49 protein-coding genes and 2 pseudogenes (1 of these 51 only partly in view) are annotated in these 57,671 nt (G+C 66.1%); 24 read left to right on the plus strand and 27 right to left on the minus strand.

All coding sequences use genetic code 11. From position 1 onward, the window contains the following. Positions 1-67: 67 nt before the first annotated feature. Entirely contained in the window at positions 68-1,333 is a 1,266-nt protein-coding gene (locus tag ACIQCS_RS13195) for a TolC family protein (RefSeq protein ID WP_286772165.1), read from the minus strand. Between the two features lie 910 nt (positions 1,334-2,243). Here ACIQCS_RS13195 and ACIQCS_RS13200 point away from each other — a divergent pair. Together ACIQCS_RS13200 and ACIQCS_RS13205 are read left to right on the plus strand one after the other, a co-directional pair. Further along, positions 2,244-2,783, plus strand: a complete 540-nt coding sequence (locus ACIQCS_RS13200; protein ID WP_286772166.1) for a class I SAM-dependent methyltransferase — start codon at positions 2,244-2,246, stop codon at positions 2,781-2,783. Positions 2,784-3,001: 218 nt separating this feature from the next. Next, positions 3,002-3,544 (plus strand): MAPEG family protein, encoded by a 543-nt coding sequence (locus tag ACIQCS_RS13205; RefSeq protein ID WP_401531092.1) that lies wholly within the window; start codon positions 3,002-3,004, stop codon positions 3,542-3,544. Positions 3,545-3,642: 98 nt separating this feature from the next. On the opposite strand, the gene ACIQCS_RS13210 is transcribed toward ACIQCS_RS13205, so the two are convergent. The 3 genes from ACIQCS_RS13210 to ACIQCS_RS13220 all read right to left on the minus strand — a co-directional run bounded on the left by ACIQCS_RS13210 (position 3,643) and on the right by ACIQCS_RS13220 (position 7,690). Then, positions 3,643-4,860, minus strand: coding sequence for an aspartyl protease family protein (locus tag ACIQCS_RS13210; RefSeq protein ID WP_401531094.1), 1,218 nt, complete (start codon positions 4,858-4,860; stop codon positions 3,643-3,645). Positions 4,861-5,175: 315 nt separating this feature from the next. After that, complete coding sequence (locus tag ACIQCS_RS13215; protein WP_286772169.1) at positions 5,176-7,167, minus strand: cytochrome c/FTR1 family iron permease; 1,992 nt, start codon at positions 7,165-7,167, stop codon at positions 5,176-5,178. 103 nt (positions 7,168-7,270) lie between these two features. Beyond that, a complete protein-coding gene (locus ACIQCS_RS13220) occupies positions 7,271-7,690 on the minus strand; it encodes a helix-turn-helix domain-containing protein (RefSeq protein WP_286772170.1) in 420 nt (139 codons plus the stop codon). Positions 7,691-7,757: 67 nt separating this feature from the next. Here ACIQCS_RS13220 and ACIQCS_RS13225 point away from each other — a divergent pair, with 67 nt between their 5' ends. From ACIQCS_RS13225 to ACIQCS_RS13235, 3 genes and pseudogenes are all read left to right on the plus strand, one after another. Continuing rightward, positions 7,758-10,280, plus strand: coding sequence for a cation-translocating P-type ATPase (locus tag ACIQCS_RS13225; protein ID WP_286772171.1), 2,523 nt, complete (start codon positions 7,758-7,760; stop codon positions 10,278-10,280). Positions 10,281-10,346: 66 nt separating this feature from the next. After that, positions 10,347-11,219 (plus strand): undecaprenyl-diphosphate phosphatase, encoded by an 873-nt coding sequence (locus ACIQCS_RS13230; RefSeq protein WP_286772172.1) that lies wholly within the window; start codon positions 10,347-10,349, stop codon positions 11,217-11,219. Positions 11,220-11,336: 117 nt separating this feature from the next. Continuing rightward, a pseudogene (locus tag ACIQCS_RS13235) lies at positions 11,337-11,453 on the plus strand (IS5/IS1182 family transposase); the annotation flags it as partial. 97 nt (positions 11,454-11,550) lie between these two features. On the opposite strand, the pseudogene ACIQCS_RS13240 reads toward ACIQCS_RS13235, so the two are convergent. From ACIQCS_RS13240 to ACIQCS_RS13280, 9 genes and pseudogenes are all read right to left on the minus strand, one after another. Continuing rightward, positions 11,551-12,315: pseudogene (locus ACIQCS_RS13240) on the minus strand (HAD-IC family P-type ATPase); the annotation flags it as partial. Between the two features lie 66 nt (positions 12,316-12,381). Further along, positions 12,382-13,614: a tyrosine-type recombinase/integrase gene (locus ACIQCS_RS13245; protein ID WP_286772173.1), complete on the minus strand. Its 1,233-nt coding sequence runs from the start codon at positions 13,612-13,614 to the stop codon at positions 12,382-12,384. 376 nt (positions 13,615-13,990) lie between these two features. Next, complete coding sequence (locus ACIQCS_RS13250; protein WP_125618629.1) at positions 13,991-14,176, minus strand: hypothetical protein; 186 nt, start codon at positions 14,174-14,176, stop codon at positions 13,991-13,993. Between the two features lie 272 nt (positions 14,177-14,448). Then, a complete protein-coding gene (locus ACIQCS_RS13255; protein WP_345851772.1) occupies positions 14,449-14,955 on the minus strand; it encodes a DUF5690 family protein in 507 nt (168 codons plus the stop codon). 160 nt (positions 14,956-15,115) lie between these two features. Further along, positions 15,116-15,616 carry a hypothetical protein gene (locus ACIQCS_RS13260; protein ID WP_345851770.1) on the minus strand — a complete coding sequence of 167 codons (501 nt, stop codon included), beginning with the start codon at positions 15,614-15,616 and terminating at the stop codon, positions 15,116-15,118. A 75-nt stretch (positions 15,617-15,691) separates the two neighbouring features. Next, complete coding sequence (locus tag ACIQCS_RS13265; RefSeq protein ID WP_345851768.1) at positions 15,692-16,399, minus strand: hypothetical protein; 708 nt, start codon at positions 16,397-16,399, stop codon at positions 15,692-15,694. Continuing rightward, positions 16,387-18,903, minus strand: coding sequence for a TcfC E-set like domain-containing protein (locus tag ACIQCS_RS13270; RefSeq protein WP_345851766.1), 2,517 nt, complete (start codon positions 18,901-18,903; stop codon positions 16,387-16,389). The genes ACIQCS_RS13265 and ACIQCS_RS13270 overlap by 13 nt, the downstream gene beginning before the upstream one ends. Next, positions 18,903-19,355: a hypothetical protein gene (locus tag ACIQCS_RS13275; protein ID WP_345851764.1), complete on the minus strand. Its 453-nt coding sequence runs from the start codon at positions 19,353-19,355 to the stop codon at positions 18,903-18,905. Before ACIQCS_RS13275 ends, ACIQCS_RS13270 begins: the two co-directional genes overlap by 1 nt. Positions 19,356-19,422: 67 nt before the next feature. Next, positions 19,423-19,995: a hypothetical protein gene (locus ACIQCS_RS13280; RefSeq protein ID WP_345851762.1), complete on the minus strand. Its 573-nt coding sequence runs from the start codon at positions 19,993-19,995 to the stop codon at positions 19,423-19,425. A 491-nt stretch (positions 19,996-20,486) separates the two neighbouring features. Between ACIQCS_RS13280 and ACIQCS_RS13285 the strand changes: the two genes are divergently transcribed. From ACIQCS_RS13285 to ACIQCS_RS13300, 4 genes are read left to right on the plus strand one after another with little or no spacing between them, the layout of a single operon-like run. Beyond that, positions 20,487-21,713, plus strand: coding sequence for an efflux RND transporter periplasmic adaptor subunit (locus ACIQCS_RS13285; RefSeq protein ID WP_345851761.1), 1,227 nt, complete (start codon positions 20,487-20,489; stop codon positions 21,711-21,713). Then, positions 21,710-24,844 (plus strand): efflux RND transporter permease subunit, encoded by a 3,135-nt coding sequence (locus ACIQCS_RS13290; RefSeq protein WP_345851760.1) that lies wholly within the window; start codon positions 21,710-21,712, stop codon positions 24,842-24,844. The genes ACIQCS_RS13285 and ACIQCS_RS13290 overlap by 4 nt, the downstream gene beginning before the upstream one ends. Beyond that, positions 24,841-28,032, plus strand: coding sequence for an efflux RND transporter permease subunit (locus ACIQCS_RS13295; protein ID WP_345851759.1), 3,192 nt, complete (start codon positions 24,841-24,843; stop codon positions 28,030-28,032). The genes ACIQCS_RS13290 and ACIQCS_RS13295 overlap by 4 nt, the downstream gene beginning before the upstream one ends. Continuing rightward, entirely contained in the window at positions 28,029-29,459 is a 1,431-nt protein-coding gene (locus tag ACIQCS_RS13300) for an efflux transporter outer membrane subunit (RefSeq protein WP_345851757.1), read from the plus strand. Before ACIQCS_RS13295 ends, ACIQCS_RS13300 begins: the two co-directional genes overlap by 4 nt. A 39-nt stretch (positions 29,460-29,498) precedes the next feature. Here the strand turns inward: ACIQCS_RS13300 and ACIQCS_RS13305 are convergent, their stop codons facing one another. Then, a complete protein-coding gene (locus ACIQCS_RS13305; protein WP_345851755.1) occupies positions 29,499-30,155 on the minus strand; it encodes an META and DUF4377 domain-containing protein in 657 nt (218 codons plus the stop codon). Between the two features lie 315 nt (positions 30,156-30,470). Between ACIQCS_RS13305 and ACIQCS_RS13310 the strand changes: the two genes are divergently transcribed. After that, positions 30,471-32,051, plus strand: a complete 1,581-nt coding sequence (locus tag ACIQCS_RS13310; RefSeq protein ID WP_345851754.1) for a benzoate-CoA ligase family protein — start codon at positions 30,471-30,473, stop codon at positions 32,049-32,051. Next, on the plus strand, positions 32,048-32,791 hold the full coding sequence (locus ACIQCS_RS13315; protein ID WP_345851753.1) for a creatininase family protein: 744 nt from the start codon (positions 32,048-32,050) through the stop codon (positions 32,789-32,791). Before ACIQCS_RS13310 ends, ACIQCS_RS13315 begins: the two co-directional genes overlap by 4 nt. A 223-nt stretch (positions 32,792-33,014) precedes the next feature. On the opposite strand, the gene ACIQCS_RS13320 is transcribed toward ACIQCS_RS13315, so the two are convergent. From ACIQCS_RS13320 to ACIQCS_RS13355, 8 genes are all read right to left on the minus strand, one after another. Continuing rightward, positions 33,015-35,036, minus strand: a complete 2,022-nt coding sequence (locus ACIQCS_RS13320; RefSeq protein WP_345851752.1) for an acetyl/propionyl/methylcrotonyl-CoA carboxylase subunit alpha — start codon at positions 35,034-35,036, stop codon at positions 33,015-33,017. Beyond that, positions 35,036-35,317, minus strand: coding sequence for a hypothetical protein (locus ACIQCS_RS13325; RefSeq protein WP_345851751.1), 282 nt, complete (start codon positions 35,315-35,317; stop codon positions 35,036-35,038). Before ACIQCS_RS13325 ends, ACIQCS_RS13320 begins: the two co-directional genes overlap by 1 nt. After that, on the minus strand, positions 35,314-36,309 hold the full coding sequence (gene bioB / locus ACIQCS_RS13330; protein ID WP_345851749.1) for a biotin synthase BioB: 996 nt from the start codon (positions 36,307-36,309) through the stop codon (positions 35,314-35,316). Before bioB ends, ACIQCS_RS13325 begins: the two co-directional genes overlap by 4 nt. After that, positions 36,309-36,866: a hypothetical protein gene (locus tag ACIQCS_RS13335; protein ID WP_345851748.1), complete on the minus strand. Its 558-nt coding sequence runs from the start codon at positions 36,864-36,866 to the stop codon at positions 36,309-36,311. The genes bioB and ACIQCS_RS13335 overlap by 1 nt, the downstream gene beginning before the upstream one ends. Continuing rightward, positions 36,863-39,004: a methylmalonyl-CoA mutase gene (gene scpA, locus ACIQCS_RS13340; RefSeq protein WP_345851747.1), complete on the minus strand. Its 2,142-nt coding sequence runs from the start codon at positions 39,002-39,004 to the stop codon at positions 36,863-36,865. Before scpA ends, ACIQCS_RS13335 begins: the two co-directional genes overlap by 4 nt. A 147-nt stretch (positions 39,005-39,151) precedes the next feature. Further along, positions 39,152-39,571: a methylmalonyl-CoA epimerase gene (gene mce / locus ACIQCS_RS13345; RefSeq protein ID WP_345851745.1), complete on the minus strand. Its 420-nt coding sequence runs from the start codon at positions 39,569-39,571 to the stop codon at positions 39,152-39,154. After that, complete coding sequence (locus tag ACIQCS_RS13350) at positions 39,568-40,164, minus strand: DUF4274 domain-containing protein (protein ID WP_345851743.1); 597 nt, start codon at positions 40,162-40,164, stop codon at positions 39,568-39,570. The genes mce and ACIQCS_RS13350 overlap by 4 nt, the downstream gene beginning before the upstream one ends. A gap of 31 nt (positions 40,165-40,195) precedes the next feature. After that, entirely contained in the window at positions 40,196-41,722 is a 1,527-nt protein-coding gene (locus ACIQCS_RS13355; protein ID WP_345851741.1) for an acyl-CoA carboxylase subunit beta, read from the minus strand. 266 nt (positions 41,723-41,988) lie between these two features. Between ACIQCS_RS13355 and ACIQCS_RS13360 the strand changes: the two genes are divergently transcribed. The 4 genes from ACIQCS_RS13360 to ACIQCS_RS13375 all read left to right on the plus strand — a co-directional run bounded on the left by ACIQCS_RS13360 (position 41,989) and on the right by ACIQCS_RS13375 (position 45,254). Continuing rightward, entirely contained in the window at positions 41,989-43,389 is a 1,401-nt protein-coding gene (locus ACIQCS_RS13360) for a short-chain fatty acyl-CoA regulator family protein (protein ID WP_345851740.1), read from the plus strand. Positions 43,390-43,458: 69 nt separating this feature from the next. Then, positions 43,459-44,160 carry a hypothetical protein gene (locus ACIQCS_RS13365; RefSeq protein WP_345851739.1) on the plus strand — a complete coding sequence of 234 codons (702 nt, stop codon included), beginning with the start codon at positions 43,459-43,461 and terminating at the stop codon, positions 44,158-44,160. Positions 44,161-44,256: 96 nt separating this feature from the next. Beyond that, positions 44,257-45,015, plus strand: coding sequence for a class II aldolase/adducin family protein (locus ACIQCS_RS13370; protein WP_345851738.1), 759 nt, complete (start codon positions 44,257-44,259; stop codon positions 45,013-45,015). Further along, positions 45,012-45,254 carry a hypothetical protein gene (locus ACIQCS_RS13375; protein ID WP_345851736.1) on the plus strand — a complete coding sequence of 81 codons (243 nt, stop codon included), beginning with the start codon at positions 45,012-45,014 and terminating at the stop codon, positions 45,252-45,254. Before ACIQCS_RS13370 ends, ACIQCS_RS13375 begins: the two co-directional genes overlap by 4 nt. 8 nt (positions 45,255-45,262) lie before the next feature. On the opposite strand, the gene ACIQCS_RS13380 is transcribed toward ACIQCS_RS13375, so the two are convergent. Beyond that, complete coding sequence (locus tag ACIQCS_RS13380) at positions 45,263-46,063, minus strand: class III extradiol ring-cleavage dioxygenase (RefSeq protein WP_345851735.1); 801 nt, start codon at positions 46,061-46,063, stop codon at positions 45,263-45,265. Between the two features lie 78 nt (positions 46,064-46,141). On the opposite strand from ACIQCS_RS13380, the gene ACIQCS_RS13385 reads away from it, so the two are divergent. From ACIQCS_RS13385 to ACIQCS_RS13400, 4 genes are all read left to right on the plus strand, one after another. Next, entirely contained in the window at positions 46,142-46,651 is a 510-nt protein-coding gene (locus tag ACIQCS_RS13385; protein WP_401531105.1) for a (2Fe-2S)-binding protein, read from the plus strand. A 120-nt stretch (positions 46,652-46,771) separates the two neighbouring features. Next, positions 46,772-47,680 carry an RcnB family protein gene (locus ACIQCS_RS13390; RefSeq protein WP_345851732.1) on the plus strand — a complete coding sequence of 303 codons (909 nt, stop codon included), beginning with the start codon at positions 46,772-46,774 and terminating at the stop codon, positions 47,678-47,680. A gap of 101 nt (positions 47,681-47,781) precedes the next feature. Then, a complete protein-coding gene (locus tag ACIQCS_RS13395; RefSeq protein WP_401531108.1) occupies positions 47,782-48,453 on the plus strand; it encodes a prolyl hydroxylase family protein in 672 nt (223 codons plus the stop codon). A gap of 31 nt (positions 48,454-48,484) precedes the next feature. Then, positions 48,485-49,207: a 2OG-Fe(II) oxygenase gene (locus ACIQCS_RS13400; RefSeq protein ID WP_345851729.1), complete on the plus strand. Its 723-nt coding sequence runs from the start codon at positions 48,485-48,487 to the stop codon at positions 49,205-49,207. Positions 49,208-49,559: 352 nt separating this feature from the next. Here ACIQCS_RS13400 and dapA read toward each other — a convergent pair whose 3' ends face one another. Next, the gene (gene dapA, locus ACIQCS_RS13405; protein WP_345851727.1) at positions 49,560-50,441 is read right to left on the minus strand and encodes a 4-hydroxy-tetrahydrodipicolinate synthase; all 882 of its coding nucleotides are present in this window, start codon (positions 50,439-50,441) and stop codon (positions 49,560-49,562) included. Between the two features lie 71 nt (positions 50,442-50,512). On the opposite strand from dapA, the gene ACIQCS_RS13410 reads away from it, so the two are divergent. The 4 genes from ACIQCS_RS13410 to ACIQCS_RS13425 all read left to right on the plus strand — a co-directional run bounded on the left by ACIQCS_RS13410 (position 50,513) and on the right by ACIQCS_RS13425 (position 54,139). After that, positions 50,513-52,519 carry a transglycosylase SLT domain-containing protein gene (locus ACIQCS_RS13410; RefSeq protein ID WP_345851726.1) on the plus strand — a complete coding sequence of 669 codons (2,007 nt, stop codon included), beginning with the start codon at positions 50,513-50,515 and terminating at the stop codon, positions 52,517-52,519. Positions 52,520-52,754: 235 nt separating this feature from the next. Continuing rightward, positions 52,755-53,231, plus strand: a complete 477-nt coding sequence (greB, locus tag ACIQCS_RS13415; protein WP_345851725.1) for a transcription elongation factor GreB — start codon at positions 52,755-52,757, stop codon at positions 53,229-53,231. Between the two features lie 109 nt (positions 53,232-53,340). Then, entirely contained in the window at positions 53,341-53,619 is a 279-nt protein-coding gene (locus ACIQCS_RS13420) for an acylphosphatase (protein WP_345851724.1), read from the plus strand. Between the two features lie 139 nt (positions 53,620-53,758). After that, positions 53,759-54,139 carry a DoxX family protein gene (locus ACIQCS_RS13425; RefSeq protein ID WP_345851723.1) on the plus strand — a complete coding sequence of 127 codons (381 nt, stop codon included), beginning with the start codon at positions 53,759-53,761 and terminating at the stop codon, positions 54,137-54,139. 37 nt (positions 54,140-54,176) lie between these two features. On the opposite strand, the gene ACIQCS_RS13430 is transcribed toward ACIQCS_RS13425, so the two are convergent. Then, positions 54,177-55,094 (minus strand): hypothetical protein, encoded by a 918-nt coding sequence (locus ACIQCS_RS13430; RefSeq protein ID WP_345851722.1) that lies wholly within the window; start codon positions 55,092-55,094, stop codon positions 54,177-54,179. 185 nt (positions 55,095-55,279) lie between these two features. Here ACIQCS_RS13430 and ACIQCS_RS13435 point away from each other — a divergent pair, with 185 nt between their 5' ends. Further along, the gene (locus ACIQCS_RS13435) at positions 55,280-56,080 is read left to right on the plus strand and encodes a transporter (protein WP_345851721.1); all 801 of its coding nucleotides are present in this window, start codon (positions 55,280-55,282) and stop codon (positions 56,078-56,080) included. Positions 56,081-56,111: 31 nt separating this feature from the next. Here ACIQCS_RS13435 and ACIQCS_RS13440 read toward each other — a convergent pair whose 3' ends face one another. Beyond that, positions 56,112-56,558, minus strand: coding sequence for a GNAT family N-acetyltransferase (locus ACIQCS_RS13440; RefSeq protein WP_345851720.1), 447 nt, complete (start codon positions 56,556-56,558; stop codon positions 56,112-56,114). A 5-nt stretch (positions 56,559-56,563) separates the two neighbouring features. After that, a protein-coding gene (ettA, locus tag ACIQCS_RS13445) for an energy-dependent translational throttle protein EttA (RefSeq protein WP_345851719.1) crosses the window boundary here: on the minus strand, positions 56,564-57,671 show its 3' portion. The gene runs 572 nt beyond the window's last position; only the last 1,108 of its 1,680 coding nucleotides appear in the window; its start codon lies beyond the right edge, outside the window; the stop codon is at positions 56,564-56,566.

The raw sequence follows: 57,671 nt of genomic DNA on the forward strand, positions 1-57,671 counted from the left end.
CATACGCCGCCGCCACGATGGCAGGGCGCGTGATAGACCGCACCGATGGGAAGCATTGTTGCAACGCTCAGCGGTCCCCCAATTCGGGTGCGGAGGCAGTCAATCGCTCAAGGCGTGCCTCGGCATCATGATAGGCCGCTAGGGCATCGGTGAACGCAGCCCGGGTCTCGGCGAGGGTTCTTTCTGCCTCCAGCAAATCGAGCTGGCTGAACTTGCCCTGAGAATAGCCAATCCGAGCGATGCGGGCGGCCTCGGAGGCCGCGGCAAGACCCGGTCCTCCTGCCGACCGAGCCGTTGCGGCAGCATTGGCCAACTCAGCCTGGGCGCTCGCAATAGCCTGCTCCGCCTCGATCACGGCAACCCGGCGGTTGGCATCGGCCCGCGTCTGCTCGGCGCGAGCCTGACTTACGGCGGCCGCGCCGTTGTTGAAAAGCGGGAACGGGACAGCGATTCCGATCACCGCCGCGTTGTCGTTGGTTTCCGATAAGCGCCGCGCGCCGACGCTGATCGTGATGTCCGGGATACGCTGGGATCTGGCGAGCCGCACCTGGGCATTCGCAGTGTTGAGATCGGCCTGCGCGGCAGCCAGCGCCAATGTACCGCTCGGATCGACCGGCATCGTCGGGCCGTAACCGCCGATGCGACCGAACCAGCCAAGATCAAGTGAGCCATCGATAGGCTGACCGATAAGCCGTTCGAGGTTCCCCCGGGCTACGGCTGCCTCGCGCATCGCGCGTTCGAGACCCACCTCGGCATTCACCCGCAAGACCTCGGCTCGCTGCTGATCAATAGGCGCACCGGCGCCTGCTATCACCCGCGTCCGCGCTGCCTTGAAAGCATTTCCTGCGATCTCTGCCTGCTGGCGAGCGACGTCCACGCGTCGTTCGGCGGCGGTCGCCGAGATATAGGTTTGCGTGATCCGCAGGTTGAGATCTGCGAGCGCGATGGCCGCATCGATTTGCGCGCGCGCGCTCCGGGAATCGGCGACGGCAATTCGTGCGGAACGCTTGCCGCCAAGCTCTATCGGGAGTGCAAGCGTCGCTGTCGTTTCCGCGCTTTGCGTGCCGCGATAGATGCCAGAGCCGGCAACATTCTCGGTCTGAACCTGAATTTCAGGATTGGGCCTGAGGCCCGCGATCGTACGTCCAGCAGCCGCAGAGCGAATCCCCGCCGCCGCCGACTCGATACTAGGGGAACTGCCCCCGGCAATGGTTCGGGCACGATCGAGTGTGAAGATCGATTGACTGGTGGAGGGGGGTGAGGCCGCCGACTGCGCCTGGGCAATTGATGCGCAGGACGTGACGGTCAATATGGCCGCAATAACTCGATGCATGAAAAGTAGCTCCTGACTATCCAGACGAAGCTTTGCGGCCAGCTGCCGCGAAGAGTCGGATGGTCAGGCCTCGGGTGGCCTGAGCGCAGGGCCACTGCACGCTTTTGCGTGCATGGAGGTTCGCATCCCAACTCGGGCAACAGCATTGCTCGTAGACGATATGTCCGAGGGCTGTGGGACGATCGCTGCTATATAATGCGCGTGGCACGCGCAGTTACGATAGGGACAACCTTTGCCACTATCCGTTGGCACGGCGTGAGCGTCGGTGCTCCGGAGGGCGGCCTGTCCGTCGATACTGCCGTCAACGGCAAAGGAGACTGAGGGCTCCCGCGCGAACGCTGCCGGCGCTGCACCCAAGGAGAGGACCAGCACCACAAAACCAAGCAGGACGAGCATACGCGGAAAGCCAAGAACGAGCATCAGCGGCCCCCCAGCCAGGCCGCGGTGGAGGTGGTGCTGAACGTCTTAATCCTCCGGAAACCCTTGGTACGAACCCGAGCCAGTCCCGCGCGCACGGTCGAGAAATGCCTCCCCGCGATCCCCCACGAGGCCATGCTGCTTCCGCGCGGTGCCGCAGCGCCTCCGACAAAAATAGTCATGCCGAGCCCACGACTGTCTCGGCCGCGAGCTCAATCCAGAGCAAGCGCAGCCAGCATTGACCGTTGAACGTGTCCGGCTTTGCTGATGCGCAGCTGCTGCAGGTCATTACGTTATCCCCGAACGAATCGACGCCTGCCTTATGCAGTCTATAGCTACTAGAGGGTCAAGCAGGAATTGCCTCAGCCAGTGCAACCGGGGCGCGATCTCGAACTACCGGATCACCGACACGCTGGTACTGCCGGGCGAAGCCGGGGTTGACCCTATAGCAACTAGAGGGTGCGGAATACTTCCGCGACTCGCTACGGAGGTAATGATGAGCGATTGCGGATGTGAGGCCAGCACATTACGGGCAGACAGCGATCCCGCTTATTGGCACACGACGCGCGTTGGCGAAACATGCGAAGCAGGTGTCGGCAGGAACGGTGCCTACACGCCTCCGCTCGAGAAGGGCGACACCGCTGATTACAATCAGGCGATCCGACGTTGGACCCTCGATCTGCACTCGTGCCGCGCCATGATCGAGCTTTTGGCACCGCGTCCCGGCGAAGCAATTATTGATGTTGGATGCGGCACCGGCAGCTTCGCCATCATGCTCAAGGCAGCCGAGCCAGGCGTGGATTTCATCGGCATCGATCCGGACGAGGAAGCGCTGGCGATTGCCCGCGCAAAAGCTGACGCCGCCGGCGCGGACATCCGCTGGGAACGCGGCGTCGCGCGGAACTTCGACACTTCCCGCCGACGTTGTTGTCACGAGCCTGATGTTCCACCAGGTGCCCATGGCCGAGAAACAGGCGGGCCGGGCCGCGATGTATGCCGCGCTGCGTCCCGGCGGGAGGCTTGTAATCGCTGATTACGGTCGGCAGCGAGGCCTGATGCGGCTGCTGTTCCGGCTTACCATCCAGCGGCTCGACGGCGTCGCCGACACCCAACCCAATGCGGACGGGGCTCTTCCTCGACTCGTAAGGGCGGCCGGATTCGGCAACGTGCGGGAAGCAAAACGAATTTACACCGCAACCGGAACGATCGTCCTGATCACGGCGGAGCGGCCCGGCTTATATGGAAGTAACGATGAACCTGGAAACAGAGCAACGGCAAATCAGGAAACAGTCCATACAGGCCATTCTCCTGTGCGCGGCGGTTTCAGTTGGATGCGCCGTCTTCCTGCCCAAGTTCGTCACCTTCCCAACGGAGGTCGGCGCACGGCTGGCGTTCGCGATCCAGACGAGCGCCGTCCATTTTGCCGTTGTCGTGGTTGCAGTCCGGCTGGTGTCGAGCGCGCGCTATCGGTCGGCCGCCGACATCGGAGGAGCTGCCAAGGGACCGCCGAGCCCTGAACTCGCGGTCAAGGTTGCCTTCCTGCAGAATACGCTGGAGCAGGCATTCCTGGGTGTCGGCGCGCATCTGCTACTGGCCTCGGTCGCGGGCGGCCGCTGGCTGGCACTGCTGATCGCGTCCGACGTGCTGTTCGCGATTGGTCGGCTCAGCTTCTACCGTTGCTATAGCGACGGTGCCGGTGCCCGGGCGTTCGGAATGGCGACGACAGCGCTCGCGGCGCTCACCTGCTATCTGGCCGCCAGCGCGCTGCTCATCGGCCGGCTATTCGGCGGGTGATGCCAGCAGGCGGTGCGGTCGCATAACCTGAAGCCAGCCTTTGGGATGATGGCGGTGATCTCGGCGACCTGAGCGTCCGTGGGCGCGGAAAGCCTGGCCTAAAAGTAATCGACAAGACGGAGTTCGCGCATGCGTCCGGCCTGGTCTTGCAATATCACGAGAGTTCCGGGGGGCATGAAGCGCCACCGCCAATGTTGGCCTCGGATATAGGATGCATCGATACGATGGCCATTGATGGCCAGAATGCGATCCCCTGCCCGCCAGCCATCGCTTGCGGCAGGGCTGTTGGCCGCGACATGGACGATGGAAAGTTCATTGCCACCCGGTGCCAGCCCGAAGCCGCTGTGGTCCTCGAGCATCGGCAACCCGCGCCGCGCCGGTCGCAACCATATCTTCCCCCCAGAAACATCGAGCACGACATCGAATTGAGAGATCAGAGGAAACCCGATACTTCCAAGGGCACTTTTGGAGGCCCAGCTTGATGGAGCGAGGGTTGGCACCGAACGGACGGGGAATCCGCCCAGTTTGACTTCGTTCGCAATGAAGGCAGCGGCCAGCCTAGTACCATCCACCCCTCCGATCGCCGCCGTCGATTGTCTGACCCCGTCCAGAAGTCGGTGTTCCTCAACATATGCGCGATCCAGCATCAGCGCGGTCGAGCTGCCCAAGTCGAAGAGCATGGGCGTATCGGGAAGCCCGGCTACGGAAGCGACCACGAGCAACTCGCGATTCGAACCATGCGCAACAGAAATGCTCTGCCAACCCCGACCACCGGAAAAGGTGCCGCTATCACCAATTGAAATTCGGCTGCTCGCGAATTCCAGGGCAATGCAGCGCTCGACAAGCATATCCTCCCCGAGCACCACATCGACCGGCCGGCCGATTGCGGATGAGACAGCTTCCAGGTCGGCTATGACGACAAAGGGAAGACGGCGCGGCTGTCCAGCAAGCGTGAGCTCGACGTTGCGCGCGAGCTGTACGCTTGCCCGACCACCAATACCGCGAATCATCACCTGTTCGGTCGAAGCGAGGTTAAGTCTCGCGGCCAACGAGGTGCTGACAATCGAAGCTGCGCTACCGCTGTCGAGAATGGCATCGACGGAGATGCCCGCCACGTAGCTCGGGAGGACAATTGTGTCGCCTGTGATCAGGTTGAAGGATTGCCAACGAGGCGGCTTGGCAAACCCGTTCCAATCAGAAACCAGGGCCGCTGCTGTCGCGAAGACAGGCTTGAGCGGCAACACAGCCATGGCACAGGTGCAACCAAGAACCGCGCCGGTGATCTCGCGCCGGGTAACCAACTCGCTTGCGACCATCTCGTCAGCCTTTCAATCCAGGCCGGGTCCTGCCGTCACAGGGGGGAGCAGAGACACCCTTCAGATTACGGAGGATCAAGCCTCGGACCCTACGACGCGCGCCAACGTCATGCTAGATATCGATGCACCTAGACTATGAGATGCGGCAAAGTGATCGTCTCACATCGGCCTGCGCGACGAGCGACCGAGATCAGACGGAGCATGAAGATCTACTCGCCTGCGAAGAAGCATACTCCCATACGACACGAGCTGGCCGCGCGTGTTCGTCGGACCTCGGTTGGTCTCGGTGGTGGCTATGGTCTGGTCGCACCGCCATCAGCTCGTGGTCACGGCCGCGCGACGATGATTGACCATGAAACCCGCTACCAGCGCGGCGAGCGTCAGAAGTTGGGCTCCGATCGATTGCACGGTCGGAAAAATACCCAGCATAGAGACGCGGATTCCACCCGCGAGCGGCGCGATGTCGATGATGCCCGCTTCTTGCAACGCGGCGACGCCCTTGCCGGCGAGCACGATGGTGAGGATTGCCATCAGCCACGCGCTATAGGCGAAGAACTTCGCGATCGGCAGATCACGGCTGTAGCGCAACATAGCCCAGGCGACGAGCCCAAGCAGCATTACTGCCGAGCCGGCACCCGCCAGCATCATGCCGCCATTTCCCTGGGTCCAGAGCGCGGCGTAGAACAGCATCGTCTCGAACACCTCGCGATAGACGACGATGAAGGCCAGGCCGAACAGGAACCAGGCCGATTGCCGCGACAGCGCGTGCGACATCTTTTCGCGGATGTAGCGTTGCCATTGATCCGCTTGCGCCTTTCCGTGCATCCAGATCCCTACGGAGAGTAGGACGACAGCCGCGAACAGCGATCCGAACCCTTCAGTAAGCTCCCGGCTCGCGCCGCTGATCCCGATGGCATAGGTCGCGATCGCCCAGGTGACGCCGCCGGCCGCCAGCGCCCCGATCCAGCCGCCATGGACATAGGGCAGCACTTCAGGTCGCTCCGCCTTGCGCAGGAAGGCGATCATCGCGACGACGATTAGCAGGGCTTCGAGCCCCTCGCGCAGCAGGATGGTGAAGGCCCCCAAGAAGGTCGATGCGCTACTGGCCGCGTCCGGGGACAAGGCGGCGTCGGCGTCGTCAAACAAGCCGCCCAGCACCTGGACGCGCGTGGCAATTTCGTCGGCGGGGCGGCCTTGCTGGAGCGAGGCCCGGAACTCACCCATGGCGCTTTCGATGTGACCCATGAGCGTTGCGTCACGCGCAGTCAGCATCGGCTCGAGCGGCTCAAATCCGTCGAGATAGGCCGACAGCGCCAGCTCCTGGGCAGCGTGGCGATCGCCCGCCCGATAGGCGGCGAGGCTCTGTGCAAGCTTCGCGCGCGCCACATCGAGTGAGCCGGGAGCCTGCTGGACGACCGCTTCCGGGTGGCGGCGCAGGTAAGCAATAACTGCATCGGCCTGCCCGCTCCCAATGCTCTTGGCGAGCGTTTCCGGAGTCAGCCCTGCCAACGCCGTCAGGTCGGGAATCCGTTGTCGGAGGCCGGGATCGGCTTTCCACAGTCGTTCGCCTTCCGTCGCGGCGGCATCGGAAAAGGCGAAGCGACCGGCATAGAAGGCCAGCGCCCAGCGATCGTCGCCTGGCAGGCTCGCAAAACTTTGCATCGCTGTGCCGTCGATGCCTTGGTCGATGACTTGATAGAGCGCGAAGGGACTGCGCTGCCGCGCGCGTGCTAATTCGCTGAAAGCGATCGGCGGGGTCGTTAGCTTCGCGGCATCGGGCCCGCGACCATCCCCGGTCATACCGTGGCAACTCGCACAATTCTGCGCGAACAAGGTGGCGCCGCGGGCAAGCTCGGGCACCTTGCTCGGCGCGAGCGGCACCGGATAGGCCTTGAGCAGATCCGCAGCGAGGCCATGCGCGACGCGGGCAACCTCTTCGGGTGCGCCCTTCGCGGCGATAACGGCCTGGAGCCGGGTAGCCCCTTCAATGAGCTTGGCTCGCTCAGGTGTTTGCGGCAACGTCGCGAGACGCGCCGAAACCGACGCCGCGAATTCGGTCATTTCGTTATATTCGGACGCGCTCCTGATTTTGCCACCAGAGACCGCCCCCCCATAATCGACTGCCATATAGTCGAGGAGCCGCCATGCAGTCTGGACATTCGCCGTATCAGCATGGGCGATCGCGCTCGTGCCCAGCGCAAAGGTCGCCGCACCAAGGACGGCCAAGATGCGGAGTGTCACGCGGTGGAACGAGAACGCTCCAACGCGAATCGACAAGGTGCGGGGGTTGTTCGCGGACGTAAACATCCGCTTCCTTTAGACCCTCTAGCCGCTAGAGGGTCAAGCTGTTTTGCGAGTTATTTGCATTAGCGTGACTGATCGTGGAGCCGGCTCGAGGCCGTCAACCTATCTAGCCGCCCGCCACGGAAACCGGCGCCAATGTTTCGATGATGCGGCATTCGGAAATGGTGCCGTGCCCGCACTGGACGATCACGCTGCTCAATTCGGACCTGAGTGTATTCAGATCCCGAAGCTTTCGGTCAATCTCGGCAAGATGTTCGCGCGCGATCGTGTCCACGGCTTTGCACGAGATGTCTTTCTGGTCGGCGAGCTTGAGAAGCTCCTGCACCTGGTCGATCGAGAAACCGAGCGCGCGAGCCCGGCGGATGAAACTGAGCCGCGCGAGATGCTGTGGAGCGTAAGCCCGATAATTGCCCTTCGTCCGAGCCGGCGGCGCAAGCAATCCGACGCTTTCATAATAGCGAATTGTCTCGACCTTCGTTCCGGTCGCTTTCGCGAGCTTTCCGATGCTGAGCGGCTCGACGGACATATTGGTTGACCCTCTAGTGACTTCAGACTTTATAGAGGATGTCATGTCGAAAAGTCGAGGTGACGTTATGATCGAGCCGACCGAGGCGAGCGCTATCGCTACGAAGCGCCAATTGCGATTCAAGATCCGCGGACTCGATTGCCAGAATGAGGTGCGCCTGCTCAAGGAGGCCCTCCTCCCCCTTGGCTTCGACGAGCGGCATTTGTCGTTCCAGCCGAAGCGCGGACTCCTCGACATCGAAGTCGAGGCGGTCCTCGAGGTGGAGGCAGTGATCGCGGCGGTGTCGACCACCGGGATGACAGCCGAATGGCAAGCGCCTGGCGCCACCAAAAAGGATGAAACGACTGCTGATGAGTGCAGCGGCTGTTCCGGCGACCGGCCACCCGTCGAACAGGCGCGTCCGGATCCTCCGGATAGCGTCATCTTCAAGATCCACGGCATGGACTGTGGTGACGAAGTCGCGGTTCTCAAGCGCGAAGTCGGGCCGGTCGTCGGGTTGGAGAACCTCTCGTTCGATCTCATCAATGGCCGCATGTCGGTCGCAGGTGCGTCCGATGCCGTGCATCACGCCGGAATATTGAAGGCGGTCGAACGCACCGGCATGCGCGCCGAACCTTGGAAAGAAGGTGGAAACACCGCCGGTGCGCAAGGCGAGCAACGTCGGCGCCGCGTTCAGGCGGTGCTGACGATCGCCAGTGGCGTGTTGGTCGTGGTGGGTTTCACGATCCATGCCGGTGCGAGCGGCCTCGCTGCGGTGCTGCACGAGAGCCTCGCGCGCGAGGCCCACCCTCCCCTCCTGGCCATGCTCGCCTACTCGCTGGCGATCCTCTCGGCGGTCCGATACGTCGCTCCCAAGGCCGCCCTCGCCGCGCGACGGCTCAGGCCCGACATGAACCTGCTCATGATCGTCGCGGTGGCAGGCGCCCTCGGCATTGGGCAATGGTTCGAAGCCGCGACGGTCGCCTTTTTCTTCGCTCTCGCGCTTGCTCTCGAGGCATGGAGCCTCGGACGTGCTCGCCGTGCCGTCGCGGCACTCATGGACATCGCGCCCAACTCCGCCCGAATACGGGATGCCGCAGGCGTCGAGCAGGATGTGCCGGTCGCGGACGTCGCTGTCGGAACGCAGGTGATAGTTCCGCCTGGCGGCAAGATTCCGCTCGATGGGCGCGTGGTTGCGGGGACGAGCGCGGTCGATCAGGCGCCGATTACCGGCGAGAGCGTCCCCGTCACCGTCGCACAAGGCGCAACGGTCTTTGCGGGAACCATCAACGGCATGGGAGCGATCGAGATCGTAACGACCCGGCCGGCCTCCGACACGACGCTCGCCCGTATCGTGCGCATGGTTGGCGAAGCGCAGAGTAAACGGGCGCCGACCGAGCAGTGGGTGGAACATTTCGCGCGGATCTATACGCCCGTCGTGATGGCGCTGGCGCTGGCGGTATTCCTCGTGCCGCCGCTTCTACTCGGGGGCAGTTGGGCCGCCTGGTTTTATCAGGCGCTGGTGTTGCTTGTCATCGCCTGCCCTTGCGCCCTGGTCATCTCGACCCCGGTCAGCATCGTCGCGGGGCTGACCGGCGCAGCCCGACAGGGCGTGCTGGTCAAGGGTGGCGTCCATCTCGAGACGCCGGCCCGCATCACCGCGATCGCCATCGACAAGACGGGCACGCTCACGCTTGGGCGTCCCAAGGTGGTCGAGCTGGTCCCGTTTGACGGCCGAGACGAGCTTGAATTACTGGCGATCGCGGCTGCGATCGAAGCGCGAAGCGAGCACCCGATTGCGCGTGCGATCCTCGATGCCGCGGCGGAACGCGGCGTTGACGTGGTCCCCGCAAAGTCCGTGACAGCATTGCCCGGCAAAGGCGTGGTTGGTGCGATCGACGGTCGCGAGGCCTGGGTCGGATCGCCGGGCTATCTTGTAGAGCGACTTGAGGACGCTGGCGATTATGCGCTCACCGCCCATTTGCATCGGATAGCCGCAGCTGGTCTGACCGGGATCATCGTCGGTAAAGCGGAGGCAGTCATCGGACTTATTGCGGTCGGTGACGCGGTGCGTCCCGAGGCCAGACAGATCGTCGCGCAACTGCATGAACTTGGCATCGCCCGGGTCGTGATGTTGACTGGCGATGGCCACGCGCCTGCCCAATCCATCGCGCGCAATACCGGTATCGATGAGGTCCACGCCGAGTTGCTTCCCGAACAGAAGGTCGAAGCGATAGAAAGCCTGGTAGCGCAACACGGCCATGTCGGGATGGTCGGGGACGGCGTCAATGACGCGCCGGCCATGGCGCGCGCCGGTCTTGGCATCGCGATGGGCGCGATTGGCAGCGATGCGGCGATCGAGACAGCGGACATCGCACTGATGCAGGACGACCTCTCCCGTCTGCCGTGGCTCATTCGGCATTCGAGGGCGACGCTCGCCATCGTCCGGCAGAACATTGGCTTCTCGCTGGCGGTGAAGCTCGTGTTCGCAGGCCTGACGCTGATTGGCATGGCGTCCCTCTGGGGCGCGATCGCGGCGGATGTCGGAGCGTCGCTCCTGGTCGTTCTCAATGGCATGCGTCTTGTCGGTCGAGATCAGCGAGTGCGATAATCCGATTATCCAGGACAGCAAAGCGACGATCTACGGGCATCCAACACCCAGGAGGAATGCACTGATATGACCGGACAATGTGCCGCAGGGGTCGACACGGGTTTCGTGACACTGGGCTATGCCAAGGTCGCACTATTGGGAGTGGTGCAAGGTATCACCGAACTTCTGCCGATTTCCTCGACGGCCCATATGCGCATCGTGCCCGCCCTGTTGGGATGGCGAGATCCCGGCTCCGCTTTTTCGGCCGCGATGCAGCTCGCCGCGCTCGCTGCCGTCATCAGCTATTTCTGGCAGGACGTTCGCCGCCTGGTGGTCGGTTCTATATCGGCAATCAGCCGTCGGCAGTTCGCCGATCCCAATTTCCGTCTGGCGATCTGGATCGCTCTTGCGACAGTCCCGATCGTGCTGGCGGGTGCCCTCCTGTCCAACAGCCTCAACACATGCAACTCGCCCCTTCGCAGTCTTACGGTGATTGGCTGGGCCTGTCTCTGCATGGCACTCCTGATGGCGATGACCGAGATCACGGCCCGTCATCGCCGGACCGTCGAGAGTTCCTCGCTTGTCGATGCGCTTCTGATCGGGCTCGCTCAGGTTGGTGCCTTGATTCCTGGCGTCTCGCGATCGGGTTCGACCCTAACTGCGGCTTTGGCCCTTGGCTTCAAGCGCGAGGAGGCGGCACGCTTCTCCTTCCTGCTGGGTATCCCGGCGATCGCTGTCGCCGGATCGAAGGAGTTAACGGAGCTGAACAAAGCTCATCTCGACACACAGGGCTGGTCCGTTTTGGCCCTCGGACTGGTTGTCGCGTCCGTTTCTGCATTCGCAGCCATTTGGGCGCTGATGCGGGTCCTTGAGCGATTCTCCGCTTGGCCATTCGTCATCTATCGCGGAGCGCTTGGCGTTCTTCTGCTCATTGCGACCACTAATGCCTGGTTGGTCTAACAGGGCGCGAAAAAAGCCTTCCCCGATGAGGTTTAGGGTGATTCAGTATCGTCGGGGTGATGAGAGGGCGATGCGATGCGCGGCGGCGACAGGTAAACGGCGGGTTTGTTTTCCTATATGAGTTGCGAGGCTCGGGTTCCGGCTGATCATCCTTTGCGGCCGATCCGCGCGATCGTGGACGAGGCAATGAAAATTTTGCCGCCCGATTTTGAGGCGATGTGTTCGCCGATCGGGGGCTAAAATCCCGCGCCGGTTGAGAGTGTTTCTCCACGCGCGGTTAACAGCAGCTATCGGTAGGCGATACAGACCAATTTGGGGAGCCGGTTGCTCATTACGTATTCCCTTTGTTCCGATAGGCGAGCAACCGGAGCGCGTTGCAGACGACCAGCAAGGTCAACCCTTCGTGCATCATGACCGCAGGGCCGATACCGAGCCCGAGGATCGTCGCGGGCACGAGGAATGCGACAACGCCGAGGCTCACGAACACGTTCTGGCGGATGACCCAGCGCGTGCTGCGACTAAGTCCGACCGCGAATGGCAAATGTGCCAAATCGTCTGCCATCAGAGCCACGTCGGCCGTCTCCAAGGCCACGTCCGACCCGGCGGCGCCCATGGCGATCCCTACCGTCGCCGTCGCCATGGCTGGGGCGTCGTTAACGCCGTCACCAACCATGGCGACCTTGGTTTCGGCGCGGAGCTTCTTGACCGCCTCAACCTTGTCTTCCGGCATAAGGTCACCCCATGCCTCATCGATGCCGACTTCCATGGCGATCGCATCGGCTGCTCGCTGATGATCGCCCGAAATCATAACCATCCGTTTGATGCCGATCGCGCGCAGATTTCTGAGCGTAGCCTTCGCCGCCTCCCGCGGCGTATCGAGCAGGCCGATCGCGCCAAGGTCTTTATCGTAGCGGCGCGCGATTATGCTAGTCTGCCCGCTAGCGCGCAGCTTCTCGATAGCGGCCGTCATCTCGGCCGACAGCGGGGCAATGCCGGCAGTGCCGAACATCTCGGCTTTGCCGATGAGCACTTCATCTTCAACGACAACCGCCGAAACGCCGCGACCCGTCAGACTCTTGAGATTGTCGGCCTGAGGGGGCGCCAAGCGATTTGAGCTAATCCAGCAGAGCAACGTGTGTGAAAGGCAAGAGCGTTGAGACCACTAATCGGGACCTGAATCGGCCTCGCTGTCCGAGACAGCGGCGTCAGTCATAGTAATTAGGGGTACTACTGCCTTTGCGGCCAAATCATCGAGACCCTCAGTAATCCATCTTGAATAATGGCGTTCGATCATTGCGACAGAGGTATCGTGCAATGCCGCCACGAGCCGAATGGGAAGACCCACTCTGATACCCCTGACGATCGAGCTGTGTCGAAGCGCATAGGGCACGAGATTCGGCAGATTTTCCTGATCCGCCACTTTCTTCCAGAATCGCGTCAGTTCCGACGCCGTTTGCCATGCTCCACGATCCGCGCGCACCCAGGTTGCCGGTGCCGTCTGCTTATGTCGCCAGCGCTCCAAAAGCGTGGCGGAAGCGGGGCGCGAAACGAGGATAGGCTCCAGGGCAGCAAGGACATCGGCCCCCACTTGGACGCGGATACGGGAAACCGTTTTTCCCTTTCCTTTCCGCGATGGCGGGACCATCAACCTCGATTGATCGCATTGTACGTCCCGGACTTGCATCCGACGGAGTTGCGAAAAGCGCGCGCCCGTCGCCGCCAGCAATATGATCACCCGAGCCGCATCCCCATCCGGGTCGAGCGACATCGACGTCGCAATCAGCCTAGCGACTTGCTGGTCCGTCAAAATCTGATTTTCGCGCACGCCAGAATCGGCCTCACCTTCCGGAACGGACTGCGCGACAAGCCCGTGCCTGATGATGATCGCAAAATCCGGCGGCAGAACCTTTCGATGCCGGCGATACGTGTCGTTGAGTGCAGCCTTGAAATCATTCACCAGCCGTTTGCGTGTGCTGGCCTTCATATCGGCCAGCCCATCGGTCCATGCGCGGAGGTTGTCCTCCGAAAGAGAATCGAGTGGCAAATGGCCTAATTCACTGCCCTCCAGCACGTGCAGCTTCAATCGATGGGCATCCGATTTTACAGCGCGCCCAATCCTCGCCTTGTCGCGCGCGTCGCGCATGGTGACGTAGGCATCCACTGCCTCCTTCACAGTCAACTCGTTTAGAGCGGTCGCCGCTTCCTCCAGCTTGATGGTTTGCGGGCCGATGCGGGTTTTTGAACCCGCGCGCAATTGTGACGCAAACCAATGTTCAGCCTTCTGCTTTGCCTGGCTCCAATTGAGGATTCGATCGCCGTCGGCCTCCTCGGAATCGTCACACAACGCGAGGCGATAGGTCAAATAGACAAGCTCGTCGCCGGACGGAACACGCATCCGCGCGACCCATCTGCTGCGCTTCAGACCCTTAAAGTATCCCAGGTGACGCCCCTCTTCGAGCGCGCGCCAATACGGCTCCGCCCTCGCCCTGAGCCTTTGTCGAGCCGCTCGAACTTGGAGATTCGCTTCCTGGACCTGCCTACTCATCGAGCACCTACGTAATGCTAGCATCCGGATACCGCTTGACGCGGGAAGTTACGGCCGCGCGCGCCGGAACCTGGTCGTTGTAGCAGGAAAAAAAATCGTGTAAAATCGTGTAATATACCCCCTCGGACGAAATCGGACGGTCATGGATATTTTCCATTTATTATAATTAGTTAAAATAGACATGAACGTGTCCGAGCGCATCCAGAATGCTTTAAAATCAGTACTCTCACGGCGAAAACACGAGTTCGATTCTCGTAGGGGTCACCAGCGTTTTCAATGGGTTAGCGACAGTTCGTTTCCATTGAATCATTTTTCTCCCATGTTTTTCTCTTGGCGCTTCCGGGATGTCCCAGGATTTCCTTGGAAACGCCGCAAGCTGACGACGGCGCGCGTCGGCGGCCGATTTCAGCACGCCGGAGCTCCACCTGCTCGAGCGCGATACCAATCGGCGGCCAGAACCTTGTGGCTCGCGCTCGCAGCCTGCTCGCGCGCGTGGATCGGGCCGAGCCCGGTCCTGACACCGTCGAGCCTAATGCTGCTGCGGCAATGAAAGGCACTCGGCTATAGACCCGACGTCCGAGCAAGACCGCCAGACTCAGGCCCGTAGCCCGCTTCGTGAGCAGCAACGGATCAGATTGAAGCGCAGTAGTCGCCTCCATCACACGAACCGGCAACGAAGCTCCGTCATATGGGATATGGCGCCGGCTGAGGGGGTGGCGGAGGCGCTGGCGCCGCAACGGTCCCGATGCTTGCCATTGCCATGTCCGAAATCGGTGCCAGCTGCGCACGGCCAGCAAAATGGGTCAGGAGCATCATCAGCAAGATGGCTGCCGCGCCGAGATAGTTCAGCGAAACGACGAACTGCAGCCAATCGACGGAAAGCACCATAAAGCTCTTCGCGAACATCACGACGACGCTGCCGAGATACCCCGAGGCGTCGGCGATATAAATCAGAAAGCCGGCATTACCCGTCCGTCCCGTGGCAGCGAGCAGCCGATCGAAGTAGATTGCTTGGAACGAGGTGTAGCCAAGATAGAGACCCGCCCCTGACAGGATCATCCACCCTATCGGTCCGAGCACGCCGTTCTGGAACGCCAGCGTTGCCAGAAAGATCGTCGCCGCCCCCAAGCATATCAGGAGATTGAGACAGCGTAACGCCCGCGCGCTGTCGCGGATCGATACGGGCAGCATAGGCTACAGCTCGAAGCCAACATGCAGCGCTCGACAATTAGGTATTGGGTATATCGTCTCCTGAATTCACTGGAATTCAGCTCTCCTATGAGAGAGGATCACTTCAGTAGACGCGCATGCTCCGATCGGCGTTGCGTGCCCTCTCCGCACTGACAGTCACCTAAAGGCAGGGACGGGCAATGCCGACATCACCCAGGAGCTGCCACGAGTCTTTCTCTTCAGATCTATAAGTCCGAAGCGCAGTAATTCCACGCGCCTTCGTAAAGTGCCCATGAATTCCATTTTGCATCTCAGTGTCCCGGCACAAAAATTCGAACTCTACACCTGAAGAGTATTTTTTTGTTTTCTTACAAGATAACTCGGCAAATTTCCATTGATCCAAATTAAAACTATCGCGATCTATCAATATAAGATTCTTTATGTAGAAAAAATTTTTACGTCTATCGATAATTACATTGAGCCTTCCACCATCCACCATTCCATCGCCGTGCGCGCTCTCCATGTAATATAGCCCATCATGCCCGCTATAATTCAATACCATGGAATCTTCCTTTCCACGATACTCATATCTATTAGGGATTCTGCATGAAAAATTCATGCCACCATCAGAACATGCTGATATCGCAGAAGCAACCAATAGCAATGATATGATGAATTTCACGGCAAACTATCCAACCTTTCAGCGTCATGACTATATGAACCCTGACGTATAGTATTGAATAGCCCTCCCCGTCTCTCAGAAGCGCTGCTGGGTACTCTGCGGCCCCTGCGCGATCCGATAATCCACCGGGCCGGCCATGGTCAGCGTCTGCTGCCAGACCTGTCCGGCATAGAGCCGCTTCGCCGGCAGCGTCACGCACACCGTCGGTCGCGCGGGGTCGCACTGCTTGCCCTCATGGACCTCGACATTGCTGTTGCCGGCATTGCGCAGCGTCAGCACATTGCCGTTCCGCTCGCCGACGACGTTCACCGTCGGCCGCGCGGGGCGATAGATGACGAGCACGTCATAGCCGATGAGCAGCTTCAACGCAGTGACCGGCGCGCTGACGGGCCCCGCCACGGGCTTGACGGCGACGCGGTAGATCCGGTCCGTCGCCCCGCGCGGCACGATCGCCGCGATCCGGATGAGCTTGTGCTCGCCGGGCTGCAGGATCAGCCGCTGCGGCGTGACGAGCAACCCGCCGATGCCGGGGTCCGTGATCGGCGTCCTGGTTTCGCCCGGCTGGCCGGGAGACACGATCTCGGCGGGCTCGACGGTCACATAGGAGACCTCGGTCCCGTCATTCCATATGTCGATGTCCTGCGCGATCGCCCCGGACGGCAATATGTCGACCACCGCCTGGCTGAGCACGATCCCGGCCCTGGCCGGCATGGCGGCCAGCCCCATCGCCGCAAGCACGGCAAGAATGCGCGGGTTCGGGGAGAAATGCTTCAAGGTCGGCATTGGACGTCTCCGATTGCGGAATAGTCGTTCTGCGAGGGTTTCGCGTCGAGCTTTACCCGGCATGTCCGGCCGTCGGTCGCATGCACCATGATTTGCGCATCGCCCGGCGCCTGCAACTGAAAATAGCCCCGCATGTCGGTCGCGGCGATGGCGCCGTCGGCAACGATGTCGGCATTGGCGACGGGGCTGCCATCGGGCCATGTCAGCCGCCCGAACATCGCCAGGACCAGATTGGCCTTCCAGTCCAGCGCGGCGACCGTGCCCGGATAGACGTCGACCGATCGGGTCTGCGCGTCGAAACTGACCAGTTCGTTGCCGACCGGACGGATCCGGACCTTGTATCGCCGATAGGGGGTGACCGCCAGGTTCAGATGCTCGCCCGTCCGGATCTCGCCGCGCGGCGCATCGTCGACCAGCACCACGAAGCGCGCGGCACGGGCATTGCCGCGCACCCCCACGCTGATGACGCTGTCATTCTGGTCCCGCGCGCCGATATGGAATATCCCCCCGCCCGCGGCCAGCGCGGTCTGCGCGGTCAGGGCATATTGGCTGGCGCTGCCCGTCCCCCCCATGCGGTGGACCAAGCTCGCCGAGGCAAAGCCCGTGGCATTGCGCTCGCTGGCCGAGGCCTGGAGCACCGTGCCGTCGCCGCTGTGCTGGACGGTGCCCGACGCATCGAGCTCGCCGCCCAGCACCCCGCTGCGATGGATCGAAGCCGACACCTCCTCCACATCGTCCAGCCGGCGCTGCCGATCGCCGAGCCCGGTCTGCGCGCCAGTTTGCACACTGAATGAGGATCTATTTCCAAATACCTGTAATTGAAGTCCAAATGCGATGGATCGGCCCCAGTTGGTGGCGGCATATGCGCCATTGAAGGTGAGCTGGAGCTGCCGGCGGCGCAACACCGTCCATCGTACCGTCGGGCCGATCGCATAGGATGTCGGGCGCCCTTCGTCATGACGCAGATAGGCGCTGACGCCGATCTGCCCGCCGCCGACGAAATAGGAGACATTTCCGATCGCTTGAGCAAAGCTTGCACTAGCTCCCTGAAAACCCTGAACAATAGGGTTAGCAGATGAGAAATTGTCATAGACATAGTCGGCGAGCGGGATCAGCGGCGCGCGATCGCGGCTGTGCACATAGCGCAAGTCGAAATTATAGCCGAATGCGCCACCCGTCGTGGAGCCCGCCTGCCCGACAATGCCATAGTCGCCCGCACTCGATCCCAGCACCGCGAGGCGCGTCTGGAAATTGGGGGCGAGATAGGTGATCCCGACTTCGGTCAGCGCCTTGCGGTCCGTCATCATCACGGTCGCGTCCCAGGCGATGGTGGGGCCGGCACGCCCGGCCAGCCCCGCCGTCAGCAGGGGCACGCGCGCGACGGACAGCCATTTGTCCTTCCGGTCCACCGCCAGCAGGCCCGCATTGGCGAAGAAGGAGAGATGCCCGACCGGGGCAATGGCAGTGCTCTTGGTGAAGAAGCGCCGCTCGATGCGCGCCACCCCGCTCGCTTCCTGGATGCGGATCTCGACCGGATAGGAGCCGTCCGGCAATGCGGTGGTATCGAGCGTCTGGTTGCCGGCCTCGAAGCTGTGGGAGCTCACCAGCCGGCCCTCGACATAGATGTCGACGCGCGAACGCTGGCCCAGGAAGACGATGAGCGGGCTGCCGAACAGCTGCATCCGGTCCGCCCGCGTGTCGAACTGCGAGGCGATGCCGACGCCGAGGATACGCCTTCGCCCCACCAGATCGGCGCCGGGCGCATAGAACAGCCCGGCGCTGTACCGCGTGCCCGGCCGGTCGAGCTGGGCCGCGAGCGTATCGACATCGAGCCCGCGCCCGGAGGAGACCGAAGCCTCGGAGACGAGGCGCGCATTCCCGGCGCCGATGATCGCGCGGTTGTAGAAATTATAGTTGAGCGCCTGTCCGTCGCCGCCCGCAATGGCACCGCCCACCACGTCGACGAAGGTCAGGCCCTTGCTATAGGGCTGGAGGAAACGATCGGCAGTCGCCGCGCGCACCGCCAGCAGGCGCGAATTCAGATACAGATCGATGCGGAAGCGCCGCGGATCGAACACGATCGCGGCCGCCTCCGGCTTCGGGGCTTCGCAGGGGCTCGACGTGTCGGCGCACAGGAACCGCGCGTTCGCATCCAGCACGCCGGTCAGGGCATGGGTGACGGCCCCGGCATCGGCGACATTCGGGATCGCGGCGACGACGCTCTCGGGGCGCGCGAACCGGACCTCTCCGGGCCTGGCCTCGACATCGAACTGCCCGATCCGGGTGCCGCCGAAGAAGACGTCGGCGACCAGCCTCTGCGTTTGCGCGAGCGCGGCGAAGTCGCTGGGCATTGCCGCCGTCACCACCACCGGCCTGGCCGGAGGCGCGCCGCCGCCGGGAGCCTGCCCCCCGCCCTCCTGCGCCGCCGCCAGGGGCATGGCGCCCATGCCCGCCGCGGCCAGCAGCGCGACCAGCGCGAGGCGTATCGCACGGCGCATCCGCATCAGTTCGCCGCAAGCATGATCGTGAGCGTGCCGCTGTAGTTCCCGGCGGTGGCCGTGGTCAGCGCGGCGCCGCGCAGGATGATGATGAGGCTCGAATTGGTGACCTGAAGAAGCGGGCAGCTCAGCAGCGCCGTCTGCCCGGTCAGTGCCGCACCCGACACGAGGTTGGTGCCCGAGCTCTGCCCGGCGGCGGAGCCGTTCCACTGGACTTCATAGGGCAGCACGCTCGCACCGTTGGCGAGCGTGAACGCGCCGCCGGCGCCGGATCCCGTCGCCGTCAGCGTATAGCGGCCGCCCAGCAGTCCGCTATATGCGCACACCGACTGGCTCTGGATCTGATCGATGCCGACATTCGAGATCGTGCCGAACGACACGTCGCTGAGCTGGGTTATCTGCACATTCTGGGCGCAAGCCGGCACGGGCCTTGCCGCCAGCAGGACGGTTGCGAGCAATCCCGCCGCCACGGATAGGGAACGGGAGCGACCCTGCATGGCCGGACCCTCCCTGACCGCCCCGCGGCTATTGCGGCGTCACCAGCAGGGTCAGCGTGCCCGTGTAGCTGGCTCCCGCCGCCATGCCCTGCAGGTTCGGCGCGGAAATCGAGACGATGAGGCTCGAGGTCGTCGCGGCGCCGGTGCTGCAGGTCGGGTTGGCGGCAGTCGTGGTCAGCCCGCCGAGCGCGGTTCCCGCGGTCAGCGCGCTGCCGCTGGTCTGCCCGGTGCTCGCCGCCCATTGCACGGTGTAGGGCACCGTCAACGCGCCGTTGGCGAGCGTGAAGGCGCCGCTCGTGCCGCTGCCGGTGGCGGTGATGCTGTACCCCTTGGTCGCGGTGTTGCTCCAGACGCAGTCGCTCTGCGAGCTGGTCGCCGCGGTGGCCGGATCGACGGCGGAGAAGGAGATGTCGGTCAGGCCGGTGATCTGCGCGCGATTCGCGACGCTCGCCGTGATGCTGACCGATCCCGTCGAAGTCGCGCCGAGCGTTCCCTGGGTGGAGGAAAATGCCGGCGGACCCGCCGTCAGTGCCCCCGCCGCCGCGCACAAATATGCAGCCCGGCGGGCGGTGATGGAAATCTTGCCGATATTGGTCGCCATCATACTCTACCTCGTTCCTGAGGTGCTACGAAAACTTCTCGTTTCTGGCGCCAGACTATAGAATCCGGATTAAGCTATCGTCGCTCCACGATCTCGGTAAAATCCGTATTATCAGGATAGTTAGCGCCGGAATGGGAATCCCGGCCGCCACCCCGCCCGCACATGGGCCCGCCGCACTATGGCGTTCATAAGCCCTCGGATTCCTCCGCCGGCACCTGCCACCGTAATAGCGTAATTTACGGCATGCCCGCCCAGGGCCGACGCCGGCAAGCACACCGCACCGGGGGTCGCCGCGATCGCGCCTTCGCCGCGAGCAAAGTTGCGACATATTCATCGACAGAATAGTACCGATCCAGAGGAAATTGCCCGGAAATCAATAGCTGGACCGGTTCCGAACCTTCCCAACTTTGATACATATTTGCACCTAGACCGGCAGCTTCATTGCGCGTCTAATATCGCCGGTACAACCTGACAGCACGAAAGGTGCGCTGGTGACAGGCTTCAAGCTGACCCCGCTCCGCTGGCGCGCCATCGGCATCGTCCTTGTCCTGCTTCTGGTCATATTCGCGGCCTGGCGGTGGAGCGCCTCCCGCGAAGGCGCGCCGGGCGGGCGGCATCGCGGCGGTGCGGGCCAGCCGATCACCGTGGGCGTCGCGCATGTCGGGCGGATCGACATGCCGATCCGGCTGGCGGCGATCGGCACCGTCCAGCCGCTGACCACCGCCACGGTGCGCACCCAGATCGCCGGCACGCTGTTCAGCCTGCACTTCACCGAGGGGCAGATGGTGGCGAAGGGGCAGCTCATCGCCCAGATCGACCCGCGCCCGTACAAGCTCGCGCTCGCCCAGGCGCGCGCCAACCTCGCCCGCGACCTGGCCCAGCGCGACATGGCCGCGACCGATCTCAAGCGCTACCAGGGGCTGCTGGCGCAGGATTCGATCGCGCGCCAGCAGGTCGAGACCCAGGCGGCTACTCTCAAGCAACTGGACGGCACCATCGGCGCCGACCGTGCGGCGATCGGCACGGCCGCGCTCAACCTCGCCTATACGTCGATCCGCGCGCCGGTGAGCGGGCGGATCGGCCTGCGCCAGGTCGATATCGGCAATTACGTGACGCCTTCGGACACGACGGGGCTGGCGGTGATCACTCAGATCGATCCGATCGACGTGACCTTCTCCTTGCCCCAGAACCAGATCGCGACGCTGCAGGCACGGCTGGCGAGCGGCGGCGAGATGCCTGTCAACGCCACCGATTCCACCGGCGCATCCACGCTCGCCCAGGGCCGCTTCCTCACGCTCGACAACCAGATCGACCCGACCAGCGGCACGGTGAAGGCCAAGGCCCGCTTCGGCAATGGCGGCGGCGCGCTCTTCCCGAGCCAGTTCGTCAACGTCTCGGCCGAGATCGGCATCGTCCATCAGGGGCTCGCCGTGCCGGTCAATTCGGTGCGGCACGGCGCGAACGGGGATTTCGTCTTCGTGATCCAGCCCGATCGCACGGTGAAGCTCACGCTGGTGAAGCTGGGACCGAGCGACGGCACCAACATCATCGTCGCCAGCGGGCTCCCGCAGGGCGCGATGGTGGTGACGGACGGGGCCGATACCCTGGATGACGGTGCCAGCGTCACGCTGCCGGGCAAGCAGGGTACCGGCGGCGGCAGGGGCGGCACGGGCCAGCCCGGCGGCGGGCACAGGCACCGGCACGGCGCAGGCCAGTGAGCGCGGACGAACAGCCCGGCCCGGTCGAGCGGGCGGGCCCCTGGCACGTCTTCATCCTGCGGCCGGTGGCGACCACGCTGCTGGCGGTGGCCGTGCTGCTCGCCGGGCTGGTCGCCTATCGCGTGCTGCCGCTGTCCGCGCTGCCCGAAGTCGACTATCCGACGATCGAGGTGCGCACGCTCTATCCCGGCGCCAGCCCGGACGTGATGGCGCTCACGGTCACCAGCCCGCTCGAGCGCCAGTTCGGCCAGATGGCGGGGCTGGCGCGGATGTCGTCGCAATCCTCGGCCGGCGCCTCGGTGATCACGCTCCAGTTCAAGCTCGACCTGTCGCTCGACGTGGCCGAGCAGGAAGTGCAGGCGGCGATCAACGCAGCGGGCACCTTGCTCCCGTCCGACCTCCCCGCCCCGCCCATCTATGCCAAGGTGAATCCCGCCGACGCGCCGATCGTGACGCTCGGCCTGACTTCGCGCACGCGAACCCTGGCCCAGATCGAGGATCTGGCCGACCAGCGCCTCGCCGCCAAGATCTCCCAGATGAGCGGCGTCGGCCTGGTGACGCTTTCGGGCGGCCAGCGGCCGGCGGTCCGCATTCAGGCCAATGTGCAGGCGCTGGCGTCGTTCGGGCTCTCGACCGAGGCGCTGCGCGCGGCGATCACCGCCGCGAACGCCAATGCCGCCAAGGGCAGCTTCGACGGCCCCACCCGCTCCTGGTCGATCGACGGGAACGACCAGCTCGGCACGGCGCAGGAATATCGCGACCTGATCGTCGCCTGGCGCAACAATGCGCCGGTCAAGCTCAGCGACGTCGCGAATGTGGTCGATTCGACCGAAAACGTGCGCCTCGCCGCCTGGATGAACCGCACGCCGGCGGTGATCGTCGACGTCCAGCGCCAGCCCGGCGCCAATGTGATCGCGACGGTGGACGCGATCAAGGCGACGCTGCCCGCGCTCGAGGCCCAGCTTCCGCCCGACGTGCACGTGACCTTGCTCACCGATCGCACCGCCGGCATCCGCGCCTCGGTGGCGGACGTGCAGATTGAGCTCGCCTTCGCGGTCGTGCTGGTCACGCTGGCGATGTTCCTGTTCCTGGGCAGCCCGCGCGCCACTTTCGTCGCCAGCCTCGCGGTGCCGCTCTCGCTCGTCGGCGCCTTCGGCGCGATGTATCAGCTCGGCTATTCGATCAACAACCTGACGCTGATGGCGATGACGATCGCGGCGGGCTTCGTGGTCGACGACGCGATCGTCGTCATCGAGAACATCCAGCGCCATATCGAGGAAGGCGACACGCCGCTTCAGGCGGCGCTCAAGGGATCGGGCGAGATCGGCTTCACCATCGTTTCGCTCACCGTCAGCCTGATCGCGGCGCTGGTGCCGCTGCTGTTCATGGGGGACGTGGTCGGCCGGCTCTTCCGCGAGTTCGCGGTAACGCTGTCGGTGACGATCGTGATCTCGGCCGGCGTCGCGCTCACGCTGGTGCCGATGCTCTCGGGCCGCTGGCTGCGGCGCGAATCGGAGGAGCGGCTGATCGCTCCGGTCCGCTGGTCGCTCGCGACGTTCGACCGGGTGGCGCACGGCTATACCCGCGCCCTCGCCTGGGTGCTGGAGCGCCAGCGGCTGGTGCTGCTGCTCTTCGCCGGCACGCTGGCGCTCACCGCGCTGCTCGCCTTCGCCATTCCGAAGGGGCTGTTCCCCGAACAGGACACCGGCCAGCTCCAGGCAGTGGTGGCCGGGCCGCAGGAAGCCTCGTTCGCGCGGATGCAGGCGATCCAGACCCAGGTGGCCGACGCGGTGCTGCGCGATCCCGACGTGGACAGCCTGAGCGGCAATGTCGGCGTGGACGGCGTCAACCCCTCGCTCAACCAGGGGCGGATGCTCATCAACCTGAAGCCCCAGTCCGAGCGCGGCAGCCAGGCCGCGCTGCTCGACCGGCTGGCGGAGCGCGTCCATGGCATCCCCGGCGTCCAGGTCTATTTCCGGCCGGTCCAGGATCTCACCATCGATTCGGAGGGCGGGCCGACGCGCTACCGCTTCGCGCTGCAGGGCGCGAACCAGGCGCAGGTCAACCAATGGGCGCAGCGGCTGACCGCGGCGCTGCGCCGCGAGCCCGCGCTCGCCAACGTCACGTCCGACGTGCTCGACCAGGGCCGGGCCGTGACGGTGACGATCGACCGCGAGAGCGCCGGGCGGCTGGGCATCAGCGCCGCGACGATCGACAGCGCGCTCTACGACGCGTTTGGCCAGCGCATCGTCTCGACGATCTTCACCGCCGCCAGCCAATATCGGGTGATCCTGGAGAGCCAGCCCGGCATGCTCACCTCGCCCGATGCGCTGAACAGCCTGTATGTCCCCACATCGAGCGGCACCTCGGTCCCGCTCGGCACGGTGGCGCGGTTCGACAAGGGCACCGCACCGCTCCTCATCACGCGCGTCGGCCAGTTCCCGGCCGCGACGATCGGCTTCGATCCGGCGCCAGGGGTCTCGCTGGGCGCCGCGGTGGACGCCGTGGCGCGGGTGGAGGCGAAGATCGGCGTGCCCGCGTCGCTCGACACCCATTTCCAGGGCGCGGCGGAAGCGTTCCGCAGCTCGCTCGGCAACGAGTTCTGGCTGATCCTCGCCGCAGTGGTGATCGTCTATATCGTGCTGGGCGTGCTCTATGAGAGCTTCATCCACCCGCTCACCATCCTCTCCACCCTGCCGGCCGCCGCGGTGGGGGCGCTGCTCGCGCTGATCCTGTCGGGCGAGGGGCTGGGCGTGATCGGGATCATCGGCATCGTGCTGCTGATCGGCATCGTCAAGAAGAACGCGATCATGATGATCGACTTCGCGATCCGGGCCCAGCGCGAGGAAGGGATGGAGGCCGATGCCGCGATCCGCCAGGCGGCCCGGCTGCGCTTCCGCCCGATCCTGATGACTACTTTCGCGGCCCTGTTCGCCGCGCTGCCGATGATCTTCGGATCCGGCATGGGCTCCGAGCTGCGCCAGCCGCTCGGCCTCGCCATTGCCGGTGGCCTGATCGTCAGCCAGCTGCTCACCCTGTTCACCACGCCGGTGATCTTCCTGGCGTTCGAGCGGCTGGGCGCGCGCTTCGGCCGGGCCGGGCCGCCCGCGGAGGCACCGGCGGCGGCATGAACCTCTCCGCCCCCTTCATCCGCCGGCCGGTCGGCACGCTGCTGCTGACGCTGGGGCTGATGCTGGCCGGGGTGGCGGCGACGCTCTCGATCCCGGTATCGCCCCTGCCGCAGATCGACCTGCCGACGATCAGCGTCACCGCGACGCTGAACGGCGCCAGCCCGTCGAACATGGCCTCCAGCGTCGCCGCGCCGCTGGAGAAGCGGCTGGGCACGATCGCGGGGGTGACGCAGATGACCTCCGCCTCGTCCACCGGATCGACACGGATCACCCTGCAGTTCGACCTCGGCCGCGATATCGACGGCGCCGCGCGCGACGTGCAGGCGGCGATCAACGCGGCCCGCGCCGACCTGCCCGCGACGCTGCGCACCAACCCCACCTATCGCAAGGTCAATCCCGCCGACGCGCCGATCATGATCCTGGCACTCACTTCGGACCGGCGCAGCCCCGCCGAGATCTTCGACACGGTCTCCGCCATCGTGCAGCAGCGCCTCCTCCAGGTGGAGGGCGTGGGCGATGTCGAGCTGGGCGGCGCGGCGCTCCCCTCGGTACGGGTCGACGTCAATCCGCTCGCCGTGGCCCGCTACGGCATTCCGCTGGAGGATGTGCGCGCGGCCCTGTCGGCCAGCGCCGCCAATCGTCCGCGCGGCCTGATCGAGGGATCGGGGCTGGCCTGGCAGATCTATGCCGACACGCCGGGCGTGCGCGCCGAGGATTTCCGCGACCTGCCCGTCGCCAGCCGCAACGGGACGCTGGTGCGGCTCCAGGACATCGCCAATGTCCATGACGGGCCCGAGGACGTGCGCACCATGGGCCTGTTCAACGGCCAGCGCGCCGTCATGGTGGTGATCACCCGCCAGCCGGGCGCCAACATCGTCGCGACGGTGAACGCCGTGAAGGCGGCCCTGCCCCGGCTCCAGGCGTCGATCCCCGCCGATGTGAAGCTGCACCTCGCCAGCGACCGCACCACCACGATCCGCGCCTCGCTGCGCGAAGTGGAGATCACCCTGCTGATCGCCACGCTGCTGGTGGTGGGGGTGGTGAGCCTGTTCCTGCGCTCGCTGCGCGCCACTTTGGTGCCCGCCATGGCCGTGCTCACTTCGCTGCTCGGCACGGTGGCGGTGATCTACATGCTGGGCTTCTCGCTCAACAACCTCTCGCTGATGGCGCTCACCGTGGCGACCGGCTTCGTCGTCGACGACGCCATCGTGGTGGTGGAGAACATCGCCCGCCATATCGAGCGCGGGATGAAGCCGGTGCAGGCCGCGCTCACCGGCGCGCGCGAAGTGGGTTTCACCGTGCTCTCGATCTCGGCAAGCCTGATCGCGGTGTTCATCCCGCTGCTGTTCATGGGCGGCGTGGTCGGGCGGCTGTTCCGCGAGTTCGCGGTGACCATGTCGGTGGCGGTGGCGATCAGCCTGGTGATCTCGCTCACCGCCACGCCGATGCTCGCCGCGCTGGTGCTGCGCCGCGAGGAACGCCCGCCCCGCTTCGCGCAATGGTTCGAGCGCGGTTTCGAGCATGTGCGCGCGCGCTATTCCCACGGGCTCGACCGCGCCCTCGCGCATCGCGGCATCACGCTGGCGCTGCTCGCCGCGACGGTCGCGCTCAACATTGCGCTGATCGTCCAGGCGCCCAAGGGCCTGTTCCCCGAACAGGATACCGGCTCGCTGATGGGCGGCGTGCATGTCGATCAGAGCATGTCGTTCAGCGCGGTGCAGTCCCGGCTCGTCCAGATCGTCGGGATGGTGAAGCGCGATCCCGCGGTGGCCGATGTCGTGGCCTTCACCGGCGGATCGCGCACCGGCGGCGCGTTCCTGTTCATCATGCTGAAACAGGGCAAGCGCGATCCCGCCCGCACGGTGATCAACCGGCTGCGCCCCCAGCTCGGCCGGGTCACCGGCGTCACGGCCTTCCTCAACCCGGTGCAGGACCTGCAGACCGGTGGCCGCAGCGCCAACAGCAGCTATCAATATACGCTCCAGGCGAACGACCCGGTCACGCTGCGCGCGGCCGGCACCAAGCTGGTGGAGTTGATGAAGCGCGAGCCCCAGACCTTCACCGATGTCGATATCGACCAGCAGGATGGCGGCTCGGAGACCTATCTCACGGTCGACCGCGTCGCCGCGGCACGGCTGGGGATCACCAACCAGGCGATCGACAACGCCCTGTACGATGCCTTTGGCCAGCGCCAGGCGGTGACGCTCTATTCGGGGCTCAACCAATATCATGTCGTGCTGGGCGTCGCGCCCGAGTTCAGCACCTCGCCCGAGGCATTGAACGGCACCTATGTTCCCGCCGGCGCCGGCAGCGCGGCGGCGGCGGCCGTCTCTGCGCCGGTATCGACCACGGGCGCCGGCCGCGATGCCTCGACGGGCAACGCTGTGAACACCACGCCCGCCACGATCGTGCCGATCTCCACCATCGCGCGCTGGCAGAACAACTCGACCCCGGCGATCGTGAACCACCAGGGCGGCGAACCCTCGGCCACCGTCTCGTTCAACCTGCCGAACGGCGTCACGCTCGGCCAGGCGGCGGCGCGGCTGATCGCGATCCAGCGCGGCGCCGGGCTGCCCGCCACCGTGCATGGCGGCTTCGCCGGCAATGCCCAGCTGCTCCAGCAGTCCATGGGATCGATGCCGCTGCTGATCCTGGCCGCGCTGGTCGCCATCTATCTGGTGCTCGGCATCCTCTACGAGAGCGCGATCCACCCGATCACCATCCTCTCGACCATCCCCTCGGCCGGCGTCGGCGCGGTGGTGGCGCTGATGCTGGCGGGAATGCAGCTCGACGTGATCGGGCTGATCGCGATCATCCTGCTGATCGGCATCGTCAAGAAGAACGCGATCCTGATCATCGACTTCGCGCTGGACGCCGAGCGCGGGCGCGGCCTCGCCCCGGTCGACGCCATCCGGGAGGCGGCGCTGCAGCGCTTCCGCCCGATCGTGATGACCACGCTCGCGGCGGCGCTGGGCGCGCTGCCGCTGGCGATCGGCTTCGGCGAAGGTGCGGAGATGCGCCAGCCGCTGGGCGTCGCGATCGTCGGCGGGCTGGTCGCCGCGCAATTCCTGACCCTGTTCACCACGCCGGTGGTGTTCCTCGCCCTCGACCGGTTCCGCCGCCGCAGCCCGCATGAGCGGCTGTTGGCACGGCACGACCCGGACGAACCCGGACTGGAGCCCGCATGACCCGAACCCGCCCCCTGCTCGCCGTGCCCGTGCTTGCCGCGACGCTGCTCTCCGGGTGCAACCTGGCGCCGCCCTATGCGCGGCCGAGCATCGCCACCGTGCCAGCCAGCTTCAAGGAAGCGCCGGGATGGCGCCCCGCCACCCCTTCGGATGCCATGGCCAAGGGCGAATGGTGGACGATGTTCGGCGATCCCGTGCTCGACGATCTCGAGCGGCGGGTGATCGTCTCCAACCAGAATCTCGCCGCGGCCAAGGCCACCTATGACGCGGCCCGGGCGCTGGTGCGCGAGCAGCGTGCCGCCGCGCTCCCCACGGTCAGCCTGCAGGCGAATGCGAACGACAGCGGGCCGCTGGCGGCGAACAGCAGCATCAAGCCCGCGGGCTCGATCCAGCTCGGGCTGCAGGCCAGCTGGGAGCCCGATCTGTGGGGCAAGATCGGCAATACCGTGTCGCAGGCCCGCGCACAGGCACAGGGAAGTGAGGCCGATCTCGCCAATGCCACGCTGTCGGCCCAGGCCGAGCTGGCGCTGGACTATGTCCAGCTGCGCGGGATCGAAGCCCAGAAAGTCGCGCTCGACGCGACGGTGGTGGATTATGAGCGCGCGCTCACCATCACCACCAATCTCTACAATGCCGGCGTGTCGGCGCGTGCGGACGTGCTCCAGGCGGAAACCGCCCTGCGCAATGCGCGCGGCGATGCCGCCGACCTGATCCGCCAGCGCGCGCTGCTCGAACATGCGATCGCGGTGCTGGTGGGCGAGAATCCCTCCACCTTCTCGATCGCGCCCGCCGCGACCTGGAACCGCGCGGTGCCCGAAGTGCCCGCCATCCTGCCCGGCGCGCTGATCGAGCGCCGGCCCGACATCGCCTCGGCCGAGCGCGGCGTGGCGGCGGCCAATGCCAATATCGGCGTCCAGCGCGCCGCCTTCTTCCCCACGATCGGGCTCACCGGCCAGATCGGGCAGCAATCCTCGGCGCTCGGCGCATTGTTCGGAGTGGCGAGCAGCGCCTGGTCGCTGGGGCTCACCGGTGCGCTGACCTTGCTCGATTTCGGCGCGCGCACGGCCAAGGTGGACCAGGCGCGCGCGCAATATGCCCAGACGGTGGCGGCGTATCGCCAGGCCGTGCTTACTGCCTTCCAGCAGGTGGAGGACCAGCTCGCCGCCGTGCGCGTGCTCGATACCGTCGCGACCGAACGCGCGGCGGCCGCCACCGCCGCCAATGCGGCGGAGCGGATCGCGCGCAACCAATATGGGGCGGGCACGGTCGCCTATTCGAGCGTGATCGTGGCGCAGAACACCGCGCTGGCGGCGCGCAACACGGATATCCTCGCCGTGGTCAACCGGCAGGTTGCCGCCATCTCGCTGGTCCAGGCGATCGGCGGCGGCTGGCATGCGCCGGATCCGGGCACGCCGCTGCCGCGATGACCGCACCCTCGCCGGCAGGGCAAGGGTGCGGGCCATGACTTACCGGCGCTTGACCACGCGCTGCTCGACCACCTGATCGAGGGTCCAGCGAATGGAAGAGGCATCTGCCGGCGGATTGGCGATCTTCTCCTCGATGATCCGGATGCGATATTCGATCCCCGGCTGCGGCTCGAAGCCGACAATGCCGCCATAATGGAGCTGCCAGGGATCGCTTTCCTTCGTGCGCACCTGGAGGCAGGTCATCGGCGCGACGCCGGTGCACGGCCTGGTCTCGGCCGAGACATAGATGAACTTGCGCAGCGCGCTCGCGGCGGGCTTGTGCGCGGCGCGATAGGTCAGCGTGGCGCCCTTGGCGGTCCGCAGCACGAGGCGGTCGCCATCGATCCGGTAGGAGCGGACCGCCGCAAGGCTGGCGACATAGGCGCGCTCGGTCGCCATTGCGGGCTCGGGACAGGCCATGAGCGTGCTCGCGAACTGGCCCTTGCCGTCGCCGAGCCGGATCGTCCGGCCCTTCACCCGATAGGCGCCGCCGGCGCGATTGCATCCCGTGTCCGCGGAGAAGCTGTGGCGGCCGGCGTCGAAATCGAGGCGGAGCGGCCTGCCCTCCGGCAGCTTGCGGCCGCTCCATGCCACCAGATCCCAGTGATTCGCGGCCAGGGCGGCGGTGCCCGCCCGCTGCGGCGCGGGCGCCGCCATCGCAGTTGCGCCTGCCGAGGCCAGGGCGAGAAGGCCAATCGCGGCCCGACCGGCCCGATGCGAGAAAATCATGTCAAACTCCCGTTGATACTGGCGGCGCCTGTGAACGCGGCGGAATGAACGAGACGTGTCCCCGCCGTTGCCGGCCAGAAAGGCAGGCCGCGCCGGCGGGGCGTGACGGCGCGATCCTATGCCGGGCCAGCACGATTGACGAGAGCCCCCGGCTTCCCAATGATCGGAATGGTTCGGACACATCGATCGACGATGGCCGCAGGATGGGCGCAGTTCCGGCAGTGCCGGCGCGCGGAGAGGATGATGGCAGGCGTGACGACGGACGAGACACCGGTCTTTCCCGACAGCTTCAACATGGCCGACTATTTCGTGTTCGCGAACCTAGCCGCCGGGCGCGGATCGAAGACCGCCCTGCTGTTCGAGGACCAGGCGATCACCTATGACGAGGTGGCCGCCCGAGTGACGCAAGTCGCCGAGCGGCTCCTCGCATCGGGCCTGCTGCCCGAGCAGCGCGTGCTGCTGTGCATGCGCGACTGCCCCGAATTCGTCTATGCCTGGTTCGGCGCGCTCAAGGCCGGCGCGGTCGTCACGCAGATCAACCCGATGCTGCCGGCGGCCGACTATTCCTATTATCTCGGCTATGTGAAGCCGCAATTCGCCTTTATCGACGAGACCAGCCTGGACGCCTTCCAGGCGGCGCGCGCCCAGGCCCGGCATTGCCGGGATCCGAACGCGGTGATCCTGGTCGGCGAGGCACCCGGCCTGCCCGGCTTCGACGCCTGGATCGCCGCCCCCGCGCCGGCCGCGCCGCCGCCCTGGCCGACGCGCAGGGACGATCCGGCGGTGTGGCTCTTCACCAGCGGCACCACCGGGCAGAGCAAGGGCGCCGTCCATTGCCATTTCCACTTCGCCTACAGTACCGAAGTCTATGCCAAGCGCTTCATCGGCATGGCGGAGGGCGACATCACCTTGTCCGGCCCGCGGCTCTATTTCGGCTATGCCACCGGCACCAACCTGATGTTCCCCTTCGCCGTGGGCGCGACCGCGATCCTGTTCCGCGAGCAGCCGACCCCGGACAACCTCTTCGCACTGGTCGAGCGCCACCGCCCCACCGTGCTCACCAATGTGCCCACGCTGATCAACAAGATGCTCGAGGCGGAGGGCCGCGCGCCGGACCTGTCGAGCATCCGGATGATGTGGAGCGCCGGCGAGGCATTGCCGCGCGAGCTCCACGCGCGCTGGAACGCGCGCTTCGGCGTGCCGATCATCGACGGGATCGGCAGCGCCGAGAGCTTCCACATCTATATCAGCAACCGCCCCGGCGACATCCGCCCGGGCAGCCTCGGCAAGCTGGTGCCCGGCTACGAGGCAGATCTGCTCGACGACAGCGGCATGCCGATCGCCGGGGGCGAGATCGGCGTGCTGCGCATCCGCGGGGATTCCGCCGCGCTCTATTACCATGGCGATTATGCCAAGTCGAAACGCCACCTGGGCGGCGGCGCGATCGTCAGCGGCGACCTGTTCCGGCGCGATGCCGCAGGCTATTGGTATTATGAAGGCCGCGGCGACGACATGATCAAGAGCGGCGGCATCTATGTCAGCCCGCTGGAGGTGGAGGGCTGCCTGAGCGAGCATCCGGCGGTGCTCGAATGCTGCGTGTTCGGCCGCGCCGATGCCCATGGTCTCGAAAAGCCGGTGGTGGTCATCGTCCCGCGCCCCGATGCCCCGGCGGACGAAGTGCTGCAGGCGGAGCTGCTCGGCTTCGCACGAGCCCGCCTCGCCCATTACAAGGTGCCGCATCACGTCTTCTTCTCGCCCGATCCCCTGCCCCGGAACGATCGCGACAAGATGGATCGCAAGAAGCTGCGGGAGATCTGGCGATGATGCTCGGCGACCAGCCCTGGACCCGCGTGCAGGCCGCGCTGCGGAGCGGCGTGCCGGTGGTGGCGATCCTGCCGCTCGGCGCCGTCGAGGCCCATGGGCCGCACCTGCCGCTCTGCACCGACGTGATCATTTCCGAGGGCATGGCGCGCCGCGCCGCCGTGCTGCTCGCGCGGCAGGAGCTGCACGCCTTCGTGCTGCCCGCCCTCGCCTATGCCCCCGCCCATTATGCGGCCGAATTCCCCGGCACCATCTCGATCGGCGAAGCCACCGCCCGAGCGGCGATCCTCGACATCGCCGCGAGCCTGAAGGCCCAGGGCTTCGCCTGTCTGGCGCTGGCGAACAGCCATTTCGATCCGGCCAATGTCGCGATGCTGCGGGGCCTGACCGCGGAGGTCGCGGCGCTCGGGCTCCCCCTTGCCTTTCCCGACTTCACGCGGCGCGCGCTGGCGGCGGAGCTGACCGAGGAGTTCGTCTCCGGCGCCTGCCATGCCGGCCAGTTCGAGACCAGCCTGGTCCTTGCCGATCGGCCCGACCTGGTGGACGAGCCTGCGCGCGCTGCGCTCGCCGACAATCCGGCCAGCCTCGTCACCGCCTTCGCCGCCGGCGCGACGACCTTCACCGAGGCGGGCGGCCCCCAGGCCTATTTCGGCTATCCGGCCCGCGCCACCGCGCGGGAAGGCGCGGAGACTTCCGCGATCATGGCCGAGGCGATCGTGCGCGCGGTGCGCGCGGCGATCTAGCGGCGCCTCGCAAGACCTTCGGTCGCGCGCCGCGACAGGTTCGTCGCAGCCAGATTGCCGCATGCCGGCCCGGGCAGCATGTCGTCGCCGTCCGGGCCTTAGCAAAGGCTGCTGCAACCCTTCGGAGGCTAAGACCCCGCCATCCGGAGGAGTCTTTGTGCCCAACCCGGACAAGGGCGGCGCTGCGTTTGGTTCCGCGGCGTCGCCCGACCCGGTCGTCCCCTCATTCGAACTCGAGGATCGCGGCATCCACGGCCAGGCTGTCGCCGGGGCCGAAATTCGCCGCCTTCACCACCCCGGCCCGCTCGGCGCGCAGGATATTCTCCATCTTCATCGCCTCCACCACGGCGAGCGGCTGGCCGGCCTCGACCCTGTCGCCCGGCCCGACATGGAGCCGGGTGAGCAGGCCCGGCATCGGCGCGAGCAGGAACTTGCTCATGTCCGGCGGGATCTTCTCGATCATGTGGTGCCGATACTGCGCGACGTGCGGGGGATGAACCTCGACCAGATGCGAAGCGCCATGCGCGGTCAGCTTCCAGGCCGATCCCCTGCGATCGACCGCGACGCTGAGCGGCGCGCCGTCGATCTCGGCATCGAGCTGGATGTCGCCGAGCCGCCAGTCGCTGTCGAACGCCACTTCGGTGCCGTCGAGAAAGAGCCGGCCGGCATCGGCCGATATCGCGAACCGCTCGCCGTCGATCGTCACCACACGCTCGCCCGGGATCGGCTGGTGCGCCGCGAGCTGGCCGGAGATGCAGGCCGCGCGCTCGGCCCGCTGCAAGTCGATGGCCGCAGCGACCACCGCGAGCTTGCGCTTCAGCGCCTGCGAAGCCGGCGCCCCGTGGAAGCCCTCCGGATATTCCTCCGCGATGAACCCGGTGGTGATCGCGCCCGAGCGGAAGCGCGGGTGCTGCATCAGCGCCGAGAGGAAATCGATATTGTGGCCGATCCCGTCGATCCGGAACCGGTCGAGCGCCGCCACCTGCAGATCGGCCGCTTCGTCGCGCGTCTCGCCCCAGGTGATCAGCTTGGCGATCATCGGATCATAGAACATCGAGATCTCGCTGCCCTCGGTCACGCCGTCATCGACCCGGACATAGCCATGGTCGCCGCGCGTGCCCGGGGCGCCATGGGGCGTCTCCTCGCTCGCCGGCGGGCGATAGCGCACCAGCCGGCCCGTGCTCGGCAGGAAGCCGCGATAGGGATCCTCGGCATAGACGCGGTTCTCGATCGCCCAGCCCGTGAGCTTCACGTCTTCCTGGGCGAAGGCCAGCTTCTCGCCGGCCGCGACGCGGATCATCTGCTCGACCAGATCGATGCCGGTCACTGCCTCGGTCACCGGATGCTCCACCTGGAGCCGGGTGTTCATCTCGAGGAAGTAGAAGCCCGCGCCGGTCCTGTCCGCGCCCGAGACAATCAGCTCGACCGTGCCCGCGCTGAAATAGCCCACCGCCCGCGCCAGCGCGACTGCCTGCTCGCCCATCGCCTTGCGCATCTCGGGCGAGACGAAGGGCGACGGCGCCTCCTCGACCACCTTCTGGTGGCGGCGCTGGATCGAGCATTCGCGCTCGCCCAGATAGACGATGTTGCCATGCTGGTCGCCCAGCACCTGGATCTCGATATGGCGCGGCTGCTCGATGAACTTCTCGATGAACACGCGATCGTCGCCGAAGCTGGCCAGGCCCTCGCGCTTGGTCGCCTCGAAGCCTTCCCGCACATCCTGCTCGCCATAGGCCAGGCGCATGCCCTTGCCGCCGCCGCCGGCCGAAGCCTTCATCATCACCGGATAGCCGATCTCCGAGGCGATCCGCACGGCATGCTCGGTATCGTCGATCTCGCCGACATAGCCGGGGACGACATTGACCCCCGCCGCCTTGGCGAGCTTCTTGGACTCGATCTTGTCACCCATCGCCGCAATGGCGCCCGGCGGCGGCCCGACAAAGGCGATGCCGGCCTCGGCACAGGCCTTGGCGAAGCTCTCGCGCTCCGAGAGGAAGCCATAGCCCGGATGGATGCAGTCGGCCCCGGTCTCCCTGGCCGCGAGCAGGATCAGCTCGGCCTTGAGATAGCTCTCCGCCGCCGGCGCCGGCCCGAGCCGCACCGCCTCGTCCGCCATCAGCACGTGCGGCGCGCGGGCATCGGCATCCGAATAGACCGCCACGGTGGCGATCCCCATCTTCTTGGCGGTGCGCATCACGCGACACGCAATCTCGCCGCGATTGGCGACCAGGATCTTCTTGAACATCAGGCCCTCTTAAATCCGAAAAAGATCAGGACGAGAACGATGCCGGCAGCAAAGATCGGCACGCACCAGAAGAGCGGCTCGTCAAAGCGCCCGCCCGCTATCCACATGCCGGTCCAGACGGCAGCCAGGGCGAGGATCGCGCGCAAAGCCTTCTCACGCGTCGAACCCCGCGCCTCCAGATTCCAACCCGCGCGCCGCATCATGGCGATGCCCAACCAGGCGCCGAACCCCATGGCAGCCACAATGAGCAGCCCTGCCAGCAGGCCGAGCCATGGGTTCACTCCGCCGCCTCCAGCTCGACTTTCACCTCCGCCTGCATCGGCACGACGCCCAGTCGCGCGAACAGCGCCGCGTCCCTGTCGTCGCCGGCATTGCCCGCGGTCAGCAGCTTGTCGCCGGTGAAGATCGAGTTGGCGCCCGCCAGGAAGCACAGCGCCTGGGTGGCGTCGCTCATGCTCTCACGGCCGGCGGAGAGGCGCACCATGCTCTCCGGCATGGTGATCCGCGCCACCGCGACCGTGCGGACGAACTCGATATCGTCGATCTGCGCCAGCGGCGTGTCGGCCAGCATGTTGCCGAGCACCGTGCCCTTGATCGGCACCAGCGCGTTCACCGGCACGCTGCCCGGATGCACCGGCAGCGTCGCCAGCGCATGGATGAAGCCGACGCGGTCGCCCCGCGTCTCGCCCATGCCGACGATGCCCCCGCAACACACGTTGATCCCCGCCTCGCGGACATGCTCGAGCGTGTCGAGCCGGTCCTCGAAGCTGCGGGTGGTGATCACCTCGGCATAGCGCTCCGGAGACGTGTCGATATTGTGGTTGTAATAGTCGAGCCCGGCATCGGCGAGCATCTGCGCCTGCTTCTCGCTGAGCATGCCCAGCGTCATGCAGGTCTCCATGCCCATCGCGCGGACGCCCTGCACCATCTCGACGATGGCGGGCATGTCGCGGTCCTTGGGATTGCGCCAGGCGGCGCCCATGCAGAAGCGCGACGAGCCATGATCCTTGGCCTGGGCCGCCGCCTGGAGCACCTGGCGCACGTCCATCAGCTTGGTCGCCTTGAGCCCGGTCTCGGCCGAGACCGACTGGCTGCAATAGCCGCAATCCTCCGGGCAGCCGCCGGTCTTGATGCTGAGCAGGGTGGAGAGCTGGACCTCGTTCGGCGCGTGATGCTGGCGGTGGACGGCCTGCGCCTGGAACACGAGCTCGGTGAACGGCAGGTCGAACAGCGCCGCAATCTCTTCACGGGTCCAGTCGGTACGAACGGTCATCACGAATCCTTGAGCTTCGACAGGGAGAGTGCGAGGAAATTCCCTTCCTTGCGCGTCTCCGATTTCATCATCAACCGCCAGCGCCCGCCTTCGGGCCGGGCGAGGTCCCAATAGTGACGGATATGGAGGCCGACCTGGAGAGTGTGCGTGTCGGCGAGCTTGAGCGCAGATGCCACCTCCCCGGCAAGGCGGGCGGGCTCGGGCGGATCGGCGAGGCGGATGCTCAGCCGGCACTGCGGCTGGGGCACCGTCGGCGCGATGGCGCCCGCCGCCATGTAGCGGATATTGTAGCGCGCCGAGCGCCAGACTCCGCCCACTGCGGGCCGCACGTTGCGGTCACGGTCTAGCATGCCGACCTGGGCCGGATCGACCCTGGCGAGCCGCTCGGAATCATGCGCGACCGCCGCTTCGAACGCCTGGGCATCGGGAAACGGGGTGAGGCAAACGCGCCGAAACAGCGCGATCCCGTCCGCGGGCACGCTGACGGCGAGCAGTTCGTCGCCACCCTGGAATGCTTCGCCGAGCTGGAGCGCCGCAAGGAGCGCGACGCCGATCATTCCGCCGCTTCCTCGGCCGGGGGCATGTTGTGCCCGAGCAGCCGCAGCACTTCCTCGGCGGCCTTCACCAGATTGGTGCCCGGCCCGAAGATCGCCTGCACGCCCGCCTCGCGCAGGAACTCATAGTCCTGCGCGGGGATCACCCCGCCGGCGACCACCTTGATGTCTGCCCTGCCCGCGGCCTGCAGCTCGCGGATCAGCTCGGGGATCAGTGTCTTGTGCCCGGCGGCGAGGCTGGAGGCGCCCACCACGTCGACATCGCGCGCAATCGCCAGCGCGGCGGCTTCCTGCGGGGTCTGGAACAGCGGCCCCGGCACGACTTCGAAGCCCAGGTCGCCAAATGCCGAGGACACGAGGTTCGCGCCGCGATCATGCCCGTCCTGCCCCATCTTGGCGACCAGCATGCGCGGGCGGCGGCCCAGGCGCCGCCCGGTGGCATCCACGCCATCCTTGAGCCGCGCCCAGATCGTGTCGTCGGCATAGGCGCCGCCATAGACGCCCTGCACCGGGTTGGGCTGGGTGGCATAACGGCCGAACCCGGCTTCCATCGCGGCGCTGATCTCGCCCAGCGTGGCGCGGGCGCGGGCGGCCTCGACGGCGAGCGCCAGCAGGTTGTCGCTGCCCCGGGCACCCTGTTGCAGCGCGAACAGCGCCTTCTGGCAGGCCGCCTCGTCGCGCTCCGCCCGCACGCGCCGGATCCGCGCGATCTGCGCCTCGCGCACGGCATGATTGTCGACGTCGAGGATGTCGATCGGCTCTTCCTCGGCCTTGCGATATTTGTTGACGCCGACGATCACCTGCTCGCCGCGGTCGATCCGCGCCGCGGTGGCCGCTGCCGCCTCCTCGATCATCGCCTTGGGCCAGCCCGCGGCGACTGCCTTGGCCATGCCGCCCTCGGCCTCGACCCGCTCGATGATCTCCCAGGCCTTGTCGACCAGTTCCTGGGTCAGGCTCTCGATATAATAGCTGCCGCCCAGCGGATCGACGACGTTGCACATGCCGGTCTCCTCCTGGAGGACCAGCTGGGTGTTGCGCGCGATCCGGGCGGAGAAGTCGGTGGGCAGCGCGATCGCTTCGTCCAGCGCGTTGGTGTGCAGGCTCTGCGTGCCGCCCAGCATCGCCGCCATCGCCTCGATCGTGGTGCGGATGACGTTGTTGTACGGATCCTGCTCGGTCAGCGACACGCCCGAGGTCTGGCAGTGGGTGCGCAGCATCTTGGAGCGCTCGTCCTGCGCGCCCAGCTTCGTCATCACCCGGTGCCAGAGCACGCGCGCCGCGCGCAGCTTCGACACTTCCATGAAGAAGTTCATGCCGATTGCGAAGAAGAAGCTCAAACGCCCTGCAAACTTGTCGATATCCAGGCCGCTGGCGACACCGTACTTCACATATTCCATGCCGTCGGCGATGGTGAAGGCCAGCTCCTGCACCTGCGTCGCCCCGGCTTCCTGCATATGATAGCCGGAAATCGAAATACTGTTGAATTTCGGCATGTTCGCGCTGGTATATGCGAAGATGTCCGAAATGATCCGCATGCTCGGCTCGGGCGGGTAGATATAGGTGTTGCGGACCATGAACTCCTTGAGGATGTCGTTCTGGATGGTCCCGTCGAGCAGGCTCTTGTCGACGCCCTGCTCCTCGCCCGCGACGATGAAGAAGGCCAGCACCGGGATCACCGCGCCGTTCATCGTCATCGACACCGACATCTGATCGAGCGGGATGCCGTCGAACAGGATCTTCATGTCCTCGACGCTGTCGATCGCCACGCCGGCCTTGCCGACATCGCCCGTCACGCGCGGATGGTCGCTGTCATAGCCCCGATGCGTGGCGAGATCGAAGGCGACGCTCAGCCCCTTCTGCCCGGCGGCGAGGTTGCGGCGGTAGAAGGCGTTGGACTCCTCGGCGGTGGAGAAGCCGGCATATTGGCGGATCGTCCAGGGGCGGCCGGCATACATCGAGGCACGCACGCCGCGGGTGAACGGCGCGAAGCCGGGCAGGCCGGGATCGAGGTCCGCCACGTCCTCGGCCGTGTAGAGCGGCTTGACCTCGATGCCCTCGGGCGTGTGCCAGGTCAGGTCGCGTCCCTTCACTTCCTTCGAAGCAAGGTTTTCCCAGTCAGCGGGAGTGGGTTTGTTGCTCAAACTCCTTCTCCCCTTGTGGGAGAAGGAAGGGGCCCGCTGATGCAATCAGCGGGAAGGATGAGGGGGACGTAGGAAGACACAGCCCCCTCACCCTTCCGCGACTGCGTCGCTCCCTCCCTCTCCCAAAAGGGGAGAGGGAAAATATGCTCAATGCTCGCCACGGGGAGTCTCCATGATCTCGGTCAGCACCCCGCCCATGTCCTTGGGGTGCACGAAGAAGATCGGCGTGCCGTGGGCGCCGATGCGCGGCTCGCCGAGCACCTTGGCTCCCTTGCTCTCGAACCACGCCTTGGCCGCGTGGATATCGGGCACTTCGTAGCAGAGGTGATGCTGCCCGCCGGCCGGGTTCTTCGCCAGGAAGCCATGGATCGGCGAGCTTTCGCCCAGTGGCTCGATCAGCTCGATCTGGCTGTTCGGCGTATCGACGAAGCACACTTTCACGCCCTGCGCCGGCAGGTCGAACGGCTCGCGGATCACCTCCGCGCCCATCACGTCGCGATAAAGGGCGATCGACGCTTCGATCGAAGGCGTCGCGACGCCGACATGGTTGAGGCGGCCGAGTTTCACATGCTGCTCCCTGAAACAGGCGCCGAGCCATATACACCCGGCAACGGATCACCGACATTCTCGATCCGGCGCCCGTCGATGGAAATGCGCATCGACGGTGGTATCCACTTCGCCACATGCTCGCCAAAACGTCTCTCAAGCGCCGCGAACTCGACGGGCGCCACGTCATGGGCAAGGTCGAACGCCAGTTCCGAGCGCTTGTAGCCGCCGGCGACCCAGCGATCGCGGATCGAAGTCAGCAGGTCATATCCCTGGCGATCCTCCGTCGGCACGGCCGCCCGATCACGGAACTCCAGATAATATTCAGGCGACGCCTTCCAGAAGATCGCCAGAGCGGTGGCGCGGTCGCAATCGGGCTGGCTGATGATCCATCGCCAGACCGCTTCGTCGGTGAAATCCCAGTTCGCGTACAGCGCAAGCCGGTGCCAGCCATCGGGGCCCATCGCCTTGAGCTTGTCGTCCAGTGTCAGCCGCGGACCGGCATCGAGAAACGCCGCCACGGCAGCGTTGCCGGGAGCCGCCCCGCCCGCCGGAACCGAGGTGGCGTTGCCCGGCACATCCTGCGCATCGGCGCCGCACCCCGCCAGCAGCATCAACGCCGCCGGAGCCCAGAGCAGTCGCCGCTCACAGCGGGATGTTGTCATGCTTCTTCCACGGGTTCTCGAGCTGCTTGTTCCGCAGCTTGCGCAGCCCCAGCGCGATCCGCCGGCGCGTGGAATGCGGCATGATCACCTCGTCCACGAACCCCTTGCTCGCCGCAACGAACGGATTGGCGAAACGCGCCTCATATTCGGCGGTGCGCTCGGCGATTTCCTCCGGCGTCTTGCCGCGGAAGATGATCTCCACCGCGCCCTTGGCGCCCATCACTGCGATCTCGGCGGTCGGCCAGGCATAGTTCAAGTCGCCGCGCAGGTGCTTCGACGCCATCACGTCATAGGCGCCGCCATAGGCCTTGCGCGTGATCACCGTGATCTTGGGCACTGTCGCCTCGGCATAGGCGAAGAGCAGCTTGGCGCCATGCTTGATGATCCCCGAATGCTCCTGGCCGACGCCCGGCAGGAAGCCCGGCACGTCGACAAAGGTCACGATCGGGATCTCGAACGCGTCGCAGAAGCGCACGAAGCGCGCGCCCTTCTTCGACGAATTGATGTCCAGGCACCCCGCCAGCACCATCGGCTGGTTCGCCACCACGCCCACCGTGCGCCCCTCGATCCGGCCGAAGCCGATCAGGATGTTGCCGGCATGGCTCGGCTGCAGCTCGAAGAACTCGCCCTCGTCGAGCGTCTTCCTGATGAGCTCGTGCATGTCATAGGGCTGGTTCGCGCTCGGCGGAATCAGGGTGTCGAGGCTCGGCTCCATGCGATCCCAGGGATCGTCGCAGGGCCGCTCGGGCACTTCCTCGCGGTTCGAGGCGGGAAGGAAGTCCACGAAGTCGCGGGCCGCGAGCAGCGCCTCGATATCGTTGTCAAAGGCCACATCGGCGACCCCCGACTTCGTGGTATGCGTCACCGCACCACCCAGTTCCTCCTGCGTGACGATCTCGTTGGTAACGGTCTTCACTACATCCGGGCCGGTGACGAACATGTACGACGAGTCCTTCACCATGAAGATGAAGTCGGTCATCGCGGGGGAATAGACCGCGCCGCCGGCGCACGGGCCCATGATCAGCGAGAGCTGCGGCACCACGCCCGATGCCAGCACGTTGCGCTGGAACACCTCGGCATAGCCGCCGAGCGACGCGACACCCTCCTGGATGCGCGCGCCGCCGCTGTCGTTCAGCCCGATCACGGGCGCGCCGACCTTCATCGCCATGTCCATGATCTTGCAGATCTTCTGCGCGTGACGCTCGCTGAGCGAGCCGCCGAACACAGTGAAGTCCTGGCTGAACACAAAGACGAGGCGGCCGTTGATCGTGCCCGATCCGGTGACGACGCCGTCACCGGGGACGATCTGGTCCTGCATGCCGAAGTCGACACAGTTATGCTCGACATACATGTCGAGCTCCTCGAACGAGCCCTGGTCGAGCAGCACCTCGACACGCTCCCTTGCGGTGAGCTTGCCCTTGGCGTGCTGCGCGTCGATCCGCTTCTGTCCCCCGCCCAGGCGGGCGGCGGCGCGGCGGCGTTCCAGTTCCTCGATCGTCGACGACATGCGGTTCCCCATTGGATAGCGGCGGCTTCTGCATCGGGACATGCGGCGGCCGCAAATGCAATGTTGCGAAGTTGCGGGAAGCAAGTTTGCAGATATACTGCAGCCATGCGCAGATCGTTCCGCCCCGCCCTTCTTGCTCCCCTCCCTGTAAGGGAGGGGCTGGGGGTGGGTAGCAGCCTGGCGAGGCTGAGGCCCCGCACCCAGCCCGATCCATATTGCGGTCATCGCCCCACCCCTGGCCCCGCCCTTCCAGCGAGGGCGATCAAGTGAGCAGCGCTCCCCGCCGCCGCCTGTTCGAAGGGTTCCGCTTGCGCGAGCTGCGCCGGCGCACGGGGATGAGCCAGGCGGCGATGGCCGCGAGGCTCGGCATCTCCGTCTCCTATTTGTCGCAGATCGAGAATAACGACCGCCCGATCACCGACATCGTCCTCGTCGCGCTCAGCCGCGAGTTCCCGCTCGAGGCGTTCGGCGACGCCGACGAAAGCGCCGCGCTGCTGCGCACGATCGACGCCGCCACCGATGCGGGCGTGCCGGCCGAGCGGATGGGCGAGGCGGACGTGCGCCGCGGCATCGAGCAGCAGCCCTTGCTCGCGAAGCGCATGGTCGCGCTGCACGAGGCCTGGCGCCGCAGCCAGGAGCAGCTCCGCGTACTCGACGACCGCTATGACAGCGGCTCCACCGATGCGGCGCCGCTGCCCTGGGAAGAGGTCCGCGACTGGTTCCAGGCCGAAGGCAATTATATCGACGCGATCGACCGTTCGGCCGAGACGCTCGCCGCCGATCTCGACCCCTATCGGCCGACCCGCGGCCTCGAGGATCGCCTGCGCTGGCACGGGGTTCAGGTCGCCGCGGAGGATGGCGATGGCAGCCAGCTCAGCCGGTTCGACCCCCGGGCACGCCGCCTCGCAATCAACAGCGCGCTCCCGCCGGAGAGCCGCGCCTTCCTGCTCGCCCACCGGCTGGTCCGCTACGAGTTCGAGAACGAGATGCGGCAAGTGGTGCAGGCGTCGGGCCTCGCCTCCCCCGCCGCGCGCGAGCTGCTCAGCATCGGCCTCGCCAACTATGCCGCCGGCGCGCTGCTGATGCCCTATGGCCCGTTCAGGGACACCGCCCGCGACGTCCGCCACGATATCGACCGGCTGCGCCAGCGTTTCGGCGTGAGCTTCGAACAGGCCTGCCACCGGCTCTCGACGCTCCAGCGCCCGGGCGCGCAGGGGCTGCCCTTCTTCTTCTGCCGGGTCGACATGGCCGGCAACGTCACCAAGCGCCACTCGGCGACGCGCCTCCAGTTCGCCGCGCTCGGCGGCGCCTGCCCGCTCTGGGTGGTGCACGAAGCCGTGGCGATCCCGGACCGGATCCTCGTCCAGCATGCCGAGATGCCCGACGGCACGCGCTACGTCTCGATGGCCAAGGGGCTGGTGAAGCCTTCGGGCAGCTATGCCCGTCCGCCGCGCCGCTATGCCGTGGCGTTGGGCTGCGAGGAGCTGCACGCGGCGGACTTCGTCTATGCCGACGATCTCAGGCCGGGCGGCGCGGCCACTCCGATCGGCGCCAGCTGCCGCATCTGCCCGCGGGCGGACTGCGACCAGCGCGCCTTCCCGCCCGCCGCCTCGGCGATCGCGATCGATCCGGATCGGCGCAGCGTGGTGCCCTACGGGTTCAGATGAGCCGCCTGCCGCACCCGATCGAAGCGGCCCGGAAGCATCGCGAATGCACCGAAACGACCGCGATTCCGATTGTCGGCGATTGGCACCTCAAGCAGCCTTTCCCGGCCGCGTGACCGGCCTGCACCATCGCCGGACACGGAGGGGCCCATGCACGAGACTGTGAGCAAATACGCCGGCAAGATCGGCGGCGAGGGCATCAATCCGCTGGCCGCGCTTGCCCCGGACCCCGCTCCGCACGCCAAGCCGCTGAGCGACCTCGAAATCTACAACGTCTTCCGCGACTATATCAAACATGAGGACGGCCTGATGAATACCCGGCTGTCCTCCTTCCTCAGCATGAATTCCTTCCTGATCGGCTTCTCCGTGCTGATCCTCGGCGGCATGCTCAGCGCGGCTTCGAGAATGAGCGTGGATGCCAAGCTTCTCGCGCTGCTCGCGCTCGGAACCCTGGTTCATTCGATACTGGCCTATATCGGCTATGACGCCGCGCGGCTCACCCGATCATCCATCCAGGCCGCCACCGACTCCCTCAAGATATTGCGGGAAAAGGGAAATGCACGGCTTGCCGCCCCCATCGCGAATGGCGACTTCCCGCATCTGACCGATGCTCGGGAACTCAGCCGCCGGGAAAAGGCCGCTCTCGAGAAGGGCAGCGGCATAATGCGCGGCTTCCCACGCCATATGCAGCGCATGTGGTTCATCATGGGGATCACGCCCGTGCTCGTAACGAGTCTCGCCGCCTATCTGCGGTTCGGCCCGGCGCATTTCTAGAACGCGCCCCGCGGTGCCGGTCGCAAGCGACAACAGTTGCAGGCGCCGCCACGGGCATGGCATACCCGATCCACGAAAAGCCTTGGGAGAGGTATGATGGCCACCGCGCTGCGCAATTCCACCATGACCGGAGCCGAGTGGGAGGCCCGCCAGCAGCTCGCCGCCTGCTACCGCGTGTTCGACATGCTCGGCTGGTCCGAGATGATCTACAATCACATCACGCTGAAGGTGCCGGGCGAGGAAGGCGCCTTCCTGATCAACCCGTTCGGGCTGCACTTCAGCGAAGTGAAGGCGTCGAACCTGGTCAAGATCGACATCGACGGCAACAAGCTCGACGACTCGCCCTATCCGGTGAACCGTGCCGGCTTCGTCCAGCATTCGCTGTTCCACCGCCATCTGCCCGATGCGCATTGCATCGCGCACACCCACACCACGGCGGGCATGGCGGTCGCCAGCGTCGAAGGGGGCCTGCGCCCCACCAACTTCTATGCCTGCAACTTCGCCGGCCAGATCGCCTATCATGATTTCGAGGGCGTGACGGTGCGCGACGAGGAAGGCGAGCGGCTGCTCGCGCATCTTGGCGACAAGCGCGTGATGCTGCTCAGGAACCACGGCATCCTGGTGATGGGCAGGACCGTGCCCGAGGCGTTCATCAAGCACTGGTCGCTCCAGCGTGCCTGCGAGATCCAGATCGCCACCGCGAGCATGGGCGCGCCGCTGGTGGTGCCCGACGAAGTCGTGGCAGTGCATCAGCGCGACCTCCATATGGCCCAGGTCCCCGGCGGCCCGGGCGCGGCGGACTTCGCCGCGATGGTGCGGCTGGTGGACCGCACGGACAAGAGCTGGCGGGAGTGACGGAACAGGCCCAGGCCGAAGAAGCAACCACGCTTCGCCTCACGTCGGACGAAGCGCTGGTGTTCTTCTCCATCTTGTCGCGCTGGAGCGACGAAAATGCCACGCGGGCGGACCACGCCGCAGAACAAACCGTGCTGGACGGCATTCTGGCGACGCTCGAGGAACAACTGACCGCCCCGTTCGCACCGGACTACGAGCAGCTCGTGCAGGCCGCTCGTGACCGGCTGATGCGTCAGTAGCGCACATCTCACCCGAACCGATACCCCGACACCGTCCATCCCAGCACGTGATCGCGATAGTCGCGCACCGCCGGCCCCTCGCCGCCCGCGCCGAGCGCGACCATCAGGGGCAGGAGGTGCTCCTCGCGCGGATGGGCGAAACGGGCATGGGGCAGGTCGTCCCAGGCCGCGACCCGCGCCGCGCGCCGTGCCGGATCGGGATCGGTCACCGCCTGGGTGAGCGCGTCGTCCCATTCATCGGCTATCGGCGTCACCTGCGGCCCGCGGGCGCGCAGGTTGTGGAAGCTCATCCCCGAACCAACGATCAGCACGCCCTCGTCGCGCAATGGGGCAAGCGCCCTGCCCAGCGCGATATGGTCGGCCGGATCGAGGTCCCTGCGCAGCGACAGCTGGACCAGCGGGATGTCCGCTTCCGGCACCGCCACCATCATCGGGATGAAAACGCCGTGATCCCAGCCGCGCTCGCGCTCCTCCCCGGCGGGGAAGCCGGCGCCTTCGAGCAGCGCCCTCACCCGCGCCGCCACCTGCGGCGCGCCCGGCGCGTCCCAGCGCAGGCGATAGGTATGCTCGGGGAAACCATGATAGTCGAACAGCAGCGGCTGGCCGCTCCCGGCATGGACGGTGACGACTTCCTCCTCCCAATGGCCCGAGACCAGCAGGATCGCCCTGGGCCGCTCGGGCAGCGCGGCGATCAGCCCGGCAAGATAGGTCTGCATGCGAACCCACATCGGATCCGGCGGGCCGCCATGGGGGTCCATGAAGAAGCAGGGGCCGCCGCCATGCGGAATGAAGAGTGCAGGAAGTGTCATGCCGGAGGATGTCGCCACCCGGGCACTTCGGCGCAATGGCGGTTTCGGAAACGGCGCGTTTCCCGCTACACCCCCCGCATGACTCGCTTCACCGTCAACAACCAGCCGGTCGCCTACAAGATGGACCCGCGTACGCCCCTGCTCTGGGCCTTGCGCGACGCCTCGAACCTCACCGGCACCAAATATGGCTGCGGCACCGGCGATTGCGGGGCCTGCACGGTGGACGTGGACGGCACGGCCCGCCTGGCCTGCCAGGAGACGATCGGCGCGCTCGAGGGCACCTTCGTCACCACGATCGAGGGCCTGTCCAAGGATCGCAGCCATCCCGTGCAGCAGGCGCTGATCGCGGCGAACGTGCCGCAATGCGGCTATTGCATCCCGGGCGTGGTGATGGCGGCCGCGGTGCTGCTGCGGGGCAACCGGAATCCGAGCGAGCAGGAGATCGCGGACGCGATCCCCAATATCTGCCGCTGCGGCATCTATCCGCGGTTGACCGAAGCGATCCAGAACGCCGCCCGCATCGCCCGGGGCGACGTCGCCGCGCCCGCGGGGCAGGACGCGCCGGTCGCGCCCCATGCGGAACCCTGAATCGTTCCGGATGCTTTCAATATGCTGACAGGCGAATTCAGAGTCGGGTCAGTTGCCGGGGTCTAGAGAGGGCATACCCCGAAAGCCCGGCGTGTTGCCGGTCCCAGCGGAGACACTCAGATGAAGAAGACCTTGCTAGCGGCGATCATCGCCGCAACGGCCCTGGTCCCGCCGGCACTGGCGCAGGATCGCGGGCATCGCTGGGGCGGCGGCGACCGTTCCGGCGGCAATGCGGGCGCCTCGCAGCCCGCCCAGGATCGCGGCGATCGTGGCGACCGCGGCGGTGACCGTGGTGGCGACCGTAGCGGTGACCGCGGCGGTTGGCGCCAGTCCCCGGGCCAGCCGCAACAGCCCGCGCAACCGGCGCAGCCGCGTCCGGAATGGCATGGCGGCGGCGGCAACACGCCTCCCAATGGCTGGAACCGTGGCGGCTGGAACCGTGGCGGCCAGCCCGGCGGCGGCCAGGTCTCCCCGCCCCAGGATCGCCCGCAGCAGCCGCGCTGGGACGGCAATCGCGGCGGCAACGACCGTCGCGACTGGAACCGCGACGGCAATCGCGGCGGCCAGTGGGACCGTGGCAATCCGAACTGGAACCGCGACCGCAACTGGAACAATGATCGCCGCGGCAACGATTGGAACCGCAACAACGATCGCGGCTGGAACGACCGCAACCGCGGCTGGGACAATAACCGCGGCTGGCGCGGCAACGATCGCGGCCGCTGGAACAATGGCTGGCGCAACGACCGCCGCTACGACTGGCGCGACTATCGCAACAGCAACCGCGGCATCTACCGCCTGCCGCGCTATTATGCACCGTCGGGCTGGGGCTATGGCTATCGCCGCTTCACGATCGGCTACACGCTGAACTCGATCCTGTTCTCGTCGCAATATTGGATCAACGATCCGTATTATTATCGCCTGCCGGAGGTCTACGGGCCCTATCGCTGGGTGCGCTATTATAACGACGCGCTGCTGGTCGACGTCGAGACCGGCGAAGTGGTCGACACCATCTACGACATCTTCTGGTAAGCGAGCCCGCATCTTGCCAGAAACGGGAGGCCCGGCCCATCAGAACCGGGCCTCTTGCTTTTGACTCCGCAGGTCGCATGCTGGCGGCGATGACGAGCCCCATGGCCCCCGATCCCGTCCGCGCCGAGACCGGCCGCCGCGCCACCGCCCGGCTCGAGGCGAATCCGCTGGTCCGCCGCGCCGGGCTCGATGCGCTCCAGCTCTATCATCTGCCCAATTTCCTCAGCCGCACCGAGTGCAAGGCGCTGACCCGGATGATCGACGCCGATGCGAAGCCGTCCACGGTCCTCGCGCGCTATCAGGAGCCCGGCCTGCGCACGAGCTACACCTGCGATCTCGAGCGGCAGGATCCGGAGATCCGCCGGCTCGACGCGCGTCTTGCCGATCTGCTGGGCATCCCCCTCGATCATGGCGAGCCGGCGCAGGGGCAGCGCTATGCGGTGGGCCAGCATTTTCGCGCGCATTGCGACTGGTTCCGCGACGATGTGGACTATTGGCCGGAGATGGAGGCCCAGGGCGGCCAGCGCATCTGGACGGCGATGATCTACCTCAACGATGTCGAGGACGGCGGCGAGACCTGGTTCCCCCGCGCCGGCATCCGCCTCACGCCGACGCGCGGCCTGCTGATCGCCTGGAACAACATGGCCGCCGATGGCGGCCCGAACGACGCGACGCTGCACGAGGCGCGGCCGGTGCTGGCCGGCAGCAAGTACATCATCACCAAATGGTTCCGCGAACGTCCCTGGACGCCCATCGGCGCGCGGACCTATTGACCGCGAGCCCCGCAGGCGCAAATTGGCCGTCGTGAGCAAGAATATCGGCAGAGTATCGGGAACGCCCTCCCCCAATCGCGCGCGGATCGGCCGCGAGGTGGTGGCAAGGCTGGAGGGCAACCCGCACATCAAGCGCGCCAAGGTGGAGAACGCGCAGATGTTCACCTATCCCGACTTTCTGAGCACCGCCGAGTGCGACATGCTCGTCGGCCTGATCGAGGCGGCGGCGCGCCCCTCCACGCTGCTGGCGATGCACGAGGACCCCGAGTTCCGCACCAGCAGTTCGACCGATCTCGATCGCTGGTCGGAGGAGATCTGGCCGATCGACGACCGCATCGCCGATGTGCTCGGCCTGCCGCCGGCAAATGCCGAGACGATGCAGGGCCAGCGCTATACCCCCGGCCAGCAGTTCCGCGCGCATTGCGACTATTTCCACGAGGGCGCGGAATATTGGGACAAGATGGTCGAATATGGCGGCCAGCGCACCTGGACCGCGATGATCTATCTCAACGAGGTCGAGGAAGGCGGCGCGACCTGGTTCCCGCGCGCCGGCGTCCGCTTCAAGCCCCGAAAGGGGCTGATGCTGATCTGGAACAACATGATGGAAGACGGCACGCCCAACTACGACACGCTGCACGAGGGCATGCGCGTGCTCGAGGGGACGAAGTACATCGTCACCAAATGGTTCCGTGAGAATGCCTGGATCCGCGGCCATGTGCCCACTTACTATGCCGGCGGCGAGCAGCGGACCTAGTTCCCGGAAGGGCGGGGAGGCTCAGGCGAGGACCCAGGCAACTATCTGATTTTCTGCCGTCACCCCGGCCCAAGGCCGGGATGACGAAGCAAGAATATGAGTCCCCAATCTGGGACGAGAACCCAAACAAGCCTTTGGGACCATTTCCGTCATCCCCGCGCAGGCGGGGATCCAGGGTAGCAGGGGATAATCGGAGCAATCACGCGCATGCTTGCCGGCACCGGCAAAACGAGCCTCGCGCGCCTTGCCCCTGGCCCTGGATCCCCGCCTGCGCGGGGATGACGAGGAAGGGAAACGGGATGACGCGGAAGGGATGGCGGCGGCGCCGGGGTTTTCCGAGCGAATCGCGACTCTAGATCAGCCCCGCATGCGCCAGCGCGGCATCGACCGCGGCGCGGCTCGCCTCGCCCGCCGGGGTCATCGGCAGCCGCAGTTCCTCGGGGAAGCCCGGGCGAACCCGCGTCATCGCGTATTTCACCGGGCCCGGCGAGGCATCGGTGAACATCGCGATGTGGAGGGGATAGAGCCGGTCGTGCAATGCCAGCGCCCCGGCATTGTCCCCCGCCGCCCAGGCTGCCTGGAACTCGGCGCAGAGCCGCGGCGCGACGTTCGCCGTCACCGAGATGCACCCCGTGCCGCCCATCGCGTTGAAGGCGAGCGCGGTCTCGTCATTGCCCGAGAGCTGGATGAAGCCATGCCCGCAGCCGGCGCGCTGCTCGGTCACGCGGGCGAGCGCGCCGGTCGCGTCCTTGACGCCGAGGAACTTGCCGGGGAACGCCTTGACGATCCGCGCCATCGTCGCCGGCTGGATGTCGGTCACCGTCCTGCCCGGCACGTTGTAGAGCACGATCGGCAGGTCGGTCTTTTCCGCCACCGCCTCGAAATGGCGGAAGATGCCCTCCTGGCTCGGGCGATTATAATAGGGCGGAACCATCAGCACCGCATCGGCGCCCGCGTCCCGCGCGGCCTTCACATTCTCGATCGCGACCAGCGTATCGTTCGAGCCGGCGCCGGCAAGCACGGGCACCCGGCCCCCGGCCTGGTCGGCGCAGACGCGCACGACTTCGAAATGCTCGTCCTTCGGCATGGTCGCCGCCTCGCCGGTGGTGCCGCACGGCACCAGCGCGGCGGAGCCTTCGGCAATCTGCCATTCAACCAGCGCGCGATAATCTTCCTCCGCGAAGCTGCCGTTGCGGAACGGCGTCACCAGCGCGGGAATGGAGCCCGAAAACATGGTCCCAGAATCTTCCTTAATTCCCCAATTCGGGGCTGGCAGATAGGGGCGACACGCGTATCATGTCCAGTATGCTTGCTCCGCTACTCAAAAGTGCGTTGCTGTTTGCCGGCGTTTCGGGGCTCGCCGTCTCTTCGCAGCTCACGCAGGAACAGATCCAGTGGTACAAGGTGGCGCTGGAAGCCGGCGTCCCCCGCGTGCCGCCGCCCTATATCCAGGCCAACCAGCTTGCCGATGCGCTGGTGGAATGGAAGCGACTCCAGCAGTCGGACAATTATCCCTTTTCCGACTATGCCAATTTCCTGCTGCTCCATCCCGGCTGGCCCGGCGAGAAGAGCCGCCGCGCCGCTGCCGAGACCGTGCTGGAAAGCGGCACCTGGGCACCCGGCCTGGTCATCCGTTATTTCGAGCGTTTCCCGCCGCTGACTGCCGCCGGGCGCACCCGCTATGCAGAGGCGCTCGCCGCTTCGGGCCGCCGCGCCGATGCCGAGGAGCAGGCCCGCCGCGCCTGGCGCAACGGCGTGCTGCGCCCCCGCGACGAGACCGCGCTGCTCGCCGGCTTCGCTTCCGCGTTCACCCCGGCCGATCATGATGCCCGGATGGACAGGCTGCTCTGGTCCGGCGCGCTCACCGCCGCGCAGCGCCAGCTCGCCTATGTCTCGCCCGGCATGCGCCCGGTGTTCGATGCCCGCATCGCCTTCCGCACCAAGGCGCCGGACGCCGATGCCAGGGGCGCCGCCGCGCTCGCCGTCGGCCGCTCCAATCCCGGCTTCATCGCCGATCGCGCCCTGTGGCTGCGCGACACCGGCCAGAGCCCGGCGATGCGATCCTATCTTGCCCAGCCGCGCCAGCTCGTCTCCTATCCCGGCGATGCCGAGAAATGGTACGAGGCGCTGCTCACCGGCGCCCGCGGCGCCCAGTCGGACGGCCAGTTCAGCCTGGCCTATCAGATCGCCAGCCAGGTGGACGACGCCTACCCGCCGGGCACCGACGTCAGCGAGCAGTCCCTGGGCGAGCGCGACGATTATACCAGCCTCACCTGGCTGGCCGGATCGGTGGCGCTCAACAATCTCGGCCGCGCACGCGATGCGATCGGGATGTTCGATCGCTACGGCCATGGCTCCAAGACGCCGACCACCCAGTCCAAGGGCTTCTACTGGGCCGGGCGCGCCGCCGAGGCTTCGGGCGATCAGGCGGCGGCGACGCGCTTCTATGGCAAGGCGGCCGGCTTCCCGGACGTCTATTACGGCCAGCTCGCCACCGAGCGGCTGGGCCAGCCGCTGAAGCGCCCGCCCGATTTCAACGCGAAGGTCGCCGATCCGGCGGTCCGCGATGCCTTCTTCAAGAAGGAAACGGTCCGCGCCGCGCAACTGCTCGGCACGATGGGCAATCGCCAGGACCAGGGCCTGTTCATCCGCCAGATCGCCAATGACGCGACGAGCGACACCGATCACATCCTCGCCGCCGAGCTGAGCCGCGCGATCGGCCGCCCGGACCTGGGCGTGCTGGTCGGCAAGAGCGCGCTGCAGAACGGCCTGTCCGACTATACCGCGGCGGGCTATCCGACCGTGGCGGTGCCGGCGTCGCAGCAGGATTACTGGACGATCGTCCACGCCATCGCCCGCCAGGAAAGCCAGTTCGATCGCGATGCGGTGAGCCATGCCGGCGCGCGCGGGCTGATGCAGCTGATGCCGGGCACCGCGCGCGAAGTCTCGACCAAGCTCGGCATGAGCTACAATCCGGGTTCGCTGAACTCCGATACCGATTACAACATCCAGCTCGGCTCGACCTATTTCCAGCGGATGTACAATCTCTACGGCAGCTACCCGCTGGCGATCGCGGCCTATAATGCCGGCCCGGGCAATGTGAACAAATGGATCGCCGCCAATGGCGACCCGCGGCTGCCGGGGGGCGATATCGTCCAGTGGATCGAGAAGATCCCGATCTTCGAGACCAAGAACTATGTCCAGCGCGTGATCGAGAACGCCGTGGTCTACGACCTGCTCAACCCCGAGCGCTCGCGCTCCAAGGGGCCGGCGAACACGAGCTGGTATCTGGGGAAGAACAAGCCGGGCTGATCTTACCGGCCGCCCCTTGTCCGCTCCCCGGCGAAGGCTGGGGCCCGGTATCGGCGCACATGGTCAGGCGCGCGAACCTCTCGAACGGCATCGCGACTGGGCCCCGGCCTTCGCCGGGGAACTGCCTTTGGCAGGAATTCGCCGAGCTTCGACCCCGTTCGAGAACGGGCTCCTTGTTCAAGGGGGTAAGCGCCAACGCATTTCAGCATGACGAACTGGACGCTAGAAGAGGCCGATGGACCGCCCCAACTACATCACCCCCGCCGGCTATGCCGCGCTCCGGGCCGAGTACGACACGCTCTTCGCCAGCGAGCGCCCGGCCCTGGTCGAGACCATCTCCTGGGCCGCCGGCAATGGCGATCGCTCGGAGAATGGCGACTATATCTACGGCCGCAAGCGCCTGCGCGAGATCGATCGGCGGCTGGGCTGGCTGTCCAAACGGATGAAGGCGGCCAAGGTCGTCGATCCGGCGCAGCAGGCGGACAAGAGCCGCGCCTATTTCGGCGCCACCGTCACCATTGCCGACGAGGACGACAATCACCGCACGCTCACCCTGGTCGGCGACGACGAGGCCGATGCGGCCAAGGGCCTGGTCGGCTGGAACGCTCCCCTCGCCCGCGCGCTGCGCGGTGCCGGGATCGGCGACCTGCGCCGGGTCAGCCTGCCCGCCGGCGAGCGCGAATATGAAGTGATTGCGATCACCTACCCCTAGCGCGCGACGAGCCGCATCCTTGCCTGATTCCCTCGCATCTTCAAATTGATAGAGTCGCACCCAGGCCGAATAGGGATGCGGCCGGGTAAAAAAGTGAGCGTGGGGACATATGACGGCACAGCGTATCTATGTGTCGGGGCGCGTGCAGCGCGTCGGCTATCGCGACTGGACGGTGCGCGTCGCCAAGCAGCTGGGCGTGCGCGGTTGGGTTCGCAACCTGAACGACGGGCGCGTGGAGCTGCTTGCCGAAGGGGATGAGGAGGCCTTGACTTCGCTCACCGAAGCCTTGCGCGAAGGTCCGCCCATGGCGGTCGTCGATCATGTCGAGGCCTTCCAGACCGCGGGCGACAAGCACGCCAAGGGCTTCACCAAGCGCTTCACCGCCTGAGCCGGCAGCACGGCTACCCGGACAGCGTCCGCCTGGAAACGATCGGTTTCCGGGGCTTCGGTTGACCGGATGGGCAGGTGATGGAACATTTCAGCCTCGAAACGGCGCGCAGGGGCGTGTCCGGCGAGGAGAAACAAGCATGCCCATTCCCGCAAGCTGGTCCGACAAGCTGCTGAGCGTCCTGCGCATCGTCGCGGGCCTCGCCTTCCTGCAGCACGGCACGTCGAAATTCTTCGGTTTCCCGCCCTTTCCCTATCCGCTCAACCCGCTGCTCTATGCGGCGGGCACGATCGAGCTCGTCGGCGGCGCCCTGCTGGTGATCGGCCTGTTCACCCGGCCGGTGGCGTTCCTCGCCTCGGGCATGTGCGCGGTCGGCTATTTCATGGCGCACTTCCCCAAGGGCTTCTTCCCCGCCGAGAATGGCGGCGAGGCGATCCTGCTCTACTGCTTCGTCTTCCTCTACCTCGCGGCCGCCGGCGGCGGCGCGTGGAGCGCGGACGCGGCGACCAGAAAGGCCTGAGGCGGCCCATGCCGACCGTGCCGGCACCCCGGCACGGTCAGCAGCGATAGGCGGCCAGCGCGGCCTCCAGCTTCGCCTTCACCTGTTCCGGCGGCAGCTTGGCCAGCGCATCCAGCGTCATGGTGCCGCCCAGCTGCTTCGCCAGCACATAGCCCAGATAATAGCCGAAGCGCGGCGGCCAGCTGCCCTGCGCCTTCCCGCCCTTGCCGAAGAAGAAAGTGGCATAGTCGTCCTGATCGGTCGAGCCGAGCCTGGCGCGCACGAAGCACATCGCCTGGGCAAGCTTCGGCTCGACTTCCGGCCGGATCGGGCGCGGGATGGCGAGCAGCAATGCCCGGTCGTCCGCGCCCGGGTTCATCCGCTCGGCGACATAGACGGCCAGCCCCTCCTGCCAGAGCGAGCACCATAGCGCCGGGCAATCGGGGAAATATCGCGCATGGTGGAAGTGGAACAGCTCGTGATCCAGGAACGGCCCGATCGTGCCGCCGTCATGGATCTTCGCGATCATGTCCGCCCCGAAGATCGCCACCGTCCTCCCGCGGAGCTCGCGCGTGCCGCCGTCCATCTCGCCCAGCGAATGGATCAGGTAGATCGGCATGGTCGGCGCATAATCGGGGAAGACGCCGCGGAAATGCGCGCTGGCGGTCGCATAGGCCCCGGCGAATTCGCGCGCGGCGGCAAGGACCTTGTCGCGCGTCGGCGGATAGGCCTCGAGCGCCTTCTGGACGCGCGCATCATATTGCGCCTCGGTGGCGCCGAAGCGCGGCTCGTAGAAACCCGGGAGCAGCGCGTCGAACTTCGCGCGGAACGCCTTCACCCGCTCGGCGGCCGGCATGCTCGTACTCGCCGTCGCGAAATCGTCGAATGCTTCGACCTGGGACTGGAAAGCCGGCACCTGCGCGGCGGCCGGCGATGCCGCGAGGAGCGCAGCCGCCAGGAGTATCGATCGCTTCACCAGAGCCCCTTTTCCGTTCACATCAACAATGCAATGCACCACGTCGCATCCGGGGAGGCAAGCGCCAGCCCCAGGATCGCCAGCGCGGTCAGGCGGACACCATTCTCCCCGGTCCACCCGCGCATCGCCTTTCCCCGTTTGGGCCAACGCTACCGCGCAGCTCGGGGACCGTCTATGTATCCGTCATGAAACGCTTGTTCCTCCTGGCCGCCGCGACGCTCGCCGGGATCGGCACCGCCCAGGCGCAGGACATGCGCCCGCTCTGCCCCGACCGCCCGGGGCTCGACACCCCCGCCTGCACGGTGGACCGGGGCCATTTCGTGATGGAGAGCGGCGCGGTCGACTGGTCGCTCGATCGCGATTCCGCCCAGCGCAGCGACAGCTGGACCTTCGGCGACCTGCTGATCCGCTACGGCGTGACCCAGGACATGGAAGTGCAACTCGGCTGGACCGCCCTGGGCACGGTGCGCACGCGCGACCGGGCGAGCGGCACGGTGACGCATGCCAGCGGCACCGGCGACCTCACCCTGGCGATGCGCCGCAACCTCTCCCATCCCGACGGATCGGGTTTCGCCCTGGCGGTGATGCCCTATGCCACCCTGCCCATCGGCGGCGCGACGATCGGGGCCGGCGACTGGGGTGGCGGCCTGATCGTGCCGGTCAGCTACAGCCTGACCGACAGGCTCGGCCTGTCCTTCACGCCGGAAGTCGATGCCGCAGTGGACGGCGACCGGCGCGGACGCCACCTCGCTTATGGCAGCGCGATCGGCCTGAGCACTGTCCTCACCTCTTCGTTGAGCGGCGCATTCGAGCTGCAGGCGATACGTGACGAGGATCCCGACGGGCACGCTACCCAGGCGCTTGCCAGCCTGTCCTTCGCCTGGCAGCCACGGCGCGATCTCCAGCTCGACCTGGGCGCCGTCGCCGGGCTCAATGCCGCCAGCCCGGACCTGGAGCTCTATCTGGGGATCGCGCGCCGCTTCTGATCTGAGCCGCGCCTCAGGGGTGAGCCGCGCCTCAGGGGAGCGTCTTGCGCTGGATCACCACCGGGATACCCTGCCCATCGGTCTCGAAGCCGGTGACGTGGAACCCATGGCGCAGGTTGAGCAGGATCATCGGATTGTTCGCGGCGCGGGTACGCGTCTCGACGAAGCGATAGCCCTCCGCCACGGCCTGCGCATGCTGCAGCCGCATCAGTTCGGAGGCCACGCCCTGGCCGCGAGGCGCGGGCGTGACGCCGCCCAGCCAGCTGTAAAGCAGTGCGTCACCGCGCCGATAGCCCAGCTTGAAGCCCTGCCAGCGGCCCGCCTCGATCGCCAGCCACAACATGGGCGCGTCCAGCTTCGGCAGCCGATCAGACAGATAGGCATCCGAAAAATCGGGGAAAACCGATCGGCAGAGCGCCAGCAGCGGCGCGGCGGCATCGGCCACCGCGCCCTGCCAGCGTTCATATGCGATCGGCACCCCGATCAGCGCGTCAGCTTCTTATAGGCCAGCGCGGTCGGGCGGTCGGCCGCATCGCCCAGGCGGCGGCGCTTGTCTTCCTCATAGGCTTCGAAATTGCCCTCGAACCATTCGACATGGCTGTTGCCTTCGAAGGCCAGGATATGCGTGGCGAGACGATCGAGGAAGAAGCGATCGTGGCTGATCACCACGGCGCAGCCCGCGAAATTCTCGATCGCCTCTTCCAGCGCGCCCAGCGTTTCCACGTCAAGGTCGTTGGTCGGCTCGTCGAGCAGCAGCACATTGCCGCCGCGCTTCAGCATCTTGGCGATGTTCACGCGGTTGCGCTCACCGCCGGAGAGCTTGCCGACATTCTTCTGCTGGTCGGCGCCCTTGAAGTTGAAGGCGCCCACATAGGCACGGGTCGACTGGTCGTGCCCGTTGATCTTCATGTAATCATGGCCGTCCGAGATTTCCTCCCAGACGTTCTTCTTGTCGTCCAGGTGATCGCGGCTCTGGTCGACATAGCCGAGGCGCACCGTGGTGCCGATCTCGACCGTGCCGGTGTCCGGCGTCTCCTGGCCGGTGATCAGCTTGAACAGCGTCGACTTGCCGGCGCCGTTCGGGCCGATCACGCCGACGATGCCGCCGGCCGGCAGCATGAACGAGAGATTCTCGAACAGCAGCTTGTCGCCATAAGCCTTGGAGATGTTCTCCACTTCGATCACCTTGCCGCCCAGGCGCTCGGGCACCTGGATGACGATCTGGGCGCCGCTCGGCTTGCGGTTTTCCTGCGCCGAGACGAGCTGGTCGAACTTGGCGATACGCGCCTTCGACTTGGTCTGGCGGCCCTTCGGACCCTGGCGGATCCACTCGAGCTCGTCCTTGATCGCCTTCTGGCGGCCGGATTCCTCGCGGTCCTCCTGCTCCAGGCGCTTGGCCTTCTTCTCCAGATAGGTCGAGTAATTGCCCTCGTACGGGAAATACTTGCCGCGATCGATCTCGAGGATCCAGCCCACCACATTGTCCAGGAAATAGCGGTCGTGGGTGATCATCAGCACCGCGCCGGCATATTCCTTGAGGTGGTTCTCCAGCCACTCGACGCTTTCGGCGTCGAGATGGTTGGTCGGTTCG

Origin of the sequence: Sphingomonas sp. NPDC092440, assembly GCF_044754985.1 — a bacterium.
GTDB lineage: Bacteria > Pseudomonadota > Alphaproteobacteria > Sphingomonadales > Sphingomonadaceae > Sphingomonas.

What these genes read in the sequence shown, in the direction of transcription:
- ACIQCS_RS13320 (WP_345851752.1), bottom strand. Translation starts at nt 35,036, where the DNA reads ATGTTCAAGAAGATCCTGGTCGCCAATCGCGGCGAGATTGCGTGTCGC.
- ACIQCS_RS13385 (WP_401531105.1), top strand. Translation starts at nt 46,142, where the DNA reads ATGACTCGCTTCACCGTCAACAACCAGCCGGTCGCCTACAAGATGGAC.
- ACIQCS_RS13210 (WP_401531094.1), bottom strand. Translation starts at nt 4,860, where the DNA reads ATGGTCGCAAGCGAGTTGGTTACCCGGCGCGAGATCACCGGCGCGGTT.
- bioB (WP_345851749.1), bottom strand. Translation starts at nt 36,309, where the DNA reads ATGACCGTTCGTACCGACTGGACCCGTGAAGAGATTGCGGCGCTGTTC.
- dapA (WP_345851727.1), bottom strand. Translation starts at nt 50,441, where the DNA reads ATGTTTTCGGGCTCCATTCCCGCGCTGGTGACGCCGTTCCGCAACGGC.
- ACIQCS_RS13420 (WP_345851724.1), top strand. Translation starts at nt 53,341, where the DNA reads ATGACGGCACAGCGTATCTATGTGTCGGGGCGCGTGCAGCGCGTCGGC.
- ACIQCS_RS13310 (WP_345851754.1), top strand. Translation starts at nt 30,471, where the DNA reads ATGGCAGGCGTGACGACGGACGAGACACCGGTCTTTCCCGACAGCTTC.
- ACIQCS_RS13390 (WP_345851732.1), top strand. Translation starts at nt 46,772, where the DNA reads ATGAAGAAGACCTTGCTAGCGGCGATCATCGCCGCAACGGCCCTGGTC.
- greB (WP_345851725.1), top strand. Translation starts at nt 52,755, where the DNA reads ATGGACCGCCCCAACTACATCACCCCCGCCGGCTATGCCGCGCTCCGG.
- ACIQCS_RS13200 (WP_286772166.1), top strand. Translation starts at nt 2,244, where the DNA reads ATGATGAGCGATTGCGGATGTGAGGCCAGCACATTACGGGCAGACAGC.
- ACIQCS_RS13350 (WP_345851743.1), bottom strand. Translation starts at nt 40,164, where the DNA reads ATGCTGCTGGCGGGGTGCGGCGCCGATGCGCAGGATGTGCCGGGCAAC.
- ACIQCS_RS13255 (WP_345851772.1), bottom strand. Translation starts at nt 14,955, where the DNA reads ATGCTGCCCGTATCGATCCGCGACAGCGCGCGGGCGTTACGCTGTCTC.
- ACIQCS_RS13195 (WP_286772165.1), bottom strand. Translation starts at nt 1,333, where the DNA reads ATGCATCGAGTTATTGCGGCCATATTGACCGTCACGTCCTGCGCATCA.
- ACIQCS_RS13230 (WP_286772172.1), top strand. Translation starts at nt 10,347, where the DNA reads ATGACCGGACAATGTGCCGCAGGGGTCGACACGGGTTTCGTGACACTG.
- ACIQCS_RS13410 (WP_345851726.1), top strand. Translation starts at nt 50,513, where the DNA reads ATGCTTGCTCCGCTACTCAAAAGTGCGTTGCTGTTTGCCGGCGTTTCG.
- ACIQCS_RS13435 (WP_345851721.1), top strand. Translation starts at nt 55,280, where the DNA reads ATGAAACGCTTGTTCCTCCTGGCCGCCGCGACGCTCGCCGGGATCGGC.
- ACIQCS_RS13395 (WP_401531108.1), top strand. Translation starts at nt 47,782, where the DNA reads ATGGCCCCCGATCCCGTCCGCGCCGAGACCGGCCGCCGCGCCACCGCC.
- ACIQCS_RS13315 (WP_345851753.1), top strand. Translation starts at nt 32,048, where the DNA reads ATGATGCTCGGCGACCAGCCCTGGACCCGCGTGCAGGCCGCGCTGCGG.
- ACIQCS_RS13205 (WP_401531092.1), top strand. Translation starts at nt 3,002, where the DNA reads ATGAACCTGGAAACAGAGCAACGGCAAATCAGGAAACAGTCCATACAG.
- ACIQCS_RS13305 (WP_345851755.1), bottom strand. Translation starts at nt 30,155, where the DNA reads ATGGCGGCGCCCGCGCCGCAGCGGGCGGGCACCGCCGCCCTGGCCGCG.
- ACIQCS_RS13245 (WP_286772173.1), bottom strand. Translation starts at nt 13,614, where the DNA reads ATGCGTGTTCCGTCCGGCGACGAGCTTGTCTATTTGACCTATCGCCTC.
- ACIQCS_RS13280 (WP_345851762.1), bottom strand. Translation starts at nt 19,995, where the DNA reads ATGGCGACCAATATCGGCAAGATTTCCATCACCGCCCGCCGGGCTGCA.
- ACIQCS_RS13265 (WP_345851768.1), bottom strand. Translation starts at nt 16,399, where the DNA reads ATGCCGACCTTGAAGCATTTCTCCCCGAACCCGCGCATTCTTGCCGTG.
- ACIQCS_RS13370 (WP_345851738.1), top strand. Translation starts at nt 44,257, where the DNA reads ATGGCCACCGCGCTGCGCAATTCCACCATGACCGGAGCCGAGTGGGAG.
- ACIQCS_RS13380 (WP_345851735.1), bottom strand. Translation starts at nt 46,063, where the DNA reads ATGACACTTCCTGCACTCTTCATTCCGCATGGCGGCGGCCCCTGCTTC.
- ACIQCS_RS13225 (WP_286772171.1), top strand. Translation starts at nt 7,758, where the DNA reads ATGATCGAGCCGACCGAGGCGAGCGCTATCGCTACGAAGCGCCAATTG.
- ACIQCS_RS13300 (WP_345851757.1), top strand. Translation starts at nt 28,029, where the DNA reads ATGACCCGAACCCGCCCCCTGCTCGCCGTGCCCGTGCTTGCCGCGACG.
- ACIQCS_RS13355 (WP_345851741.1), bottom strand. Translation starts at nt 41,722, where the DNA reads ATGTCGTCGACGATCGAGGAACTGGAACGCCGCCGCGCCGCCGCCCGC.
- ACIQCS_RS13335 (WP_345851748.1), bottom strand. Translation starts at nt 36,866, where the DNA reads ATGATCGGCGTCGCGCTCCTTGCGGCGCTCCAGCTCGGCGAAGCATTC.
- ACIQCS_RS13270 (WP_345851766.1), bottom strand. Translation starts at nt 18,903, where the DNA reads ATGCGGATGCGCCGTGCGATACGCCTCGCGCTGGTCGCGCTGCTGGCC.
- ACIQCS_RS13215 (WP_286772169.1), bottom strand. Translation starts at nt 7,167, where the DNA reads ATGTTTACGTCCGCGAACAACCCCCGCACCTTGTCGATTCGCGTTGGA.
- ACIQCS_RS13220 (WP_286772170.1), bottom strand. Translation starts at nt 7,690, where the DNA reads ATGTCCGTCGAGCCGCTCAGCATCGGAAAGCTCGCGAAAGCGACCGGA.
- ACIQCS_RS13295 (WP_345851759.1), top strand. Translation starts at nt 24,841, where the DNA reads ATGAACCTCTCCGCCCCCTTCATCCGCCGGCCGGTCGGCACGCTGCTG.
- ACIQCS_RS13425 (WP_345851723.1), top strand. Translation starts at nt 53,759, where the DNA reads ATGCCCATTCCCGCAAGCTGGTCCGACAAGCTGCTGAGCGTCCTGCGC.